At 71.8% G+C, this 43,507-nt stretch carries 41 protein-coding genes and 1 riboswitch; of the genes, 18 read left to right on the forward strand and 23 right to left on the reverse strand.

Features of this window, described 5'->3' with window-relative positions; genetic code table 11:
• Positions 1 to 111: 111 nt before the first annotated feature.
• A complete protein-coding gene (gene ftsL / locus EF387_RS09395) occupies positions 112 to 675 on the reverse strand; it encodes a cell division protein FtsL (RefSeq protein WP_128376060.1) in 564 nt (187 codons plus the stop codon).
• Positions 676 to 808: 133 nt separating this feature from the next.
• Positions 809 to 1,768 carry a 16S rRNA (cytosine(1402)-N(4))-methyltransferase RsmH gene (gene rsmH, locus EF387_RS09405; RefSeq protein ID WP_128376061.1) on the reverse strand — a complete coding sequence of 320 codons (960 nt, stop codon included), beginning with the start codon at positions 1,766 to 1,768 and terminating at the stop codon, positions 809 to 811.
• 502 nt (positions 1,769 to 2,270) lie between these two features.
• Here rsmH and EF387_RS09410 point away from each other — a divergent pair.
• The 4 genes from EF387_RS09410 (at position 2,271) to EF387_RS09425 (ending at position 7,920) form a co-directional block, all read left to right on the forward strand.
• Entirely contained in the window at positions 2,271 to 2,819 is a 549-nt protein-coding gene (locus tag EF387_RS09410) for a beta-class carbonic anhydrase (RefSeq protein WP_128376062.1), read from the forward strand.
• Positions 2,820 to 3,104: 285 nt separating this feature from the next.
• On the forward strand, positions 3,105 to 4,148 hold the full coding sequence (locus tag EF387_RS09415; protein ID WP_128376063.1) for an AAA family ATPase: 1,044 nt from the start codon (positions 3,105 to 3,107) through the stop codon (positions 4,146 to 4,148).
• Positions 4,148 to 5,512 carry a DUF58 domain-containing protein gene (locus EF387_RS09420; RefSeq protein ID WP_128376064.1) on the forward strand — a complete coding sequence of 455 codons (1,365 nt, stop codon included), beginning with the start codon at positions 4,148 to 4,150 and terminating at the stop codon, positions 5,510 to 5,512. The genes EF387_RS09415 and EF387_RS09420 overlap by 1 nt, the downstream gene beginning before the upstream one ends.
• Entirely contained in the window at positions 5,509 to 7,920 is a 2,412-nt protein-coding gene (locus EF387_RS09425) for a transglutaminase TgpA family protein (RefSeq protein WP_128376065.1), read from the forward strand. Before EF387_RS09420 ends, EF387_RS09425 begins: the two co-directional genes overlap by 4 nt.
• Positions 7,921 to 8,551: 631 nt before the next feature.
• Here EF387_RS09425 and EF387_RS09430 read toward each other — a convergent pair.
• From EF387_RS09430 to EF387_RS09440, 3 genes are all read right to left on the reverse strand, one after another.
• Positions 8,552 to 8,947 (reverse strand): DUF3040 domain-containing protein, encoded by a 396-nt coding sequence (locus tag EF387_RS09430; protein WP_128376066.1) that lies wholly within the window; start codon positions 8,945 to 8,947, stop codon positions 8,552 to 8,554.
• A gap of 282 nt (positions 8,948 to 9,229) precedes the next feature.
• On the reverse strand, positions 9,230 to 10,000 hold the full coding sequence (locus EF387_RS09435; RefSeq protein WP_128376067.1) for a class I SAM-dependent methyltransferase: 771 nt from the start codon (positions 9,998 to 10,000) through the stop codon (positions 9,230 to 9,232).
• 168 nt (positions 10,001 to 10,168) lie between these two features.
• On the reverse strand, positions 10,169 to 10,708 hold the full coding sequence (locus tag EF387_RS09440) for an SAV_6107 family HEPN domain-containing protein (protein ID WP_128376068.1): 540 nt from the start codon (positions 10,706 to 10,708) through the stop codon (positions 10,169 to 10,171).
• 197 nt (positions 10,709 to 10,905) lie between these two features.
• On the opposite strand from EF387_RS09440, the gene EF387_RS09445 reads away from it, so the two are divergent.
• The 4 genes from EF387_RS09445 to EF387_RS09460 all read left to right on the forward strand — a co-directional run bounded on the left by EF387_RS09445 (position 10,906) and on the right by EF387_RS09460 (position 16,697).
• Entirely contained in the window at positions 10,906 to 11,820 is a 915-nt protein-coding gene (locus tag EF387_RS09445) for an ATP-binding cassette domain-containing protein (protein WP_128376069.1), read from the forward strand.
• Positions 11,792 to 13,876 carry a YhgE/Pip family protein gene (locus tag EF387_RS09450; protein WP_128376070.1) on the forward strand — a complete coding sequence of 695 codons (2,085 nt, stop codon included), beginning with the start codon at positions 11,792 to 11,794 and terminating at the stop codon, positions 13,874 to 13,876. Before EF387_RS09445 ends, EF387_RS09450 begins: the two co-directional genes overlap by 29 nt.
• Before the next feature lie 53 nt (positions 13,877 to 13,929).
• Positions 13,930 to 14,580, forward strand: coding sequence for a TetR/AcrR family transcriptional regulator (locus EF387_RS09455; protein WP_128376071.1), 651 nt, complete (start codon positions 13,930 to 13,932; stop codon positions 14,578 to 14,580).
• Between the two features lie 632 nt (positions 14,581 to 15,212).
• Positions 15,213 to 16,697, forward strand: a complete 1,485-nt coding sequence (locus EF387_RS09460; RefSeq protein ID WP_128376072.1) for a phytoene desaturase family protein — start codon at positions 15,213 to 15,215, stop codon at positions 16,695 to 16,697.
• A 162-nt stretch (positions 16,698 to 16,859) separates the two neighbouring features.
• Here the strand turns inward: EF387_RS09460 and EF387_RS09465 are convergent, their stop codons facing one another.
• From EF387_RS09465 to EF387_RS09490, 6 genes are all read right to left on the reverse strand, one after another.
• Positions 16,860 to 17,819: an SCO2102 family sporulation regulator gene (locus EF387_RS09465; protein WP_128376073.1), complete on the reverse strand. Its 960-nt coding sequence runs from the start codon at positions 17,817 to 17,819 to the stop codon at positions 16,860 to 16,862.
• A gap of 62 nt (positions 17,820 to 17,881) precedes the next feature.
• Positions 17,882 to 18,799, reverse strand: coding sequence for a methylenetetrahydrofolate reductase [NAD(P)H] (gene metF, locus EF387_RS09470; RefSeq protein WP_128376074.1), 918 nt, complete (start codon positions 18,797 to 18,799; stop codon positions 17,882 to 17,884).
• 126 nt (positions 18,800 to 18,925) lie between these two features.
• Positions 18,926 to 19,576: a thiamine phosphate synthase gene (gene thiE, locus EF387_RS09475; protein WP_128376075.1), complete on the reverse strand. Its 651-nt coding sequence runs from the start codon at positions 19,574 to 19,576 to the stop codon at positions 18,926 to 18,928.
• Between the two features lie 78 nt (positions 19,577 to 19,654).
• Positions 19,655 to 20,020, reverse strand: coding sequence for an Rv2175c family DNA-binding protein (locus EF387_RS09480; protein ID WP_128376076.1), 366 nt, complete (start codon positions 20,018 to 20,020; stop codon positions 19,655 to 19,657).
• 89 nt (positions 20,021 to 20,109) lie between these two features.
• On the reverse strand, positions 20,110 to 21,339 hold the full coding sequence (locus EF387_RS09485; RefSeq protein WP_128376077.1) for an NAD(P)/FAD-dependent oxidoreductase: 1,230 nt from the start codon (positions 21,337 to 21,339) through the stop codon (positions 20,110 to 20,112).
• Positions 21,340 to 21,371: 32 nt separating this feature from the next.
• Positions 21,372 to 21,722: an avidin-fold protein gene (locus EF387_RS09490; RefSeq protein WP_128376078.1), complete on the reverse strand. Its 351-nt coding sequence runs from the start codon at positions 21,720 to 21,722 to the stop codon at positions 21,372 to 21,374.
• Between the two features lie 89 nt (positions 21,723 to 21,811).
• Positions 21,812 to 21,926: riboswitch (TPP riboswitch) on the forward strand.
• On the opposite strand from EF387_RS09490, the gene thiO reads away from it, so the two are divergent.
• The 5 genes from thiO (at position 21,923) to EF387_RS09515 (ending at position 27,318) form a co-directional block, all read left to right on the forward strand.
• Positions 21,923 to 23,080: a glycine oxidase ThiO gene (gene thiO / locus EF387_RS09495; protein WP_128376079.1), complete on the forward strand. Its 1,158-nt coding sequence runs from the start codon at positions 21,923 to 21,925 to the stop codon at positions 23,078 to 23,080. Its footprint overlaps the riboswitch before it by 4 nt.
• 92 nt (positions 23,081 to 23,172) lie before the next feature.
• Complete coding sequence (gene thiS, locus EF387_RS09500; protein WP_128376080.1) at positions 23,173 to 23,373, forward strand: sulfur carrier protein ThiS; 201 nt, start codon at positions 23,173 to 23,175, stop codon at positions 23,371 to 23,373.
• Positions 23,374 to 23,375: 2 nt separating this feature from the next.
• The gene (locus EF387_RS09505) at positions 23,376 to 24,170 is read left to right on the forward strand and encodes a thiazole synthase (RefSeq protein ID WP_128376081.1); all 795 of its coding nucleotides are present in this window, start codon (positions 23,376 to 23,378) and stop codon (positions 24,168 to 24,170) included.
• A gap of 93 nt (positions 24,171 to 24,263) precedes the next feature.
• On the forward strand, positions 24,264 to 26,177 hold the full coding sequence (pknB, locus tag EF387_RS09510) for a Stk1 family PASTA domain-containing Ser/Thr kinase (protein WP_162467107.1): 1,914 nt from the start codon (positions 24,264 to 24,266) through the stop codon (positions 26,175 to 26,177).
• A gap of 265 nt (positions 26,178 to 26,442) precedes the next feature.
• Entirely contained in the window at positions 26,443 to 27,318 is an 876-nt protein-coding gene (locus EF387_RS09515) for a deoxyribonuclease IV (protein WP_238431416.1), read from the forward strand.
• A gap of 136 nt (positions 27,319 to 27,454) precedes the next feature.
• On the opposite strand, the gene EF387_RS09520 is transcribed toward EF387_RS09515, so the two are convergent.
• Complete coding sequence (locus EF387_RS09520; RefSeq protein WP_128376084.1) at positions 27,455 to 28,087, reverse strand: sulfite oxidase-like oxidoreductase; 633 nt, start codon at positions 28,085 to 28,087, stop codon at positions 27,455 to 27,457.
• A 155-nt stretch (positions 28,088 to 28,242) separates the two neighbouring features.
• On the opposite strand from EF387_RS09520, the gene bfr reads away from it, so the two are divergent.
• Entirely contained in the window at positions 28,243 to 28,722 is a 480-nt protein-coding gene (gene bfr, locus EF387_RS09525) for a bacterioferritin (protein WP_128376085.1), read from the forward strand.
• Positions 28,723 to 28,751: 29 nt separating this feature from the next.
• Here the strand turns inward: bfr and EF387_RS09530 are convergent, their stop codons facing one another.
• From EF387_RS09530 to EF387_RS09540, 3 genes are all read right to left on the reverse strand, one after another.
• Positions 28,752 to 29,000, reverse strand: a complete 249-nt coding sequence (locus tag EF387_RS09530; protein WP_128376086.1) for a (2Fe-2S)-binding protein — start codon at positions 28,998 to 29,000, stop codon at positions 28,752 to 28,754.
• Positions 29,001 to 29,149: 149 nt separating this feature from the next.
• Positions 29,150 to 30,502, reverse strand: coding sequence for a class II 3-deoxy-7-phosphoheptulonate synthase (locus EF387_RS09535; protein WP_128376087.1), 1,353 nt, complete (start codon positions 30,500 to 30,502; stop codon positions 29,150 to 29,152).
• 81 nt (positions 30,503 to 30,583) lie between these two features.
• Complete coding sequence (locus EF387_RS09540; RefSeq protein WP_128376088.1) at positions 30,584 to 31,123, reverse strand: hypothetical protein; 540 nt, start codon at positions 31,121 to 31,123, stop codon at positions 30,584 to 30,586.
• 111 nt (positions 31,124 to 31,234) lie between these two features.
• Here EF387_RS09540 and EF387_RS49950 point away from each other — a divergent pair, with 111 nt between their 5' ends.
• Positions 31,235 to 31,291 carry a trp operon leader peptide gene (locus EF387_RS49950; RefSeq protein ID WP_420802550.1) on the forward strand — a complete coding sequence of 19 codons (57 nt, stop codon included), beginning with the start codon at positions 31,235 to 31,237 and terminating at the stop codon, positions 31,289 to 31,291.
• Positions 31,292 to 31,395: 104 nt separating this feature from the next.
• Complete coding sequence (locus EF387_RS09550) at positions 31,396 to 33,264, forward strand: anthranilate synthase family protein (RefSeq protein WP_128376090.1); 1,869 nt, start codon at positions 31,396 to 31,398, stop codon at positions 33,262 to 33,264.
• 53 nt (positions 33,265 to 33,317) lie between these two features.
• Here the strand turns inward: EF387_RS09550 and EF387_RS09555 are convergent, their stop codons facing one another.
• From EF387_RS09555 to EF387_RS09570, 4 genes are all read right to left on the reverse strand, one after another.
• Positions 33,318 to 34,346 (reverse strand): 6-phosphofructokinase, encoded by a 1,029-nt coding sequence (locus tag EF387_RS09555; protein WP_128376091.1) that lies wholly within the window; start codon positions 34,344 to 34,346, stop codon positions 33,318 to 33,320.
• A 204-nt stretch (positions 34,347 to 34,550) separates the two neighbouring features.
• On the reverse strand, positions 34,551 to 35,198 hold the full coding sequence (locus EF387_RS09560; protein ID WP_128376143.1) for a response regulator: 648 nt from the start codon (positions 35,196 to 35,198) through the stop codon (positions 34,551 to 34,553).
• Between the two features lie 283 nt (positions 35,199 to 35,481).
• Positions 35,482 to 36,705, reverse strand: coding sequence for a MacS family sensor histidine kinase (gene macS / locus EF387_RS09565; protein ID WP_128376092.1), 1,224 nt, complete (start codon positions 36,703 to 36,705; stop codon positions 35,482 to 35,484).
• A 159-nt stretch (positions 36,706 to 36,864) separates the two neighbouring features.
• Positions 36,865 to 37,656, reverse strand: a complete 792-nt coding sequence (locus tag EF387_RS09570) for a lysophospholipid acyltransferase family protein (protein ID WP_128376144.1) — start codon at positions 37,654 to 37,656, stop codon at positions 36,865 to 36,867.
• A gap of 338 nt (positions 37,657 to 37,994) precedes the next feature.
• Between EF387_RS09570 and EF387_RS09575 the strand changes: the two genes are divergently transcribed.
• Positions 37,995 to 38,804, forward strand: a complete 810-nt coding sequence (locus EF387_RS09575) for an alpha/beta hydrolase (protein ID WP_128376145.1) — start codon at positions 37,995 to 37,997, stop codon at positions 38,802 to 38,804.
• Entirely contained in the window at positions 38,797 to 39,492 is a 696-nt protein-coding gene (locus EF387_RS09580) for a hypothetical protein (RefSeq protein ID WP_238431417.1), read from the forward strand. Before EF387_RS09575 ends, EF387_RS09580 begins: the two co-directional genes overlap by 8 nt.
• 95 nt (positions 39,493 to 39,587) lie before the next feature.
• Here EF387_RS09580 and EF387_RS09585 read toward each other — a convergent pair whose 3' ends face one another.
• The 4 genes from EF387_RS09585 to EF387_RS09600 form a co-directional block, all read right to left on the reverse strand.
• A complete protein-coding gene (locus EF387_RS09585) occupies positions 39,588 to 40,349 on the reverse strand; it encodes an endonuclease/exonuclease/phosphatase family protein (RefSeq protein ID WP_128376093.1) in 762 nt (253 codons plus the stop codon).
• 151 nt (positions 40,350 to 40,500) lie between these two features.
• Entirely contained in the window at positions 40,501 to 41,454 is a 954-nt protein-coding gene (locus EF387_RS09590) for an ROK family glucokinase (protein ID WP_128376094.1), read from the reverse strand.
• Positions 41,455 to 41,507: 53 nt separating this feature from the next.
• Complete coding sequence (locus EF387_RS09595; RefSeq protein WP_162467108.1) at positions 41,508 to 42,023, reverse strand: DUF5304 domain-containing protein; 516 nt, start codon at positions 42,021 to 42,023, stop codon at positions 41,508 to 41,510.
• A gap of 57 nt (positions 42,024 to 42,080) precedes the next feature.
• Entirely contained in the window at positions 42,081 to 43,256 is a 1,176-nt protein-coding gene (locus EF387_RS09600; protein ID WP_128376095.1) for an ArsA family ATPase, read from the reverse strand.
• Positions 43,257 to 43,507 lie beyond the last annotated feature (251 nt).

The raw sequence follows: 43,507 nt of genomic DNA on the forward strand, positions 1-43,507 counted from the left end.
TGGGGCGCCGGGCGGGGCGGGCGCCCGGGCCCGGGCGGCGCTGTGCCTGGCGTGCGGACCCGGCGGGTCCGGGCACGCGGCGGCGCGGCGGCTGCCTGTCGGACACTTCCGTCACCTGCCGGTGGTCGTCGGGGAGGCGGTCTGGGTGGGTGTGGGGGTGCCGGGCGCGGGTGAGGGCGGGCGCGGTGCGGGAGTCCCCGTCGAGGGCGCGGGCGCGGTCGCGGACGGTCGCGACGCGGCCGAGGTGGGCGTCGGGTCCGAGAGCACCTCGGGCGGGCGCACCGCGGGGGTCCGGGCCGAGGACTGCGCGGCCGCGCTGGGTACGCCCTTGACGGTGCCGTCCGGGTTGAGGAAGGCCGGGTCGCCGCCGGGCACCATGGCCAGTTCGCGGGCGCGGCGGTGGAGGGCGTCGGGGGCGGAGTAGGCGTCCACGTCCCGCTGCAGTTGCTGTTCCTCGTCGGTGAGGTTCTTGGTGTCCTTCTGGAGGTCGTCGAGCCGGAAGGAACCCTCGCTGAGCGCCGAGTTCAGCATGAGGAGGCCGATGAGCCCGCCGCCGAGCAGGAGCACGACGAGCACGACGAACGGGGTTCGGGCGGCCTGCCGGCCTCCCGAGGCGGTCGGGAAGAGCCGGGCCAGCCGTGCGGCCCGCCCCCGTAGTTCGGGTGTCCTCCTCACGCGGCCTCCCCCAGCGCGTCCCGTTCCGCTTCCCCGGCGTCTGCGCCCTCTCCGGCCGCTTCTGCCCCCTGAGCCTCTTCCGCCCCTTCCGTTTCTTCTGCCCCTGCGGCCTCTGGGATTTCTCCGGCTGGTCTCACTCCGCCGTGTCCTCACGGATCCGCTGGGCTCCGCGCAGGCGCGCGGGGGCGGCCCGGCGGTTCTCCGCGACCTCTTCCTCGCTGGGCAGTTCGGCGCCGCGGGTGAGGAGCTTCAGGCGGGGCTGGTAGCGCTCGGGGACGACCGGCAGGCCGGGCGGGGCGGTGGAGGCGGCGCCCGCCGCGAGGACCTGCTTGACCAGCCGGTCCTCCAGCGAGTGGTACGACAGCACGGCGATCCGGCCACCCACGGCGAGCGCCCGCACGGCCGCGGGGATGGCCCGCTCCAGGACGGCGATCTCGCCGTTGACCTCGATCCGCAGGGCCTGGAAGGTGCGCTTGGCGGGGTTGCCGCCGGTGCGCTTGGCAGCCTGCGGCAGTGCCTCGCGGATCAGCTCGACCAGCCTGGCGCTGTTGCTGAACGGCTCTTTCTCGCGCTCGCGCACGATGGCGGACACGATCCGCTTGGCCTGCTTCTCCTCTCCGTAGGCCCGCAGGATGCGCACCAGTTCGCCCGCGGGGTAGGTGTTGAGCACCTCGGCCGCGCTGATCCCGGTCGACTGGTCCATGCGCATGTCCAGCGGCGCGTCCTGCGCGTACGCGAACCCGCGTTCGGCCTCGTCGAGCTGCATGGAGGAGACACCGAGGTCGAAGAGGATCCCCTGGACACGCGGCACGCCCAGCCGGTCGAGGACGGTGGGCAGTTCGTCGTAGACGGCGTGTACCAGGGTGGCGCGGTCGCCGTAGGGGGCGAGCCGCTCCCCGGACAGCCGCAGCGCCTCCTTGTCCCGGTCCAGCGCGACGAGCCGGGCCTCGGGGAAGCGGCTGAGCAGGGCCTCGCTGTGACCGCCGAGGCCGAGGGTGCAGTCGACGACGACCGCTCCGGGCCGCTCGAGTGCCGGGGCCAGCAGGTCCAGGCACCGCTGGAGCATCACCGGGACGTGTCGACTACCGCTCAAGGGGCCCTCTCAGGTCCGGCGCGCCGATACGCACCGCCGGGTCCCCGCCCGCTCGTGAAGGGGAGGCCTGCCGGCGCCGGAAGCGTCAGCCGACCGGGAGCGGGAGGAGGCCGAGCCGTACGTACGCGCCGCGCACGTGGGGAGACCGTACGAATCCTTCGAAGACCGCCGGATCTCGGGGAACAACAGTCCAGCGAGGAGAGTCTCGTCTCCCGCTTCGCGTCACTTTAGTCCACGGTGTCGCGCGGTCAATCAACCGGCCTGCGCGTCGCCGTGCCTAGGCGGGGGTCCGGCGGGCGGCTGCGAACGCGGGGTCGGGCGACTCCTACGATCCGCCGGATTCACCCGGACATCCGGCGGATTCGACCGAATGTCCATTGGATTCGCCCGTACGGCCGTGTCCGCGCCAGGCGTGTGGGTTGCCTCACAACCAGCCGCGATGACGTTCTTTGTCCTCCCTCACACCGGGCTCGCGCCCCGTGTGACCAGTACCGTCATAGGTATGACGACTTCCGCATCCGTACCCACCGAGCCCGAAGGCGCCATAACCACCGACGGCACCGTCACCGACCGCCTCGTCGACGCCAACCGGCAGTACGCCGCCGCGTTCACCGATCCCGGGATGGACGCCCGCCCCGTCCTGCACGTCGCTGTCGTGGCCTGCATGGACGCCCGCCTCGACCTTCACGCGGCACTCGGCCTGGAACTGGGCGACTGCCACACCATCCGCAACGCGGGCGGAGTCGTCACCGACGACGTGATCCGTTCCCTCACCATCAGCCAGCGGGCGCTCGGCACCCGCAGCGTGGTCCTCATCCACCACACCGGCTGCGGCCTGGAGTCGCTGACGGAGGAGTTCCGGCACGACCTGGAGATGGAGGTCGGCCAGCGCCCGGCGTGGGCGGTGGAGGCCTTCCGGGACGTCGAGCAGGACGTCCGCCAGTCCATGCAGCGGGTGCGCACCTCGCCGTTCCTGTTGTACACCGACGACGTCCGGGGCTTCGTCTTCGACGTGACGACGGGGTTGCTGCGCGAGGTCGATCCGGCCTAGGGACCGGGCTCCCGGGCCGGGATCGGACGCCTCCATCCCTTCGCCCGGCGTTCACACAGCCCCTACGTAACGGAACTCACGCCGCCCTGCAGGCACCCAAAGGGACAAAGACCCGACATATCGCGGCCAGTTATCCACAGGCGAGTGACACGAACCGGTAACGGCAACAAGAATGCGGGTGTGGCGTCACGCGGAACTGTTCGCGCGTGGTGTCCGTGTTTCGGGGTGGGCCGGTCCGCATCGCAGAGCGTCGGCCCGTAGAAAGAACGGGCCGAGGAGGGCCGGGTGACGACCTATGACGATCGAGCGAGCCTCACTGATCTGACCGCCACCGTGGAGCGAGTCCGCAGTTCGGTGGAGGAAGTGATCGAGGGCAAGCCTGAGGTCGTACGGCTTTCGCTGACCGTGCTGCTCGCCGAGGGACATCTTCTGATCGAGGATGTCCCCGGCGTCGGCAAGACCATGCTGGCCAAGGCACTGGCGCGGTCCATCGACTGCTCGGTGCGGCGTATTCAGTTCACGCCCGACCTGCTGCCCTCGGACATCACGGGTGTGTCCATCTGGGACCAGCAGCGGCGGGACTTCGAGTTCAAACCGGGCGCGATCTTCGCACAGATCGTGATCGGCGACGAGATCAACCGGGCGTCGCCGAAGACGCAGTCCGCGCTCCTTGAGTCCATGGAGGAGCGCCAGGTCACCATCGACGGGCAGACGTACGAACTGCCCAGCCCCTTCATGGTGGTGGCCACCCAGAACCCGGTCGAGATGGAGGGCACCTACCCGCTGCCGGAGGCGCAGCGCGACCGCTTCATGGCACGGGTCTCCGTGGGCTACCCGAGCGCGGAGGCCGAGCTGCAGATGCTGGACGTCCACGGCGGCGTGTCGCCGCTGGAGGACCTGCAGCCCGTGGCCCATGCGCACGAGATCGTGAAGCTCATCGAGGCCGTGCGCAACGTCCATGTGGCCGAGGCGGTGCGGCGCTACGCGGTGGACCTGGTCTCCGCCACGCGCACGCATCCGGACCTCAGACTCGGCGCCTCGCCGCGCGCCACGCTGCACCTGCTGCGCGCCGCGAAGGCGTCCGCCGCACTCAGCGGCCGGGAGTACGCCCTGCCGGACGACGTGCAGGCACTCGCCGTGGCTGTGCTGGCCCACCGGCTGCTGCCGACCGCCCAGGCCCAGCTCAACCGCCGTACCGCGGAGCAGGTCGTCCAGGAGATCCTGCAGCGCACACCGGTACCCGCGGCTCCCCAGCCGCAGGCCGGCTTCCCGATGGGCCGTGGTCAGGGCGCCCCGGTCTTCGGCCAGCAGCCGCCCCGGAGGCTGTGATGACCACCGGAGGGGCGCCGCCGCGGGCCGAGGATGACAAGGGCGGGCTGCGTACGGCGCTCGCCGGCCTCACCACCCGCGGACGGTCCTTCCTGGCCGCCGGCATCGCCGCCGCGATCTGCGCCTACGTCCTCGGGCAGAGCGATCTGCTCCGGGTCGGGCTGCTGCTCGCGGTGCTGCCGCTGGTCTGCGCGACGGTGCTCTACCGCACCCGCTACCGGGTCGCGGGCAGCCGCCGGCTGTCACCCGCGCGCGTGCCCGCCGGTGCCGAGGCCCGGGTGCATCTGCGCATGGACAACGTCTCCCGGCTGCCCACCGGCCTGCTGATGCTGCAGGACCGGGTGCCGTACGTGCTGGGGCCCAGGCCCCGGTTCGTGCTGGACCGGGTCGAGGCGGGCGGCCGGCGCGAGGTGTCCTACCGGGTCCGTTCTGATCTGCGCGGCCGTTATCCGCTGGGTCCGTTGCAGCTGCGGCTGAGCGACCCGTTCGGGATGTGCGAGCTGACGCGGTCCTTCTCGACGTACGACACGCTGACGGTGATCCCGCGTGTGGAGCCGCTCCCCCCGGTGCGGCTGAGCGGTGAGGCCAAGGGGTACGGCGACGGACGGCAGCGCTCGCTGGCGCTGGCCGGCGAGGACGACGTCATCCCGCGCGGGTACCGCTACGGCGACGACCTGCGACGCGTGCACTGGCGTTCGACCGCACGCTACGGCGAGTTGATGGTGCGCCGCGAGGAACAGCCGCAGCGGGCCCGCTGCACGGTGCTGCTGGACACCAGGGAGATCGCCTTCGAGGGCGCGGGCCCGGACTCGGCCTTCGAATGGGCCGTGTCCGGTGCGGCGTCCGCGCTGGTGCACATGCTCGAACGCGGCTTCTCCGTGCGCCTGTTGACCGACACCGGCAGTTCGGTGCCCGGCGAGGGCGGTGACGGGTTCGCCGGCGCCAGCGGGGAGTCGGCGGACGCGGCAGGTCTGATGATGGACACGCTCGCGGTCATCGACCACTCCGACGGAACGGGCCTGTCCCGTGCCTACGACGTCCTGCGCGGCGGGAACGAGGGACTGCTGATCGCGTTCTTCGGCGATCTGGACGAGGAACAGGCGACGGTGGTCGCCAAGATGCGCCAGCGCAGCGGCGGCGCGATCGCCTTCCTGCTGGACAGCGAGTCCTGGGTGCGCGAGTCCACCGATGTGCCCGGCTCGCCGGCGCTGGGCGACGAGCGGCTGCGGATGCTGCGCGAGGCGGGCTGGACCGCGGTCGCGGTGCCGCCGGGGGCCGGGATCGTCGACATGTGGCGGCAGGCCGACCAGCAGCGCACCGGTGTGGTCTCCGCTCCGACGGTTTCTACTGGAGGGAACTCATGAGCGGCCGCGCACGACTGGCGCTGTGCGCCACGCTGGCCACGCTGCTGGCGGCCTGCGCGATGCTGCCGCTGGTCTCCCCCGCCACCTGGTACCTGCAGGCGGCGGCCATGCTCGCGGTGCAGACGGGTGTGGGCGCGGCGACCCGTCGGGTGCCGCTGGCCCGGCCGCTGACCGTGGCGTCGCAGGCGCTGGTCACCCTGATGATGCTGACGGTGAGCTTCGCGCGCGAGCAGTCGCTGATCGGGCTTGTGCCGGGGCCCGAGGCGTTCCAGCGGTTCGGCGAGCTTCTGCAGGCGGGTGCCGAGGACGTCAGCCGGTACTCGACCCCGGCGCCGCTGTCCCCCGGCATCCGGCTGATGCTGGTCGGCGGCGTTCTGGTGATCGGTCTGCTGGTGGACGCGCTCGCCGTGACCTTCCGCAGCGCCGCCCCGGCCGGGCTGCCGCTGCTCGCGCTGTACTCGGTCGCCGCCGGGCTCTCCGACGGCGGCGCGGGCTGGGTGTGGTTCGTGCTGGCCGCCGCCGGTTACCTGGTGCTGCTGCTGGCCGAGGGCCGGGACCGGCTGTCCCAGTGGGGCCGCGTCTTCGGTGGGGGGGCCCGCGCCCCGGGTCCGGGTCCGGGTCCGGAGCCGGCGGGCGGCGCGGTGGCGCCGTTGCGCACGGGTCGCCGGATCGGCGTCGTCGCGCTCGGTATCGCCCTGGTAGTGCCGCTCGGACTGCCCGCGCTGAACGGCGGCCTCCTGGACGCCACGGGGGCCGGTGTCGGCACGGGCTCCGGGGGTGGCGGCACAATCTCCGCGGTGAACCCGCTGGTCTCGCTGCGCGACAGCCTGAACGTCGACCAGGACCGCGAAGTCCTGTCGTACCGCACCGACTCCGACGACACGCAGGACATGTACCTGCGGATCGTCTCGCTCGACGACTTCGACGGGACGGCCTGGAAGCCGGCGGTGCGGAGCATCACCGACGTGCCGAAGGGGGAGTTCCCGAGCCCGCCCGGCCTCGGCCAGGACGTGCGCCGCACCGAGGTCACGACGACCATCTCGGCGTCGGGCGACTACGCGCAGGACTGGCTGCCGATGCCGTACCCCGTCAGCCAGGTGGACGTGAAGGGCAGTTGGCGGTACGAGCCGGTGGGCCGCACTCTGGTGGGCGACCACGGACAGACCACGCGCGGTTCCTCGTACCAGGTGTCGAGCCTGATCGTGCAGCCGACGGCCGAGCAACTGGCCAACGCGCCACGGCCGCCGTCGGCCCTCGAGCGGGAGTTCACCAAGGTGCCGGAGTCACTGCCGGACGTGGTGGCGCGGACCGCGCGCGAGCTGACCGAGGGCGCGAAGAACAACTACGAGCGAGCGGTCAAGCTCCAGGACTGGTTCGCGGTGGACGGCGGGTTCACCTACGACACGCAGGTGCAGGTCGGCAGCGGTTCGCAGGCGATCGCGCGGTTCCTGAGGGACAAGGAGGGCTTCTGCGTCCACTTTTCCTTCGCGATGGCCGCGATGGCCCGGACCCTGGACATACCGGCGCGGGTCGCGGTGGGCTTCACACCCGGGTCGCCGAAGGCCGACGGTACGAACTCGGTGACGCTGCGGGACGCGCACGCGTGGCCCGAGCTGTACTTCGAGGGTGTCGGCTGGACCCGTTTCGAGCCGACGCCGAACCGGGGCACGGTGCCGTCCTACACCCGCTCGGAGACCTCCAGCGGCTCGGCCGGTCTGCCGGACACTCCCTCGCGGGCCGCGTCCCCGGCGCCCTCCGCGGCTCCCTCGACGTCGGAGAGCTGCTCGTCGGACGCCAAGGAGCTGGGGGCGTGTGAGAGCGAGTCGCCGCAGGCCGCGTTCGGGGTCACCAGGAACGGCACGCCGTGGCTGCTGATCTTCGGCCTGACGCTGGCCGGACTGGCCCTGGTGGCACTGCCCTTGCTCCCGATGCTGTGGCGGATGCGGGTACGTTCGCAACGGCTGGGTACCCATGGCCGGACCGAGGCGGACGCCGCCGCGCACACGCTGGCGGTCTGGCTCGAGGCGACCGACTCGGCGTGGGACTACGGGATAGCGCCGGACGAGTCGCTGACGCCACGCAAGGCGGCGGCACGCATCGTACGGCTCGGCCGGCTGGACCACACGACGGCGGCGTCGGTGCACCGGGTGGCGGATGCGGTGGAGCAGGTGCTGTACGCGCCGCGACCGCGGTTCGCTCCGGGGCTTTCGGATGACGTCCGCAGGATGTCGGACGCGCTGGGGGCCTCGGTGAGCCGTGGAACGCGGTTCAGGGCCCGGTTCGCGCCGCGCTCGGCCGTCCGGGTGATGTGGACGCTGTCGGAGCGCTGGGCGGCCCTCCAGGACCGCTGGACGGCCAAAGCCAAACGTCCGGCGTTCTTGCAACGGTTGTCCCGCCAGGGCAGCTGACCATTCCTGACCAGTCCACCGGGGGCGGGGCTTCGTGCCCCGCCCCTCGTTTTTCGCCTTCTCCGACCTCTCCGCCGCCCCGACCTCTCTGCCGCCCAGCCCCGCCCGCTCCGCTCTCCGCGCGATCGGCCCTCTTCGCCCGCTCCGCCCATGCGTCGCTTTCCAGGAACTCGCCCCCGGGTGCCCCCGCTCTGCCCTCGCGCAGGGGCCACGGGTGCCCCCGCTCAGTCCCCAGCCCGCTCAGTCCCCAGCCCGCTCAGTCCGCGTTCCCTCAGCCCTCTTCAGCCGCTCCGCCCTACCGGCCCCGAGGGCCGTCCTTGCGATCGGTCCCGCGTTCCGGGGCCGGCGGTCCCGCATGCCGTCCCTCCGGGCTCGGGTTCCTGGGCTGCGCGGCCAGCTCCCCGGAGCAGCGGCTGGCCTGGCAGGGACTCCGTCCGTCCGCAGACGCGACGGAAACCCACCCCTGCCCGTTCATCGGCCCACACGGCGGCCCACACGGCCAGCTGTCAAGGCGGCCCACACGGCTCCACAGAGCCTCCGAGAGCCCGCCCGGGCATCGCCGCGCGGGCATGCGTGTGGGGGTGACCACCGGTCGGTGGTCACCCCCACACGGCAGGACTCAGGACGAGGGCTAGTGCCCTTGCTCGTCGCGCCGCCGCTGCCAGCGTTGTTCGATGCGGTCCATCATGGAGCGGCGCTGCCGTCCCTGACGGCGAGCGGCTGGGGAACCTGCCGCAGACGTCTGCTCACCCGGCTTGGGGGCCTTGCGCCAACCGGTGACGGCGAGAACCGCGCAGCCCAGCATGACGAGGAATCCCACCACGCTGACCCAGATCTGCTTGGCGACCATTCCGGCCATGAGGAGCGCGATACCCACCAGGAAGCCAGCGACCGCCTGGTAGACCCGTCGTCGGGTGTACGTACGCAGCCCGCTTCCCTCAAGCGCTGTCGCGAACTTGGGATCTTCGGCGTACAGCGCTCGCTCCATCTGCTCGAGCATTCGCTGCTCGTGCTCCGAGAGCGGCACGGAGTCCTCCTCATCGTGCGGTCGCTGGGGCGACGACCCGGGGGTCCCCTTCAGGATAGGCAGGGAATCGCCCCCGTGAAACCCGCCCCTCTGCGCCAATTGGCCAACCGGAAACCGCCATGGCCGACCCGATCCGCTGAGGCGTGCATTCCCCAGCGAGCCGTGTGTCATGCCGGACGGTCTCCCTCGATCATACGGCGCCGAGCGTCCGATCGGGTGGTCCTGTGGCGTACTCCATCCGCCTCGGCGGCGCTGATCAGCGCGGTTTCCCCGGAGTGTCGCTCAGGCCCCAGCCGCCCCAGGAGTCTCACCGAGGACGTGAAGTTGGGTGGCCACGGAGTGGAAGGCGGTGAGCTCGGCGGCCGCGGCCTCCAGCTTCAGCAGGGCGTCCAGGGCTCCGGGCTCCGTGTCCACGAGCACACCGGGGACGAGGTCCGCGAAGACCCGCACGCCGTGCACGGCGCCGACCTGGAGGCCCGCGCCCTCGACGAGTGAGGTGAGTTGCCCGGCGGTGAAGCGCCGGGGCATCGGGTCACCCTCGCCCCAGCGTCCGTCCGGGTCGTCGAGCGCCTGGCGGGCCTCCTTGAAGTGCCCGGCGAGAGCGCGCGCGAGCACCGCACCGCCGAGCCCTGCCGCGAGGACGCTGAGCACCCCCTCGGAGCGCAGCGCGCGGACGGCGTTGCGGACGCCCTCGGCCGGGTCGTCCACGTACTCCAGCACGCCGTGGCAGAGCACCACGTCGTAACCGCCGGGTTCGACGACGTCGAACAGACCGTGCGCGTCACCCTGGACGCCGCGCACGCGGTCGGCGACGCCGGCCTCGGCGGCCCGGCGCTCCAGCGCGAACAGCGCGTTGGGGCTGGGATCGACGACGGTGACGCGGTGGCCGAGCCGGGCGACGGGCACCGCGAAGTTGCCGCTGCCGCCCCCGGTGTCGAGGACGTCCAGCGCCTCCCGGCCCGTGGCCTTGACCCGGCGTTCGAGGGCGTCCTTGAGAACGTCCCAGACCACGGCGGTACGGAGGGAGGCGCGGGGGCGCATCGGGTCCGACACGGCAGTTGACTCCTCGGCGCGGCACCGCCTGGTGTACGGCGGAGCGATGGGGTACCTCCCCTGCCTCGTGAGCGCAGGTGAGGTGCATGCGACCCCAACCCTATTGCCTACGGGCGTGAACCCGGTCCCCCGTCTCACATGGCACGGGAGCGCCCCTCCGGGCCCCGGTCAGCCGGCGTCCGGCACCTCCCGCTCCTCGTCCGGGCGGGGTTGGGGCAGCACCGGCTGAAGCACCAGCATCCGCTCGACGAGGCGCAGGAACATCGCCACGTCGCGTATCAGGTCGTCCGCGTCGCGGCTGCTGGCCGCGCCGCGGATGCCCGCTTCGGCCCGGGCCCGGCGGGTGGCTCCCGCCGCGAACAGCGCGCTCCACTCGGCCAGTTCGGGCGCTATCTCCGGGAGCACTTCCCAGGCGCTCCGTATCTTGGCCCGGCGCCTCGCGGTGGGCTCCGGGCGGCCCCGGGCGGCGAGCACGGCGGCGGCGGTGCGCAGCGCGGCCAGATGGGCCGTGGCGTACTGCTCGTTCGGCGTTTCGAGGACCGCCGCCTCGTCCAGCCCGGCACGGGCCTGGGCGAGCAGGTCGAGGGCGGCGGGCGGGGCCGTGGTGCGGCGTAGAACGGGGTGCACGTCGCTCGCCGGGCCGTTCAGTGAGGGGGCAGGGCCGGTGGCGCGGCGCCGGCGTGCGGCGGCTGCGTTGGAGCTGGCCATGACGAACCTCCTGTCGTCTCTGTCACGGCTTGGTGGCCGTATGTACCCATCGTGAGGTATGGCACTGACAATCCGTCCTGACCTGGGCTTTTGCTTCGATCGGCCGTTCGGGATACTTTTTGCACTGACCAGTCAGTTCAAAAACTTGCTGGGGGTCCGCGCAGCGGGACCCGCAGCGTGAGGGTGAGGGGGAAGCCGTGGACGGTCCGGACGGTGTCGCCGTCAGCGCCGAGGGCTTGGGGCTGAGAGGGCCGCGCGGCTGGGTGTTCCGGGGTGTCGGTATCGACGCGCCGCCCGGGTCGCTGATCGCGCTGGAGGGGCCGTCCGGCTCCGGCCGCACCTCACTGCTGCTGACGCTCACCGGGCGGATGAGGCCGCGCGAGGGGCGGGCCACCGTCGGATCCCACCACCTCCCGAAGCAGATGGCCGCGGTGCGCCGGATCAGCGGCCTCGCCCATGTTCCGGGCGTCAGTGAACTGGACCCGGCGCTGACCGTCGGCGAGCACCTGCGGGAACGGACCCTGCTGGAACGGCGGTTCACCGGTTCGCCGCGCGGGCTGCTGCGCCCGCGCGGTGAGCGCGCGGCAACGGCCCGGCAGCGGATCGAGACCGCGCTGAGTGCCGCCGGTCTCGTCCCGGACGCGCTGCCCAAGGGCGCGCGGACCGCCGTACGGGACCTGGAACGCCTGGAGGCGCTGCGGCTGTCCGTCGCGCTGGCGCTGATCGGCCGTCCGAGGCTGCTCGCCGTGGATGACACCGACCTGAAGCTGTCGGCCGCGGAACGGGCCGAGGCCTGGGAGCTGTTGAACTCTCTGGCCGAGGGCGGCACCACGGTCGTGACGGTGTGCAGCGAGGCACCCGAGGGAGCGGTCGTGGTGTCCACGGCACCCGCCCAGGACGCGCCCGCGCTGTCAGCGGCACCCGCCCAGGACACGCCCGAGGAGGGCGAGAACGAGAGCGAGAACGACGGCAACGACAGCGAGAACGACGGCGCAGAGGGCGCAGACAGCGCAGCCGCCGAAGACGCCGGAGGCGGCGCAGACAGCGAGAACGACAGCGAAGACAACGACAAGGAGACGGCGGATGCGCTCGCCGAAACTGGCCGCGCTTGAGCTCAGGCGCTTCGGCAGGGGACGGCTGCCGCGCGCCGCGCTGGCCTCGCTCCTGCTGCTGCCCCTGCTGTACGGCGCCCTCTACCTGTGGTCGTTCTGGGACCCCTACGGCCGCCTCGACCGCATCCCCGTGGCGCTGGTGAACGAGGACCGAGGGGCCACGGTCTCCGGCGAAAGGCTGTACGCGGGCGACGACATCACCAGGGGGCTGCGCGACAGCGACACGTTCCAGTGGCACGAGGTCGGAGCCGAGGAGGCCGCGCGGGGCGTCGAGAACGGCACGTACTACCTGTCACTGACCATGCCCGCCGACTTCAGCAGGCGGATCGCCTCCGCTTCCGGGGACGCCCCGGGGACGAGCGCCCTTCAGGTGCGCACGAACGACGCCAACAACTACATCGTCGGACAGATCTCCCGGACCGTCTTCGGCGAGGTCCGCACGGCCGCGTCCACGAAGGCCTCCCGGTCGTTCCTCGACAGGATCTTCATCTCGTTCTCGGACATCCACGGACGGACCGAGAAGGCCGCCGAGGGGGCCGACGAGCTCACCGGGGGGATCGACCGGGCCGAGAAGGGCTCCAAGGACCTCGCGGACGGGCTCAAGGACGCCAAGGAGGGCAGCAGCAAGCTGTCCGGCGGCTTGAAGAGGCTCGACAAGGGGGCGGGCGATCTGGCCGACGGCTCACGGGCGGTCGCGGACGGCACCCGGGCGCTCGCCGACAAGGTCAACGGGTTCGCCGGCGAGGTGGGTCCGTTCCTGCGGAACAACGAGAAGTCGATCGGCGACACGGGGCGGCTCGTCGCCGACTCCGCGTCCGCGATCCGCCGCAACCTCGACACCCTGGTGAAGACCGCCCCCAAGGCCGCCCGGGGCGCCCGCGAGGCCGCCGAGGCCCTCGACTCCGTCCACACCGCGCGCTGCGTGGAGCAGACGCCTGCCGACCCCGCCTGCGCCGATCTGAAGAAGGCAAAGGAGGCCGCGGCGGACGCGGCGCAGGTCGCCGACGACGTCAACGCCCTGGTGTCCGGCCAGGACGGCGGCCTCGAACGGCTCGACAGCAACCTCGGCACCCTCCAGCGGCTGGCTCAGCGGCTCGCCGACGACGCGCCGCACCTCTCCGAAGACCTCGACGACGCGGTCGGCAGGATCAACGCGCTCAGCAAGGGCGCGGCGCAGGTCGCCGAAGGCGCCGAAAGCCTGCACAGCGGCCTCGGGACCGCCAGGACGGGCGCGTCGGACCTCGACGCGGGCCTCGGCAGGCTGAAGACGGGCGCCTACGACCTGAGCGGCGGCATGTACAAGCTCGCCGACGGCTCCGAGCAGCTCGCGGGCGGCCTGCACGACGGGGCGCGCAAGATCCCCGACTACGGCGAGAAGGACCGCGACCGGCGCACCGAGGTGATGGCCGACCCGGTTCAGCTGGCCTCCAGGGACCTGCACAAGGCGCCCAACTACGGCACCGGTTTCGCGCCGTACTTCATCCCGCTCTCCCTGTGGGTGGGCGCGATGGTGGCCTACATGCTGATCCAGCCGCTCAACCGGCGCGCGCTCGCCATGGGTGCCGCCGCCTGGCGCGTCGCCCTGGCCGGCTGGCTGCCAGTGGCCGCCCTGGGAGTGCTGCAGACCGCCGCCCTGCTGGCGGTGCTGCACTGGGGCGTCGGCCTGCGGATGGCCCGTGCGGCCGGGACGGTGGCCTTCCTGTTCCTGGTGACGGCGTGCTTCGCGGCGATCGTCCAGTGGCTCAACGCACGCTTCGGGGCGGCGGGCCGGATCCTCGTCCTCGCCTTCCTGATGCTCCAGCTGACCTCGGCGGGCGGCACCTACCCGGTGCAGACCAGCCCGGACTTCTTCAACGCGATCCACCCCTTCATGCCGATGAGTTACGTCGTCGACGCCCTCAGGAGGCTGATCACGGGCGGTGGCCTCGGACCGGTCCGGGAGGCGTGCGCGGTGCTAGTCGTGTTCACCGCGGGTGCCCTCGCCCTCACCGCGGCCGCCGCGCGCCGCAAGCAGGTATGGACGCTCGACCGCCTGCACCCGGAGCTGAGCCTGTGAGAACGTCCGCGAGAACCGCCACACCCGGAGCCGGCGCTGTGAGAATCAGGGCCATGGAAAGCAGCAGCAGAACCACGGAGAGCGGCAAACTCACGGAGAGGGGTGGCGGGCGCCGGCAGGCCACCCGGCAGAAGCTGTACGAGGCGGCCGTGACCCTCATCGCCGAGCAGGGCTTCTCGGCCACCACGGTCGACGAGATCGCGGAGCGCGCCGGAGTGGCGAAGGGCACGGTCTACTACAACTTCGCGAGCAAGTCGGTCCTCTTCGAAGAGCTGCTGCGGCACGGCGTGGGACTGCTCACGGCGTCCCTCAGTGAGGCGGCCGAGCGGACCGCGCGCGAGGGCGGCAGCAAGGTCGACGCCCTGGACGCGATGATCCGCGCCGGGCTCGTCTTCATCGACCGCTACCCGGCCTTCACCCAGCTGTACGTGGCCGAGCTGTGGCGCACCAACCGGGCCTGGCAGTCGACCCTGATGGTGGTCCGTCAGGAGGCCGTGGCGGTCGTGGAGGAGGTGTTGCGGGACGGTGTGGGCAGCGGCGAGCTGAGCGACGAGATCGACGTTCCGCTGACGGCCGCCGCCCTGGTCGGCATGGTCCTGGTGGCCGCCCTGGACTGGAAGTCCTTCCAGCCGGAGCGCTCCCTGGACGACGTCCACGCCGCGCTGTCGCGACTGCTCCACGGGCGGGTGAGCGGAGGACGTTGACAGGAGGACGCTGAGAGCGGGACGCGGGCACAGCTGGTCCTGGCCCCCGGGGCTGGAGGGAGCCCCGGGCACACAGGGGAACGCCGGTCCGAGGTGGCCGCGTCCCCCGCGGGCCACTTCGAACCGGCGCATACCCCCGTACCCCCCGTAAGGTCCCCCGGGTATTTCCCCCGCAGTTCCCCCCTGCTCCCCCCCGTATCTCCCCCGACGTTCCCCCGTGCTTCCCCCGTACTCCCGCAGGTCTCCCGACCGGTTCGGCCGGTTTCCCCGCGGGTGTCTCGCTCCCGCCGAACCCTCGGCGGAAGGAGCGGACAGGAGCGTCGCACCGTTTCCGCCGCCCCGTGTCGGCGGTTCCGGTGCCGTGCCCCTCCCGTGCCCCCACTCTCCCGTCCGGGCAGGTGGGGGCCCATCCGCGCGGCTACTCATCTCGGTGACTAAGTACGCGTACTCAGAAGTGCGCACTCATGCCCACGCGGTCCCGTTGCCGATCGGTTACGAATGGTTCCGTTCCGATACTTTCCCGGCCGCGGAGCTGCGGTCGACGGCCGCACCGAACGGGGCGGCTGCCAACCCGGGCGGGCAGCCCACCCGGGCGGGCGGTGATGCCGGTAGGGGCGGATAAAGTCGCGGGCATGGGACGGATCGCGGTGATCGGCGCCGGAATGGGCGCGCTGGCCGCCGCCGCCCGGCTGGCCGTCGCGGGCCACCGGGTGGTGGTGTACGAGCGCGCGGCGACGTACGGCGGAGCGGTGCGCCGCTTCGAGCGGGACGGTTTCGGCTTCGACACCGGCCCCGGGCTGCTGCCACTGCCCGCGGTGTACCGCGACCTGTTCCTCAAGACGGGCAAGGAGCCGCTGGAGGCATGCGTCGAGCTGGTCCAGGTGGACCCGGCGGCCCGGCACGTCTTCGAGGACGGCACCGAGGTCTCACTGCCGAACGCTTCGCGCGCGGGTGCCGTGCAGGCGCTGGAGGCGGCCCTGGGCGGCGGGGCGGGCGAGCGCTGGGGCGACTTCCTGGTACGGGCCCGCGAGGCCTGGGACCGCACGCGGCGGCCGCTCCTGGAAGAGCCGCTGTGGCCGAACTGGTCGGTGCTGGCCGGGCGCGAGCCGTATCCGGCCGTGCCCCACAAGCGGCTGCTGCGCACCAGGAAGGCCCGCACGCTCGCGGACGTGGGCGCCTGGGAGCTGCGCGACCCGCGTCTGAGGGCCCTGCTGGAGAGCCACGCCCTGGTCTACGGCCTGGATCCCCGTGCCACCCCGGCGAGCGCGGCCGTGCTGCCGTACATGGAGCACGCCTTCGGCACCTGGTACGTGCGCGGCGGGATGCGCGAGCTGGCGCGCGCGGTGTACGAGCGGTGCGTCGCCCGGAGGGTCGAGTTCGTCTTCGGCGCCGAGGTCACCCGGATCCTGGAGAAGGACGGCCGGGCGGCGGGCGTCGAGCTGGCGGACGGCGCTGCGGCGGAGGCGGACTTCGTGGTGGCGGGCGTGGCACCCGCCGTACTCGACCGTCTGGGCGTCCCGGCACGGGCCGACGGGGCGGTTCCGCCGCAGTCCGACGCGTCGAGCCGGCTGACGGTCCTGCTGGCCCTTCGGGGCGGGCGACCGGAGGGGACGGCCCATCGGACGGTCCTCCACCCGGAGGACAGCGTGGCGGAACTCATGCGAGTGTTCGAGGACGCGGAAGCCGCCGAGGATCCGACGGTCACCGTGCTGCGCCCCGGAGACCCCTCGCAGGTCCCGGACCCGGACCATGAGGCGGTCACGCTGTCGGTCACGGTGGCGGCGGGTTTCGAGCCGACCGCGGCCTACGTCCAGCAGCTCCTGGCCTGCGCGGAGCGCGCCGTGCCCGACCTGGGCGACCGCCTCCTGTGGCACGAGGTACGCTCCCCGGCCGACTTCGCGGAGGCGACCGGCGCGGACGGTGGCGCGGTGCCCGCCCCGGCCCTGGCGGCGGGAGGCGGACGGCTGCTGCACCCGTCCAACAGCACGGCGGTGCCCGGCCTGTTCACGGTCGGCGGCTGGTCCCACCCAGGCGGCGGTCTGCCGCACGCGGGCATGTCCGGTGCGCTGGTGGCGGGGCTGATCGTGGAAGGGCCGGACTTCCGGGGCTCGCAGTGAGCGCCGGACTGCCGGGGCCCCCGCAGTAAGGACCCGTCTGCCGGGGCTCGCAGTGGGTGCCCGACTGCCGGGCTCCCAGTGAGCGCCGGGCTGCCTGGCTCGCAGTAGACCCCGGCCACGTGAACGGCCTCAGGACGTCAGCTGCCCCAGAACGTGAACGCTTCAGAAACGGTACTGCTGCTCGTCGTAACCGTTGTTGTTCTGCTCGTAGGGGTACGGCTGGTCCGGCGGGAACTCGCCGTTGCCGTAACCCTGGTCGCCCGTGGAGCGCTGGTTCGGCACCCAGACGCCGCCCGGCGGGGTCTCTCCGTAGCCGCCCGTGCCGCCCGTGCCGCCGGTCGCGCCGGTGCCGTACTGGTCCTGGCCGTAGCCCTGCTGACCGTACTGCTGCTGGCCGCCGTCGTACGTGCCGTCGTAGGAGCTGTAGCCCTGCCCGCCGCCGTACTGGTCGGAGTAGCCCGAGTACTGCTGCTGCCCCGCGTCGTAGCCGTAGTGCTGCTGGTCGTAGCCGGAGGAGTAGCCGTCGTAGCCGTAGTTCTGGCTCTGCGCGGTCGCCGCGTACGTCGGGTCGGCGGCCGCCGCGTAGGCCCCGTCGTTGTCGTAGACGCCGTACTGGCTGGTGTCGTCGGGCAGCGGCTGCGGCTGGTAGACCGCGGTGGTCTCGGCCGCGGCGCGCTGCACGAAGCGGTCCTCGGCGGACTGACCGTAGGGGGCCTGGCCGGGCTTGGCGAACACGTCGTCGTCCGAGGCGTCGTGCGCGTCGCCCCGCTCGTCGGGCGAGGCCTCGTCGAGGCCGGAGACGGACAGCGTGGGCTCCTGACGCGACCCCGGCGCGTCCGCGCCGCGGCGTTTGCTGCCGCCGCGCGAGCCCGCGTTGATGGCCCAGCCGGTCGAGAAGCCGCGGCGGAAGGACAGGGTGACGTACGTCTGCCCGACCGCGAACGCCGCGGCGCCCAGGCCGATGACGACCACCGAGGGCAGCAGAACCCCCACCACGACGCCGAGGAAACCGCCGAAGGCCAGCAGCCGCCAGCGCAGGCGGGCCTTGTATTGCAGCAGCACCTCACCGAGCAGCCACAACGCGACGATGCCGAACGCGATGTAGAGGACCGTCCAGCCCATGTACGCCCCTCTCCCAGAAGCCGCTACGCAGTGTGTCGTACGTGGGTGCGGCCGGTCCAGACCTACTGTGCGGGATGCAGGCCCAGGTTCTCGTAGATTTCCAGCGTCGCCGTGGAGTTGTTCAAGGTGATGAAGTGCAACCCCGGGACACCCTCGTCCAGCAGCCGTGCACAGAACTCCGTCGCGAACTCGATCCCGATCGAGCGTACAGCCGCCGGATCGTCTTTGGCTGTGAGGATGCGCTCTTTCAGGACGTCCGGGATGGCGGCGTTGCTGAGCGTGGGCAGCTTCTGGAGCATCCGCACACTGGTGACGGGCATCACCTCGGGGATCACCGGGGTCGTGCAGCCCGCGTCGGCCACCCGGTCCCGCAGCCGGAGGTAGGACTCGGGCTGGAAGAACATCTGCGTGATCGCGTAGTCGGCGCCGGCCCGGCACTTGTCGACGAAGTGCTCGACGTCCTGGTCCCAGTCGGCGGAGCGGGGGTGCATCTCCGGGAAGGCCGCCACGCCGACGCAGAAGTCGCCCGACTCCTTGATGAGCCGGACGAGTTCCGACGCGTAGGTCAGGCCCTGCGGGTGCGGTACCCAGTCGCCCATGGGGTCGCCGGGCGGGTCGCCGCGGACCGCGAGGATGTTGCGGATCCCGGCGTCCGCGTACTGGCCGATGATGTTGCGCAGTTCGGCGATGGAGTGGTTGACGGCGGTGAGGTGGGCGACCGGGGTGAGCGTGGTGTCGGCGACGATCTGCTGGCTCTCCTTGACGGTGCCCGCGCGGGTGGAGCCGCCCGCGCCGTAGGTCACGGACACGAAGTCGGGGGCGACCGCCTCGACCCTCCGCAGCGCGTTCCACAGGCTGCGCTCGCCCTTGGGTGTCTTCGGCGTGTAGAACTCGAACGAGAACGTCCTCTTGCCGGTTGCGAGCATGTCACGCACGGTGCGTGCGCGGTCAGTCCTGGTGGATGCAGTGCCGAGGGCCATACCCGCAGGTTAGTCAGGCCCGCCCGGTCCCCCAACCTGACCTCCGCCTTTTGCCCGGTTTGCCGGGCTGCTGTCCACCCCTCGGACACTCCCGTCCCGGCGGGCGTGCCAATCGGTGGTCCGGCGTCAGTCCGTCGCGCGCAGGCGCTTGGCGAATTCCGTCGCCGCGGCGCCGGGGTCCGTGGCCTCCGTGATGGCGCGTACGACGACCACCCGGCGGGCGCCCGCCTCGATCACCTCGTCGAGGTTGCCGAGGTCGATGCCACCGATGGCGAACCAGGGACGGTCGGTACCCAGCCCGGCCGTGTGGCGGACGAGGTCCAGGCCCGGGGCGTGCCGGCCCGGTTTGGTGGGGGTGGGCCAGCAGGGGCCCGTGCAGAAGTAGTCCACGCCGTCCTGGACGGCCGCCGCGGCGGCCTCCGCCTCGGCGTGCGTGGAGCGGCCTATGAGGATGTCCTCGCCGAGGATGGCGCGGGCCGCGGGGACCGGGAGGTCGCCCTGGCCCAGGTGCAGCACGTCGGGTCCGGCGGCGTGCGCGACGTCCGCGCGGTCGTTGACCGCGAGCAGCTTGCCGTGCCGGCGGCAGGCCTCGGCGAACACCTGGAGGTGCTCCAGTTCCTCGGCCGCCTCCATGCCCTTGTCCCGCAACTGCACGATGTCGACACCGTTCGCCAGGACCTCGTCCAGGAACTCGGCGAGATCGCCCTGTCTCCTCCGGGCGTCCGTGCACAGGTAGACCCGGGCGGCGGCGAGGCGTGCGCGTGCGGTGTCGGGCATGACGGATTCCCCCCGGTCGGTGGCGTACGGACCGCGCGGCTCGGCGGTCCGTACGCCGGACGGTGTGACTGGTTCGGTTCAGACGGCGAGCGCCTGCGCTCGACGCTTCACCTCCGTGCCGCGATTCTCGCTGAGGGCCTGCACGGGGGTGCCGGGCAGGGTCGGGTCGGGGGTGAAGAGCCACTCCAGCATCTCTTCGATGGTGAAGCCGTCGTCCCTCAGGAGCGTCAGGGTTCCGGAGAGGCCCTTGACGATCCTGTTCCCGTCGATGAAGGCGGCGGGAACGTGCAGCGCACGGTTCTCACCACGGCGTACGGCGATCAGCTGGCCTTCCTTGACCAGCTGCCGCACGCGGGTCACCTCGACGTCGAGTGCTTCGGCGATGTCGGGGAGGGTGAGCCAGGCGGGGACGAGAGCATCGATCTTTGCGTCAATCTCGGTCACGCCAACAAGACTGCCATCCCGGACTGACAGTGGGTAGCCGACACCGTCCGGCCGGGTTGCTCCGGCCGCCGGACGGGAGCGCGTCGCGGCTACGCCGTCGCCGCCTTCAGCGGCCGCGACGGGTCCGACAGCAGGTCGGGGTTCATCGGCGTGCCCGCCTCGATCAGCTTGCGGCCCTGGGCGAGGTCCCTGGGCCGGCCCACGGCCAGCAGGGCCACCAGGCGGCCCTCGCGCAGCCAGCACACCGACCAGGCCGGCGCGGACGGATCGCCGCGCCAGACGGTCGTGTCGGCCGAGGTGTGATGGCCCGCGTACTGGACGAAGCGGCCGAACTGCTCGGACCAGAAGTACGGGACCGGGTCGTAGACCGCCGGGGCCTCCCCCAGGATGTTCGCCGCCACCGTCCGAGGGCCCTGGAGGGCGTTGTCCCAGTGGTGGACCAGCAGGCGTTCGCCGTACCGAGCGGACGGGAAGGACGCGCAGTCGCCGACCGCGTACACGTCCGGCACGGAGGTGCGCAGATGATCGTCGGCGAGGGCTTCGCCGTGGGCGCCGAGCGCGATCCCGGAGTCCGCGAGCCACGCCGTGGCGGGCCGTGCCCCGATGCCGACGACGACCGCCTCGGCGGGAACGCGGGAGCCGTCGTCGAGGATCACCGCGCCGGATTCGATCCGCCGCACGCGCGCGTGGAGACGCAGTTCCGCCCCCGCGTCGGTGTACCAGCGGGCCATCGGCGCGGCGACCTCCGGCGGCAGCGCCCCGGCGAGCGGACGGTCGGCGGCCTCCACGACGGTCACCGCACAGCCGGCCTCGCGGGCCGCCGTGGCGAACTCCGCGCCGATCCAGCCCGCGCCGACCACCACGATGTCGTGCTGCCGCGCGAGGACGGGCCGCAGCCGTTCGGCGTCGTCCAGGGTGCGCAGCAGATGGACACCGGGCACACCCTCGGCCCCGGGGAGCCGGATCGGTTCGGCGCCGGTGGCGAGGACCAGTACGTCGTAGGGCACCGACCCGGTGACGGTGTCGAGTTCATGATCCTGGGGCCGTACCCCGAGGACCTCGCGCCCCAGCTGCAGTTCGACGCCCAGGGCCTCGAAGTCGACGTCGAAGGCGGAGCCCTCGGCCTTGCCGAGCAGTACGGCCTTGGACAGCGGCGGCCGGTCGTACGGCTGGTGCGGTTCGGCTCCGATCAAGGTGACCGTTCCGGCGAAGCCCTGTTCGCGCAGGGCGACCGCGGTCTGCACCCCGGCCATGCCCGCGCCCACGATGACCACGCGGCGGCTCGCGGCCCCGATGCGTCCCTGCGTCTGCTCGCTCACCCGATCACCATAGACAACTGACAATCAGTCAGTCAGCCGTCGCGCTCGGTGACCTGTTCCACAGCACTCGTACCGCTGCCTGCCTGCGACTCCCACTGCCACGTCTCCTCCAGCCGCACCCGCCCGTCGGGCAGTTCCACGACGACGGACACGCAGTGCCCCGACGCGGTGGTGCCGTCCCGCCTCAGCTGGACGTACCGGAAGTCCAGCCGGTCGTCCTCCCGGGTACCCACGAGATGCCCGCGTACGACGTCGCCGCCCGCGTACTCGGCCCAGATCACGCCGCCCTGCTCGTGATAGGTGAAGCGGGTCCGGGTACCCACCTGGCCCGGCGCCTGGTCGGCGACGGGGGCGAGGACGAGACCGTCGAGAGAACTGGCCATGCGTGAGGGCTCCCTGTGGAGGTCGCGGACAAAGGGCTAGGGTGGCCGGCGTGCTGCGTGTCCGGGGGCGCCCCCGGACACCCGGCGCAAAAAATACACGCGGGAGCCCGCACGCAGCGGGCTGAGAGGGAGGCTGGAGCGGCCTCCGACCGTACGAACCTGATCCGGGTCATGCCGGCGAAGGGAGGAGCTGGACAGCCATGTCGCGTACCTCGGACGTCCTCGTGGTGGGGGGCGGGATCATCGGCCTGGTGACCGCCTGGCGGGCGGCGCAGCGCGGGCTCGCCACCGCGCTGGTGGATCCCGAACCGGGCGGAGGGGCCGCGCGTGTGGCGGCCGGGATGCTCGCCGCCGTCACCGAACTGCACTACGGCGAGCAGACCCTGCTCGGCCTCAATCTGGCCTCCGCCCGCCGCTATCCGGAGTTCGCCGCCGAGCTGACCGGGGCGAGCGGGGAGGATCTCGGCTACCGCCGGTGCGGCACGCTCGCGGTGGCGCTGGACGCCGACGACCGCGCGCTCTTGCGCGAACTGCACTCGCTGCAGCGCGCGTCGGGGCTGGAGTCCGAGTGGTTGTCCGGGCGCGAGTGCCGGCGCCTGGAACCGATGCTCGCGCCGGGCGTGCGCGGGGGGCTCAGGGTCGACGGCGACCATCAGGTCGATCCGCGGCGGCTCGCCCGGGCGCTGGTGGTGGCGTGCGAGCGGGCCGGCGTGGTGTTCCACCGGATCTGGGCGGAGCGGCTGGAGGTCGTGGGGGACCGGGCTGCCGGGGTCGTCGCCACGGACGGCACCGTGTTCACGGCCGGGCAGGTGGTGCTGGCCGGGGGCAGCCTCAGCGGTCGCCTCGCGGGCGTGCCGGAGGAGGTGCTGCCGCCGGTGCGACCGGTCAAGGGCCAGGTTGTGCGGCTGACGGTGCCGCGGCCCTACGCGCCGTTCCTGAGCCGTACCGTGCGCGCCGTCGTCCGCGGCAGCCAGGTCTATCTGGTGCCGCGGGAGAACGGCGAACTGGTCGTCGGTGCGACGAGTGAGGAGTTGGGCTGGGACACAACGGTCACCGCGGGCGGCGTGTACCAACTGCTGCGCGACGCCCACGACCTCGTCCCCGGCATCACCGAACTGCCGTTCACCGAGACCCGCGCGGGCCTGCGCCCCGGCTCCCCCGACAACGCGCCACTGCTCGGTCCGACCGCCCTCCCGGGGCTGCTGCTGGCCACCGGCCACTACCGCAACGGCGTGCTGCTCACGCCGGTCACCGGGGACGTCCTGGCACACGTCCTCACCACCGGTGAACTCCCGGACGAGGCCCGCCCCTTCAGCCCCCAACGGTTCAGCGCCGCACGGACGGAACAGCCCGTATGACGTCCCGCGCCACCTCAGGCGCGGCGTCCCGCGCCTCATCCGCACGACGTCCCGCCCTCCCGACGTCCCGCCCGGCTCACGGAGCGATCCTCATGAACATCTCGGTCAACGGCGAGCCCCGGCAGATCGCCGCGGGCACCGCCCTCGACACCCTCGTCGCCACACTCACCGCGGCGCCCACCGGAGTCGCCGCCGCACTCAACGAAACCGTCGTCCCGCGCGCGCAGTGGGCGTCCACGCCCCTGGCCGAGGGCGACCGCGTCGAAGTCCTCACCGCCGTCCAAGGAGGCTGACCATGGCCGACGATCCCTTCGTCCTCGGCGGCACATCGTTCTCGTCCCGGCTGATCATGGGAACCGGCGGTGCGCCCAGTCTGGACGTCCTCGAGCGGGCGCTGGTGGCGTCCGGCACGGAGCTGACGACGGTCGCGATGCGGCGCGTCGACCCCGGCACGCAGGGTTCGGTGCTCTCCGTCCTGGACCGGCTGGGCATCCGCGTGCTGCCGAACACGGCGGGCTGCTTCACCGCCGGGGAGGCCGTGCTGACCGCCCGCCTCGCGCGCGAGGCATTCGGCACCGACCTGGTCAAGCTGGAGGTCATCGCCGACGAACGCACGCTGCTGCCCGACCCGATCGAACTGCTGGACGCCGCCGAGACCCTGGTGGATGACGGGTTCACGGTCCTGCCCTACACCAATGACGATCCCGTGCTCGCCCGGAAGCTCCAGGACGTCGGCTGCGCCGCGATCATGCCCCTGGGGTCTCCGATCGGCTCCGGCCTCGGTATCCGTAACCCCCACAACTTCCAGCTGATCGTGGAGCACGCGCGCGTGCCGGTGATCCTGGACGCCGGCGCCGGTACGGCCTCCGACGCGGCGCTCGCCATGGAGTTGGGGTGCGCGGGGGTGATGCTCGCCTCGGCGGTGACGCGGGCCCAGGAGCCGGTGCTGATGGCCGAGGCCATGAAGCACGCGGTGGAGGCGGGACGGCTGGCGCGGCGGGCGGGACGCATCCCGCGGCGGCACTTCGCGGAGGCGTCCTCGCCGGCGGAGGGGATGGCCCGGCTGGATCCGGAGCGGCCCGCCTTCTGAGCGTGGCGTCGCGCGTCACAGGTCGGCTGCAGTCCAGCCCCGATATCAACCGCGCGGACCGGCGTGACAGGGGTGGCTCGTACACTCGCCTGCGTGGACACGACGCTTCAGGACCCTCTGGTCGGGCAGTTGCTCGACGGCCGCTACCGCGTCGAGGCGCGGATCGCCGTCGGCGGGATGGCCACGGTCTACCGGGCCGTGGACACCCGACTCGACCGTGTGCTCGCGCTCAAGGTGATGCACCCGACGCTGGCGGCCGACGTCTCGTTCGTCGAGCGCTTCATCCGTGAGGCAAAGTCGGTGGCCCGGCTCGCCCACCCCAACGTTGTGCAGGTGTTCGACCAGGGGGCGCACGGGGCGTACGTCTATCTCGCGATGGAGTACGTGGCCGGCTGCACCCTGCGCGACGTGCTGCGCGAACGCGGGGCGCTGCAGCCGCGGGCCGCGCTGGACATCCTGGAGCCGGTGCTCGCCGCGCTCGGCGCCGCGCACCGCGCTGGGTTCGTACACCGCGACATGAAGCCGGAGAACGTCCTCATAGGGGACGACGGCCGGGTCAAGGTGGCCGACTTCGGTCTCGTACGGGCCGTGGACACGGTCACGAACACGACCGGAGCGGTCCTCGGCACCGTCTCGTACCTGGCCCCCGAGCAGATCGAGCACGGCACGGCCGACCCCCGCGTCGACGTCTACGCCTGCGGGATCGTGCTCTACGAGATGCTCACCGGCGACAAGCCGCACTCCGGGAGCTCCCCCGCCCAGGTGCTCTACCAGCACCTCCACGCGGACGTGCCCCCGCCGTCGGCCGCCGTGCCCGGGCTGCCGGCCGCGCTGGACAACCTGGTGGCCGCCGCGACCGTCCGTGACGCCGCGCTGCGCCCGTACGACGCGGCGGCACTGCTCGGGCACGTCCTCCAGGCGCGATCGACGCTCAGCCAGGAGCAGTTGGACGCGGTGCCCCCGCAGGCGCTCTCCGCGCGGCACGACAACGCCGAGGACCGCACCAGTGTGATCCCGCGCTCGCTGTCGGTGCCTCGTCCACTCCCCGTGGGCGGGGACGAGCCGTTCAACCGGACCAGCGTGTTCGAGACCCCGCCGCCCGCGCCGCCGCGGCGCCCCCCGCGCCCCCGGCGCGGCCTGCTGGTGATCATCGCCGCCGTTCTGCTGGTGCTGGGGGTCGGCGGGGGCGTGTGGTACATCAACGCCGGACAGTTCACCGAGGTCCCGCCGGTGCTGGCGAAGCCCCGGGCCGAGGCCACGAAGCAGCTCGAGGACGCGGGGCTGGAAGCGAGGATCAGGACGGCCTACAGCGACACGGTCGAGCGGGGTTCGGTCATATCCAGCGACCCCGAGGTGGGCGAGCGGATCCGGGGCAACGACACGGTGACGCTGACCGTCTCCAGGGGCCCCGAGACCGTGCGGGTGCCGCAGCTGCGGGGATATCCGCTGGACAAGGCCAAGGAGCAGCTGAAGAAGGACGGACTGGCGGCCGGGATGGTCACCCGGGACTTCGACGAGGACGTCCCCAGGGGCGCGGTGATCAGCACCGAACCGGAACCGGGCACCGAGCGCCGTTCGGGTTCGGCGGTCGCCCTCACCGTCAGCCAGGGGCAGCCCGTCGACGTGCCCGATGTCACTGGTGACTCCGTGGAGGACGCCACGGCGGAGCTCCAGGACGCCGGCCTGAAGGTGGAGATCGCCCCCGAGCAGGTCACGTCCGAGTTCGACCAGGGCGAGGTGGCCCAGCAGTCGCCGGACCCGGACACGCAGGCCGTCGAGGGCGACACCGTGACGCTGACGGTCTCCAAGGGCCCGGAGATGATCGAGGTCCCCGACGTCGTGGGAGACAAGGTCGACAAGGCGACGGAGAAGCTGGAGGACGCCGGGTTCCGGGTCGAGGAGGACCGGGGGCTGCTGGGGCTCTTCGGGGACAAGGTGGAGAGCCAGTCGGTGGAGGGCGGCGAGGAGGCACCCAAGGGGTCGACGATCACCATCGTGATTCGCTGACTCCGCGGGTCACGGGTCGAGGCTCGGGTCCGCCCCGTCGTCCCTGTCGCCTCGGGCCGTACCCTGGCCCTGCACTTGCCGGGACTTCCCGGACTTCCCGGCCACGGTCGCTGGGCCAGTACCGCCGTGCCCCGTGGGCCGTGCCGTGCCCCCCGGCTCCCCGCCGCCTGCCGCCTGCCGCCTGCCGCCTGGTGCCTGCCGCCTGCCGCCTGGTGTACCCGTGTCGGCAGGGCTCCGTGCTCGTCCTGGCATGCTGGTTCCCGACATGAACAGAGCACCTTTCGTATCCCGCAACCCCGTCGGTGCGCACGTCCCGGTGGCCGGTGGGCTCAGCTCGGTCGGGCTCGGGTACGCCCGGGACCTGGAGGCCGAGGTCGTCCAGGTCTTCGTGGCCAACCCGCGCGGGTGGGCGACCCCCGTCGGGAACGCGCGGCAGGACGCGGCCTTCCGGGACGCCTGTGCGCAGGAGTCGATCCCCGTCTACGTCCACGCGCCCTATCTGATCAACTTCGGTTCGCACACCGCGGCGACCGCGGAGCGGTCCGTCGAGTCACTGCGGCACTCGTTGCGGCGGGGCCGGGAGATCGGGGCCCGTGGAGTGGTCGTGCACACCGGGAGCGCCACCGGGGGGCGGGAGCGGGCCGTGGCGCTCGCGCAGGTGCGGACGTACCTGCGGCCGCTGCTCGACGAACTGACCCACGACGACGATCCGTTCCTGCTGTTGGAGTCGACCGCCGGCCAGGGCGCCTCGCTGTGCTCCCGCACCTGGGACTTCGGGCCCTACTTCGACGCCCTGGACGCCCACCCCAAGCTCGGCGTCTGCCTCGACACCTGTCATGTCTTCGCGGCCGGACACGATCTCACCGGGCCGAGCGGTATGCACCAGACACTCGATCTGCTCGTGGAGACCGTGGGTGCGGGGCGGCTGAAGCTGATCCACGCCAATGACTCCAAGGACGTGGTCGGGGCGCACAAGGACCGGCACGAGAACATAGGCGCCGGTCACATCGGCGAGGACCCGTTCCGTGCTCTGATGACGCATCCCGCCACCGAGGGTGTCCCGCTCGTCATCGAGACGCCCGGCGGTAAGGAGGGGCACGCGGCGGACGTGGCCCGGCTCAAGAAGCTTCGCGACGAGTGAGACCTACGCGACGAGTCACGGGTGGGGACGAGTGACGAGTGGGACCGACGGCTGAGAGCTCACGGCTCACGGGTGACGGCTCACCGCTGACGGGTGACGGCTCACCGCTGACGGCTGACGGCTGACGACGGGAACCTCAGAGCTCGGGGCCGTCCCCGGGCCCTTCCTGGTAGGAGTAGCGCTGCTCGCGCCAGGGGTCGCCGATGTTGTGGTAGCCCCGTTCCTCCCAGAACCCGCGTCTGTCGGCGGTCATGTATTCGACACCGCGAACCCATTTGGGGCCCTTCCACGCGTACAGGTGCGGCACCACGAGCCGCACCGGGAAGCCATGCTCGGCGGTGAGCAGCTCACCGTCCTTGTGGGTGGCGAAGATCGTGCGTTCGGAGGCGAAGTCGGCGAGGCGCAGATTCGTGCTGAAGCCGTACTCGGCCCAGACCATCACATGCGTGACCGTCGGCGCGGGCGGGGCGAGTTCCAGGATGGTCCGGGCCGGGATCCCGCCCCACTCGGCCCCGATCATGCTGAACTTCGTCACACAGTGCAGATCGGCCACGACGGTGGCGTATGCGAGCGCCGTGAACTCCTCGTGGTTCCAGCAGCGCTTGTCGCCGTCGGCGGTGGCCCCGAAGACACGGAACTCCCAGCGTTCCGGGCGGAACTTGGGTACGGGCCCGTAGTGCGTGACCGGCCAGCCTCGTTGCAGTCGCTGTCCCGGCGGAAGATCCGGCTGTACTGCTTCTCCCGTTTCGCGACCCACCGGCTGACCCATGTCTCCATCCTGACAGACCCGAGAGGGTGGACATGACCAACCCTGTCCGGATTCGGTCATCCCCTACTAAGCATGCACTTACTGGACTGCCCCCGGTGCCGGTGCAAGGATCGCCCCAACCTCCCCCGTCACTCAGGCTGGAAGGAGCCTCTGCCATGCAGGGCGATCCCGAGGTCCTCGAATTCCTCAACGAGCAGCTGACCGCCGAGCTGACCGCGATCAACCAGTACTTCCTGCACGCGAAGATGCAGGAGAACTTCGGCTGGACCAAGCTCGCGAAGTACACGAGGGCCGAGTCGTTCGACGAGATGAAGCACGCCGAGGTGCTCACCGACCGGATCCTGTTCCTGGAGGGGCTGCCCAACTACCAGCGCCTCTTCCATGTGCGGGTGGGCCAGACGGTCACCGAGATGTTCCAGGCCGATCGTCAGGTCGAGGTCGAGGCGATCGACCGGCTGCGGCGCGGCATCGAGCTGATGCGCTCCAAGGGGGACGTGACCTCGGCGAACATCTTCGAGTCGATCCTCGCGGACGAGGAGCACCACATCGACTACCTGGACACCCAGCTGGAGCTGGTGGACAAGCTCGGCGAGGCGCTCTACATCGCCCAGCTCATCGAACAGCCGGAAAGCTGACAGGCAGCCTCAGGCGGCCTCACGCGGTCTCAGGCGGCTTCTTCCAGTTCGGCGAGAGCGGGCTCGGCGAGAGCGGGCTCGACCCTGTTGGCCGACTCCGGCTTGGGACATGCCCCCCGGCCGAGCAGTGCCTGGATGCGGCGTACGCACGAACCGCAGTCGGTGCCCGCCTTGCAGGCCGACGCGATCTGGCGAGGAGTGCAGGCGCCGGCCTCCGCGTGCTTCTTCACCTGCGCCTCGGTCACACCGAAGCAGTTGCAGACGTACACGCGGTTCACCTCCCGACGGACATGCTGGCTGAGCCGTCCCGATGAATCGGTGAGGCTAACCTAACCTTACCCGCCGGGTGGTGGGCGCAAAAGTGGAGCGGGGCGCGGATCGTATGTGATCCGCGCCCCACTGCATGCGCCTGTAACGAATGAGACGGTTACTGGTCCCGGTACATCTCCGCGACGAGGAACGCCAGGTCGAGCGACTGGCTGCGGTTGAGGCGGGGGTCGCAGGCCGTCTCGTAACGCTGGTGGAGGTCGTCGACGAAGATCTCGTCGCCGCCGCCCACGCACTCGGTGACGTCGTCGCCGGTCAGCTCCACATGGATGCCGCCGGGGTGGGTGCCGAGGCCCTTGTGGACCTCGAAGAAGCCCTTGACCTCGTCCAGCACGTCGTCGAAGCGACGGGTCTTGTGGCCGGAGGCCGCCTCGAAGGTGTTGCCGTGCATCGGGTCGGTCACCCAGGCCACCACCGCGCCGGACGCCGTGACCTTCTCCACCAGCTCGGGGAGCCGGTCGCGGATCTTGTCGGCACCCATCCGGACGATGAAGGTCAGCCTGCCGGGCTCGCGGTCGGGGTCGAGGCGCTCGATGTACTGCAGCGCCTCCTCGGCCGTCGTGGTCGGGCCGAGCTTGATCCCGATGGGGTTGCGGATCTTGGAGGCGAACTCGATGTGCGCGTGGTCCAGCTGCCGGGTGCGCTCACCGATCCACACCATGTGCGCGGAGACGTCGTACAGCCGCCCCGTACGTGAGTCGACCCTGGTCAGCGCGGACTCGTAGTCGAGCAGCAGCGCCTCGTGCGAGGAGTAGAACTCGACGGTCTTGAACTCCTCCGGGTCGGTCCCGCAGGCGTGCATGAAGTTCAGCGCGTTGTCGATCTCGCGGGCGAGCTGCTCGTAGCGCTGCCCGGAGGGGGACGACTTCACGAAGTCCTGGTTCCAGGCGTGCACCTGGCGCAGGTCGGCGTAACCGCCGGTGGTGAAGGCGCGCACCAGGTTGAGCGTGGAGGCGGAGGCGTTGTACATCCGCTTCAGCCGCTCGGGGTCCGGGACGCGGGCCTCTTCGGTGAAGTCGAAGCCGTTGACGGAGTCGCCGCGGTAGGTGGGCAGGGTCACGCCGTCGCGGGTCTCGGTCGGCTTGGAGCGCGGCTTGGAGTACTGGCCGGCGATCCGGCCGACCTTCACCACCGGCACCGAGGCCGCGTAGGTGAGCACGGCGCCCATCTGAAGCAGGGTCTTGAGCTTGTTGCGGATGTGGTCGGCGGACACCGCGTCGAAGGCCTCGGCACAGTCGCCGCCCTGGAGCAGGAACGCCTCGCCCTTGGCGACGGCTCCCATCCGGGCGCGCAGCTGGTCGCACTCGCCCGCGAAGACGAGCGGCGGATACGACTCGAGGTCCGCGATCACTGCGCGCAGAGCCTCGGGGTCGGGGTACTCGGGCTGCTGCGCCGCGGGCAGGTCTCGCCAGGTGTTGCCAGCACTCGCGCTGGTCTTAGCGTTCACGGTCACCCACCCCACATTACGGGGTCGTGTCGCCGGTACACCCCGGTGCTCGTCAGGTGAGACGGCACCGGCTGGCCCGCGCGTGCCTCAGCAGCCCATCGGTGTTCCGTCGAGCGAGGACTGGATGCTGATCAGGATCGTCTTCGCCGGTTCGAAGTACACGGACAGGGAGGCCGGTTCACCGGAGACGTCCGTGTCGAAGCAGAGATCGGCCGACCAGTCGCTGACGGCCGCCCCCGCGGAGTCGGCATCGGCGGGCTTCCAGCCGGCCCTCGCCGCGGCCTTCCGGTAGTGGGCCACCACCGCTTCCCTGTCACCGTCGAACCGGTAGTAGTGGTCGACGACGAGCCACGGGTCTCCGCTGCTGTCGTCCACGCACTCACTGCCCGCGTCGGCGTGCCCGTCGAGAGCGGCGGCTCCGGACGGCGCAGCGGGGAGCAGGCCGGGGGACGACAGCTGCGCCATCCGCTCCGCGCTCTCCTCGCAGGCGTCGGCGCCCACGACGAATCCGGTGCCGAAGAGGTACACGCAGCCCATCTCCACCGTGCACAGGAGCGCCACGACGGACAGGGGCAGAGCCCATAGGCGCGCATCACGGCGCAGCGGCCTGGTCATGGTCCGGGCCAAGGGAAGTCTCCTTCGATCAACTCAGGCGCAACTTGGTTCAGCCCCGTGATTTTCCTGGCCACACAGGTGACATGCAACCGTGTGGACCGCGCGTGCGATAAGGTGCGGGGCATGCTCGCGCACTCGAACCAGAACTGGTGGTGGACCGCTCGTCCGGCGGCCCACTGACTGCGCGCAACCACAGTCTTCGCGAAGGCCGCCCGAGGGGCGGCCTTCAGTGTTTCCACCACCGGACACCTGGGCCGTTCCTCCCCGAATGAAGGAACACGCCCATGAACCTGCTCGACCTGGCGGACGATCCCCGTCCGTTCGCGCTGCTGCGGCGCCGCACCCCCGGCCACGATCACGACACGGTGGAGGTGCTCCTCGGCCCCGTGGCCACGTACGAACGGCTCGCCGAGTTGCCCGGCGAAGGGCTCGCCCTCATCCCCTACCGGCAGATCCGCGAGCGCGGCTTCGACGTGCGCGACGACGGTACGCCGCTGACCGTCCTGGTCCCCGACGAGGTCCGTGAGTTCACCCTGGAACAGGCCCTCGCCGAATTGCCCGCGCATGAAGTGCGGGTCGAGGACGGCGGGTTCGACGTCGCGGACGACGAATACGCAGGGATCGTGGGCCGCGTCCTGCGCGACGAGATCGGGCGCGGCGAGGGCGCCAACTTCGTGATCCGGCGGACCTATGAGGGGGAGATCCCCGGGTTCGGCCGGGCCGATGCCCTGGCGTTGTTCCGCAGCCTCCTCGTCGGTGAGCGCGGTGCCTACTGGACGTTCCTCGTGCACACCGGGGAGCGGACCCTCGTCGGGGCCAGTCCCGAAGTTCATGTGCGCATGTCCGGCGGGACCGTCGTGATGAATCCGATCAGCGGGACCTACCGCTATCCGGCCGGCGGGCCGACCCCCGACGACCTGCTCCGCTTCCTCGCCGACGGCAAGGAGATCGAGGAGTTGTCGATGGTCGTCGACGAGGAGCTGAAGATGATGTGCACCGTCGGCGACATGGGCGGGGTCGTCATCGGGCCGCGGCTGAAGGAGATGGCCCATCTGGCCCACACCGAGTACGAGTTGCGCGGCAGGTCGTCGCTGGACGTGCGCGAGGTACTGCGCGAGACCATGTTCGCGGCGACCGTCACCGGCTCCCCCGTACAGAACGCGTGCCGGGTCATCGAGCGGTACGAGGCCGGCGGACGCGGGTACTACGCGGGGGCGCTCGCGCTGCTCGGCCGGGATGCGGGCGGGTCCCAGACCCTCGACTCGCCCATCCTGATCCGCACCGCCGGCATCGACGCCGACGGACATCTGCGGGTGCCCGTCGGGGCCACGCTCGTACGGGGCTCGGACCCGGCGAGCGAGGTCGCGGAGACGCATGCCAAGGCGGCCGGGGTGCTGGCGGCGCTGGGGGTGCGTCCGGGGCGTCCGCGGGAGCAGCACGCCCGGCCCCGGCTGTCCGAAGACCCGCGGGTGCGGGCGGCGCTGGACGGCCGCCGGGCCTCGCTCGCGCCGTTCTGGCTGCGGATGCAGGAGCAGACGCACGAGCTGACCGGGCACGCCCTCGTGGTCGACGGCGAGGACACCTTCACGGCGATGCTCGCCCATGTGCTGCGCTCGGGCGGACTGGAGGTGACCGTGCTGCGGTACGACGAACCCGGCCTGCGGGAGACCGTGCGACGGCACGACGGGCCGGTGGTGCTGGGGCCCGGTCCCGGTGACCCCTCGGACGCCGCCGACCCCAAGATGCGCTTGCTGCGCGGGCTCACGGCCGACGTCCTCCGGTCCCACCAGCACGGTGTCCTGGGTGTCTGCCTGGGGCATGAGCTGATCGCGGCGGAGCTGGGGCTGGAGATCGTACGGAAGGAAGTGCCGTACCAGGGCGCCCAGACGGAGATCGACCTCTTCGGGCGGACGGAGACCGTCGGCTTCTACAACAGCTTCGTGGCGCACTGCGACGACGAGACGGCGGCGGAGCTGGCCGCACACGACGTCGACGTCAGCCGGAGCGGGAGCGGGGAGGTGCATGCGCTGCGTGGGCCCCGGTTCGCGGGAGTGCAGTTCCATCCGGAGTCGGTACTGTCCCTGAACGGTGCCGCGGTGGTACGGGAGTTGCTGGCCGGGCTGCGGCAGCCGGAACGGCGGACAGCACCGTGAGGCGGGGTCCCGCGGGGTCGGGGTCGGGCAGCACGACCCCGCGGGACGCCGGTTCAGCCGAAGAACACCCCGACCTCTTCGTACAGTGCGGGGTCCACCGTCTTCAGCTTGGCGGTGGCATCCGCGATCGGGACGCGGACGATGTCGGTGCCGCGCAGCGCGACCATCTTGCCGAAGTCGCCGTCGCGCACGGCCTCGATCGCGTGCAGCCCGAAGCGGGTCGCGAGCCAGCGGTCGAAGGCGCTCGGCGTGCCACCGCGCTGGACGTGACCGAGGACCGTGGTTCGGGCCTCCTTGCCGGTGCGCCGCTCGATCTCCTTGGACAGCCACTCGCCGACCCCGGAGAGCCGGACGTGCCCGAAGGAGTCGAGCGAGGAGTCCTTGAGGATCATGTCGCCGTCCTTGGGCATGGCGCCCTCGGCGACGACGACGATGGGGGCGTACGAGGCCTTGAAGCGGGAGGTGACCCAGGCGCAGACCTGGTCGACGTCGAAGCGCTGTTCGGGGATGAGGATGACGTTGGCGCCGCCGGCCAGTCCGGAGTGGAGGGCGATCCAGCCCGCGTGCCGGCCCATCACCTCGACGACCAGGACGCGCATGTGCGACTCGGCGGTGGTGTGGAGGCGGTCGATGGCCTCGGTGGCGATGCCGACGGCCGTGTCGAAGCCGAAGGTGTAGTCGGTGGCGGAGAGATCGTTGTCGATGGTCTTGGGGACGCCGACGACGTTGATGCCGTAGTCGTCGGCGAGGCGTGCGGCGACGCCGAGGGTGTCCTCGCCGCCGATCGCGATCAGCGCGTCGACCTCGTACTTGCCGAGGTTCTCCTTGATCCGGCGGATGCCGCCCTCGACCTTGAGGGGGTTGGTCCGTGAGGAGCCGAGGATGGTGCCGCCGCGGGGCAGGATGCCGCGCACGGCGGGAATGTCGAGCCGGAGGGTGTCACCCTCCAGCGGACCCCGCCAGCCGTCCCGGAAGCCGGTGAAGTCGTAGCCGTACTCCTGCACGCCCTTGCGGACGACGCCCCGGATGACGGCGTTGAGCCCGGGGCAGTCGCCGCCTCCGGTCAGTACTCCGACCCGCATGGAAATGTCCCTTCGCCGCGGTTGCCTGGTGAAGGTCACGCTAATCGTGACCCAGGTCACTCCGGCATGGCCTGGAAGGTCAATTCCGGCGAAATGTGCGGGTGTTGATCAGCCGCATTCACTCGAAGGTGGGGCAAGTACGGGTGGATGCGGATTTACTCCTCTTTGCGCCTCGTCATTCTCGTCGCTCCTCGCCAGTCCTCGTCACTCCTCGTCGAGGCCGCGCTCTATCGCGTAGCGCACCAGTTCCACCCGGTTGTGCAGCTGGAGCTTGCCCAGAGTGTTCTGGACGTGGTTCTGCACCGTGCGGTGCGAGATGACCAGGCGTTCGGCGATCTGCTTGTAGCTCAGGCCCTTGGCGACCAGCCGGAGCACCTCCGTCTCGCGGTCGGTGAGCCGCGGCGCCTTGGGTTCGTCGGTGCCCGCGGCGGGGGCCGGCTCCGAGGCGAGGCGGCGGTACTCGCCGAGGACCAGGCCGGCGAGGCCCGGGGTGAAGACCGGATCGCCCACGGCCGTGCGGCGCACCGCGTCGATGAGTTCCTCCGTGGACGCCGACTTGACCAGGTAGCCGGTGGCGCCGGACTTGACCGCCTCCAGGACGTCGGCGTGCTCACCGCTGGCCGAGAGCACCAGGACACGCAGGGCCGGGTTGGTGCCGACGAGTTCCTTGCAGACCTGGACGCCCGGTTTGGCGGGGAGGTTGAGGTCCAGGACGAGGACGTCGGGGTTGGTGGCGCGGGCGCGCCGGACCGCCTGGTCGCCGTCGCCGGCTGTGGCGACGACGGCGAAGCCGGACTCGGCCAGGTCGCGGGCGACCGCGTCACGCCACATGGGGTGGTCGTCCACGACCATGACCCTGATCGGGTCCTGTAGTCCCCCACTGCCGGTCCCCGGCACCGGGCCCGTCGGCTCCACCGAACTCGCCGGCTCCGCCGACCCTGCCGGCTCCACCAGCTCCGTCGGCTCGACCGTCCCCGCCGATTCCGCCGATTCCGCCGTCCCCGCCGACTCCACCGAACCCGCCGACTCCGCCGACCCCGTTGTCATCTCTCTCCTCCGCCTTGCCGCTGCCGTGTGTTCGCTGCTGTCCGCCCCGGGGTCTCCGCGCTCGGGGACGGAGGGGGCGAGAGCCGCCTCACGAGCGCCTGGCCTTCGCGGGGAGCTTCGGTACCTTCAGCTCGACCTCCGTGCCCTGTCCCGGCACCGACACCAGTTCCGCCGTGCCCCCGATGTCCCGCAGGCGGCCGCGGATCGACTGGGCCACGCCCAGCCGCCCCTCCCCCTCCGCCTGGGCGAGCCGGCCTTCCGGGATGCCCGGGCCGTCGTCCCGTACCGTCACGATCAGTTCGTCGGGCTCGTCCTCGAGCAGGATCCAGGCGCGGGCGCCCTCCCCCGCGTGCTTGCGGACATTGTCCAGGGCGGCGCCGACGGCGGCGGCCAGCTCACGCGCTGCGGCCGCGGGGAGTGGCACCGGGGAGCCGGGCTCGGAGAACGTCACCGTGGCGGTGGCGTAGGCGGCGAGCAGGGTGCGCACGTCGCAGGGGACCGAGTCGCCCGACCCGTCGTCCGGCGCGGCCGGGTCCCTCCGGTCCCCCGGGTCGTCGACGGCCCGTCCGAGGGCGCCTCGCGCCCCGTCCTCCGGCACCCGAGGCACGGGCACCAGGCCTCCGGAGACCAGCGTGCGCAGCGCGACCTCCTGTTCGCCCGCCATCCGTCCGAGCTCCGCGGCCTCGCCCCCGAGGTTGGTGCCGCGCCGCTGCACCATGGCGAGCACCTGGAGCACTCCGTCGTGGATGTCACGGGCCAGCCGCTCCCGCTCCCGGGTCGCGGCCTCGATCTCCAGGGCCCGGGCGAGGGTGCGCTCGGAGGCGCGGGCGACCTCGACGACGTAGCCGATGGCGATGGAGGCGACCCAGACGAGGATGACGTTGTGCACGGTGTCCCGGGTGGGTGCGCCGCGCTCGACGAGGTTCGCCGCGGCAACGAGCGTGGACGCGAAGGCCGCCCACCGCCAGCCGCCCTTGATCGCGAAGGCCAGAACGGAGCCCGCGGTCCAGATCGACGGCAGGGTCGGTCCCCCGGACTCGATCCGGGACGCGGCGTCGGCGGCACGGGTGAGCAGGATGCCGGCGAGCGCGATGGTGAGGTCGGCGGCGAGGAACCGCTTGGTGCAGTTGGCGGCGGTCGAGACCTTGGGCAGGGTCGCCAGGGTCCACCCGAACAGCACCACGTAGTAGGTGATCGCCACCCAGGGGCGGGGGAACTCGTCGTACGCGGTGACGAAGAGGCCGATCGCGTACAGCATGGTGAGGACGCGGTACCCCGAGAGCGCACGCCACAGCGGCTGCTCGACCGACATCCTCATGACTCTTCCGCGCTTGACTGCCTCATGCTTGACTGCCTCGCGTCCGACTGTCTCGCGCTTGGCTCTCTCGCCTGGTGCCATCCCCACCCACCCCACCCCTGAGCGGACTCGGCCGGCCGCCGGACCGTTCCCGTCGGGCCTTCCTCGCCCGGCTTACCCTGCGCCCTTGTGGGCCTGGTCCCTCCGAGCCTGCTCCTTCCGGGCCTGCTCCTGGTGAGCCTGCTCCTTCTGGGCCTGCTTCTGCGCTTCCTTCAGCGCCTGCTTCTCGGCCTTAGCGGCCTCCGCGATCTGCCGCTTGGCGGCCGTCGCGTAGATGTCCACGTACTCCTGGCCGGAGAGCTTCATGATTTCGTACATCACTTCGTCGGTCACCGCGCGCAGCACGAAGCGGTCGTGTTCCATGCCCTGGTAACGGCTGAAGTCCAGGGGCTCGCCGATGCGGATGCCGGGGCGCATCAGCTTGGGCACGACCTTGCCGGGCGGCTGGATCTTCTCCGTGTCGATCATCGCGACGGGGATGACGGGCGCGCCGGTGGCGAGGGCCACCCGGGCGAGGCCGCCGGGCTTGCCCCGGTAGAGCCGTCCGTCGGGCGAGCGGGTGCCCTCCGGGTAGATGCCGAACAGTTCGCCGCGTTCGATGACCTCGATGCCGCTCTTGATGGCGGCCTCGCCCGCGCCGCGCGCGCCGGAGCGGTCCACGGGGAGCTGGCCGACGCCCTTGAAGAAGGCCGCGGTCATGCGGCCCTTTATGCCGGGCGTGGTGAAGTACTCGGCCTTCGCGATGAAGGTGACCTTGCGGTCGAGGACCGCGGGCAGGAAGAACGAGTCGGAGAAGGAGAGGTGATTGCTCGCCAGTATGGCGGGGCCCTCGGCGGGGACGTTCTCCAGGCCCTCCACCCAGGGCCTGAAGGCGAGCTTCAGCGGCCCCCCGACCACCACCTTCATCGCGCCGTACAACAACGGATTGCCTCCCTGTCTGTAGATCAGACCTTAACCCGGAGCACCGGCAATGAGCCCTGCGGCCCTGGTCGGTGTCGGTGCCGTCGCGTACGGTGAAGTACGCCTCGAAACCCTCGGGGACCTCGGAGACCCGAGACCTCGGGAACCGCGCCGTTCCGGAACCCCGGCCCTCCCCGGGGCGCCCGGAAATGCTTGGGACACCGGGGACGCCTGGGTCGCCGGGAACCTCGAGGGCCCCGAGGACGTCGAGGATGTGGGGTCTCCCGGGGACCCCGGGCATGCCCTTCTTCGTGATCACCCACCTCATGAACAGGAGACCGATGGTGCCGGTCCTTCCTGGAGCCGAGCCGTTCCGCCACGAGGGCGGCGAGGTCGGCGTCCTCCTCTGTCACGGTTTCACCGGCTCCCCGCAGTCGCTGCGGCCGTGGGCGGACTACCTCGCCGAGCGCGGGCTGACGGTGGCGCTGCCGCTGCTGCCGGGGCACGGCACACGCTGGGAGGACATGCAGCTCACCGGCTGGCAGGACTGGTACGCGGAGGTGGACCGCGAGCTGCGGGCCCTGCGCGGGCGCTGCTCGCGGGTGTTCGTCTTCGGCCTGTCCATGGGCGGCGCGCTGACGCTGCGGCTGGCCGCCCGGCACGGGGAGGCGATCTCGGGCACCGTGCTCGTCAACCCGGCGAACAAGGTGCACGGACTGTCGGCGTACGCCCTGCCGGTGGCGCGGCATCTCGTCCGGACGACCAAGGGGCTGACCAGCGACATCGCGAAGGAGGGCGGCTTCGAGGTGGGGTACGACCGGGTGCCCCTGCACGCGGCGCACTCGCTGCGGAACTTCCTCCGGCTGCTGGACGGCGAGCTGCCGCAGGTCACCCAGCCGTTGCTGCTGCTGCACAGTCCGCAGGACCACGTGGTGCCCCCCGCCGACTCCGCGCGGATCCTGAGCCGGGTGTCCTCCACGGATGTCACCGAGATCCTGCTGGAACAGAGTTACCACGTCGCGACGTTGGATCATGACGCGGACCGGATCTTCGAGGAGAGCTACGCGTTCATCGGCCGGCTCGCGCCCGCCGCCGGAATGGACTCCGGCCGCGAGGAACTCGGGCAGCAGGAAGGGACGGCCACCGGTGGCTGAGCACGAGGCGGACCGCGAGCCGGAGGAGACTCCTCCCGGTGAGCTCGGCAAGGGGCTGGGCTCGCCCGTCGGGGACGCCGAGAACGACAAGGGCGCGCGCGTCGGCGGCGCGGAGGGCGCGCCGGGCCCGGGCGGGGACGAACAGGCCCCCGCCTTCGACGAGGCGGCCGCCTGGGCGGCGATCGTCGCGGGGTACGGCGAGGAGCCGCCGGACCCGCCCGGCGCCAAGCCGTTCAAGTCCGTCGAGGACCTGGCGCTGCTGGAACCGGAGACCAACGACGCCCCCGAGCAGAGCGCCCCGAGCCATGACGACCTGAAGGACGAGACTCCCCCGGCCAGGCCGCTGGGCAGCTCGGTCGCCTTCGCCCCGGGCGTGGGCACCGGCCCGCGGGACTACCGTGCCCCCGAGCCGGCGGAGGAGGACTTCGACGAGGACGACGAGGGCCATTTCGTCCCGCCGGAGCCGCCTCCGCTGCCGGCCGCCGACACCACGGCGAAGTTCGCCTGGCTCGGGGTGATCGGCGGGCCGGTACTGCTGCTGCTCGCGGTGGTGTTCGGCTGGCAAATGACGTGGTGGCTGGCCACGGTCGGCATCGGCGGATTCCTGGGCGGTTTCGCGACGCTGGTGATGCGGATGCGGGGCGACGACGAGGAGGACGAGGATCCCGGCCGGGGCGCGGTGGTCTGACACCGGACCACTCCCGGCCCTAGCCACCGGGCGTCCCCCTTCGCCGCAGGTTGGCTTCCCCCTCGCCGAAGGTTGCGGAGGCGTCGGTTCGTCCCCTAGGGGGTGGCGGCGGGCACTCTGAGAGCGGCCAGGACCGGCAGGTGGTCCGTGGCCGCCCTCAGGTCCGCCTCCGTCACACCCGGATGGCCCAACGGGACCCCGCAGCCCAGTACCTCGATGCCCTGGGTGGCGAAGATGGCGTCGATGCGGCGGTCCGGAGGGGTCCGGGTCCAGGTGTGTTCGCCGCCGCGGGGGGCGGTGGCCCAGGCGTCCTGGAGATGACCGGCAAGGCGCCGGAAGGTGCGGCCGGACGGACGCTCGTTGAGGTCGCCGCCCGCGATCGCGTACGGGGTGCCGAGTCCGGCCAGCCGGTCCAGGAGCATGCCGCCCTGCTCGTACCGCTCGTCCTGCCGCAGGGAGAGGTGGAAGCTGACCACGCCGAGCCGGGCCCCGCCGAAGCGCACTACGGCGGTGGCGAAGCCGCGGCGGTGCTCACCGGGGGTGAGGGGCAGGAGCACGTCCTCGGTGCGTTCGACCGTGGCCCGGAGGGTGCAGAGCAGGGCCGGGCCCGCGGCGGTCGCGCCGCCGGTCAGGGTCACCAGGCCGGAGGCCGCGGCGAGGCGGGCCAGCTTCTTGCGCCAGCGGAAGAACCGCGGTGCTTCCTGGACGAGGACCAGGTCGGGTGCGCAGGCGGTGATGACCCGGGCCAGCGCGCCGGTGTCGTCGCGCTGGGAGCGGATGTTGTAGCTGAGAACTCTGATGACGGCCGAACCGTCGGCGTCGGTAGCGGAGTTGGGCAGCTGCATGCTGATCGCCATGACGGTCAACTTACGCCCGGAGGAGTCGCCGGCCCGCCGTACCCGAGGGGCGCGGCGGGCTTGTACTCCGACAGGCAACGCTCGTCCGTAGCGCGGGGTGCGAGCGCGGGTACGGTGCCCGCGCGCTCGGATCCGTGCCCGGACCCGTGGGTCACATGATGGGGTCGGGCTCCCGGGCGAGGTCCGCGGCGCCCACCATCCCGGCCTCGTTGCCGAGCTGAGCGGCGATCACCTCGGCCACCGGACGCCAGTTCCCGCCGACCAGCCAGCGCTTGTAGGACTTCCGGATCGGCCCGAGGACCAGTTCGCCCTCGTCGGAGAGGCCGCCGCCGACGATGAACGCGGACGGGTCGAAGAGCGAGGCGAGGTCCGCGAGGCCGGCGCCCGCCCAGCGGGCCAGCTCGCGGTAGGAGTCAACGGCGACGCGGTCGCCCTGGCGGGCGGCCATCGAGATGTGCTTGCCCTCGATGCCGTCGGGGGTGCCGTCGCCGAGGGAAAGCAGCAGTTCGGCGTTCTCCGGGGTGGCGTTGGCGCGCTGCTTGGCGTACCGGACGAGGGCGCGGCCGGACGCGTACTGCTCCCAGCAGCCCTGCGAGCCGCAGCCGCACAGCAGACCGTCGGGGACCATCCGGATGTGGCCGAACTCGGCGGCCACGCCGAAGTGGCCGCGGCGCAGCTTGTTGCCGATGATGATGCCGCCGCCGAGGCCGGTGCCGAGCGTGATGCAGATGACGTTGCGGTGGCCCTTGCCGGCGCCGAACTTGTACTCGCCCCAGGCCGCCGCGTTGGCGTCGTTCTCCACGACGACGGGCAGGCCGACACGCTGCTCGACCTCGCCCTTCAGGGGCTCCTGCCGCCAGTCGATATTGGGTGCGAAGTAGACGGTGGAGCGCTGGCGGTTGACGTATCCGGCGGCGCCGATGCCGACTCCGACGATCTCGTGGCCGGCCCGGGCGCCCTCGACGGCGGAGGCGATGGCGTCCACGATGGCTTGCGGTGTGCCCGGGGTCGGCACCTTGAAGGTCGAAAGGATGTTGCCTTCCTCGTCGACCACGCCGGCCGCGATCTTCGTGCCGCCGATGTCGACGCCGATGGTCAGTCCCATGAATCCCTCAGTTCCGGTCGAGCCCCGCTACGGCCAACCGTACCCGAGGGGCTTCAGTCCAGGTCGATGTGTTCACCGCGGCCGGTTCCCGACTCGCCCGGGCCCCGGTCCTGGTCCCGTGCCGTCGTCCAGCGCCGCTCCTGGGCGGCCACGGCGGAACGGTAGGCGGCGAGCAGTTCCGACCCGGCTGCCGCGAGATGGTCGAAGACGTCCGGATTGCGCTCGATCACCGGTTCGACGGCGGCCTTGGCCTGCCGGACGACCTGGTTGACCATCTGCTGCGCCGTGCCCTGGGCCACGGCCCCGAACAGCGGGGACTGCAGCCCGGAGAGCTTGTCCGCGACGGCGTCGACGAACTTCTTCAGCTCCTCGGCGGCGGAGCCGGGCGGTGGCCCGTACTGTGCCCGGCGGCGGGCCTTCTCCGCGGCGAGGTCTTCGGCGCAGGCGGTTGCCCAGGCGTCGGCGTCGGTCGCTTTCCCCTGCTCCACCTGGTTCGGCTCGAGCGGGGGGACCCCCATCTTGTCGTCCGCTTCGTGTGCGGGGCCGGACGTGGGGCGGTCTTCGCTCATGGCGGACTCCTGCCTACGGTTCGTACCTCCGACGTTACCCGAACGGCGGTACGCCGTTCACGGGGTCCGGGGCCACAGATCGGGATCGGGTGTGAACCTGATGCGCAGTTCGCCGTCGCGCAGGGCCGCACCCTCGACCGTGCAGCGGCGCAGCACGGACGGCAGCGCCACGATACGGCGCTGCCGTCCGGCGGTGATCACGATCTCGTGGTCGCGCCGGATCAGATCGAGGTCGTCGCGGGTGGCGCCGGGCAGCGGAATGTGCCAGATCAGCACGCCGTCGTCGGCCGTCCGGTCGGTGACGGGCCACTGGACCGGCGACGGGGCCGGCCCGACGCCGGGCACGGGGAGCGCGGTCAGGTCCTCGGTGCCCCTCGGGTCGCGGCCCAGATGGGGCACCTCCTGGACGTCGTGGGCCTCACGCCACTCGTCGAGGGCCTTGTGCTGCTGTGCGGTGAGGGCGGCGAGCCAGGTGTCGCCGGTGTCGGCCGGCAGGACCCGGTTGGCGACGAGGGGGTCGGAGCGCAGGCCCCGCAGGGCGAGGGCGGTGGCGGCGGCGCGCACCGCGTCGGCACCCGCCGGGCCGGGTTCGGCGACCAGCCGGACGGTGGTGTGCCGGTCCTCGACGACGGCCTGGACGGCGGCGAGTTCGAGGTCCCAGCGGGCCGCGGTCTCGTACAGCCAGTCCGCGGGGAGCGGGACGCCGGCCAGTCTGCCGAGCACGGGGCGCAGGGCGCGGGCGGCCTGGCGTTCCGCCGGAAGGAGCCGGCGCAGATAGCGGCGCAGTTCCTCGGGGAGGGCGAGGACGGCGAGGGCCTGCGGGATCGGGGGCAGGTCCACGACGACGAGGCCGTACTCGTCCGCCGTCGCCGCGTCGCGCAGGGCACGCAGCAGGGCGAGTTCCTCGGCTCCGGGGAGCGGGGTGAGCTCTTCCGGTTCGAGCCGGGCGGCGCCGAGCAGATCGAGGGCGGTGCCGGCGCGTTCCTGGAAGGCGGTGAGGTCGTCGCGGAAGTCGGCGGCGGCGTCGGGGCGCCAGGCGGTGAGGCCCGGCGCGTCCTCCACCTCCACCGGTTCCTCGCCCGTGGGAATGCCGAGGATCGCGCCGAGGGTGTCCGTGCGGTCGGCGCTGATGATGAGGGTGCGCTGGCCCTCGCGGGCGGCGTTGAGGGCGGTGGCTGCGGCGACCGTGGTGCGGCCGACGCCGCCGGGGCCGGTGATCAGGATGGTGCGCATGAGGGGGAACGTTACCTGCGGGGTGCCTCCGGCCCGCGGCAGGGAGCGCCCAAGATCCTGCTCCTTGACCCGGTGTTCAGGTCCTGCTCCCTCAGCCGGCGTTCAGGTCTGCTCCTACAGCCGGCGTTCAGGTCTGCTCCTACAGCCGGCGTTCAGGTCTGCTCCTACAGCCGGCGTTCAGGTCTGCTCCTACAGCCGGCGTTCAGGTCTGCTCCTACAGCCGGCGTTCAGGTCTGCTCCTACAGCCGGCG

Source organism: Streptomyces cavernae (genome assembly GCF_004023625.1).
Lineage (GTDB): Bacteria > Actinomycetota > Actinomycetes > Streptomycetales > Streptomycetaceae > Streptomyces > Streptomyces cavernae.

Excerpts from the sequence above, each read along its gene's own strand:
- EF387_RS09410 (WP_128376062.1), top strand. The coding sequence starts at position 2,271 with ATGACGACTTCCGCATCCGTACCCACCGAGCCCGAAGGCGCCATAACC.
- EF387_RS09420 (WP_128376064.1), top strand. The coding sequence starts at position 4,148 with ATGACCACCGGAGGGGCGCCGCCGCGGGCCGAGGATGACAAGGGCGGG.
- EF387_RS09425 (WP_128376065.1), top strand. The coding sequence starts at position 5,509 with ATGAGCGGCCGCGCACGACTGGCGCTGTGCGCCACGCTGGCCACGCTG.
- EF387_RS09440 (WP_128376068.1), bottom strand. The coding sequence starts at position 10,708 with ATGGCCAGCTCCAACGCAGCCGCCGCACGCCGGCGCCGCGCCACCGGC.
- EF387_RS09450 (WP_128376070.1), top strand. The coding sequence starts at position 11,792 with ATGCGCTCGCCGAAACTGGCCGCGCTTGAGCTCAGGCGCTTCGGCAGG.
- EF387_RS09455 (WP_128376071.1), top strand. The coding sequence starts at position 13,930 with ATGGAAAGCAGCAGCAGAACCACGGAGAGCGGCAAACTCACGGAGAGG.
- EF387_RS09460 (WP_128376072.1), top strand. The coding sequence starts at position 15,213 with ATGGGACGGATCGCGGTGATCGGCGCCGGAATGGGCGCGCTGGCCGCC.
- EF387_RS09465 (WP_128376073.1), bottom strand. The coding sequence starts at position 17,819 with ATGGGCTGGACGGTCCTCTACATCGCGTTCGGCATCGTCGCGTTGTGG.
- metF (WP_128376074.1), bottom strand. The coding sequence starts at position 18,799 with ATGGCCCTCGGCACTGCATCCACCAGGACTGACCGCGCACGCACCGTG.
- thiE (WP_128376075.1), bottom strand. The coding sequence starts at position 19,576 with ATGCCCGACACCGCACGCGCACGCCTCGCCGCCGCCCGGGTCTACCTG.
- EF387_RS09490 (WP_128376078.1), bottom strand. The coding sequence starts at position 21,722 with ATGGCCAGTTCTCTCGACGGTCTCGTCCTCGCCCCCGTCGCCGACCAG.
- thiO (WP_128376079.1), top strand. The coding sequence starts at position 21,923 with ATGTCGCGTACCTCGGACGTCCTCGTGGTGGGGGGCGGGATCATCGGC.
- thiS (WP_128376080.1), top strand. The coding sequence starts at position 23,173 with ATGAACATCTCGGTCAACGGCGAGCCCCGGCAGATCGCCGCGGGCACC.
- EF387_RS09505 (WP_128376081.1), top strand. The coding sequence starts at position 23,376 with ATGGCCGACGATCCCTTCGTCCTCGGCGGCACATCGTTCTCGTCCCGG.
- EF387_RS09515 (WP_238431416.1), top strand. The coding sequence starts at position 26,443 with ATGAACAGAGCACCTTTCGTATCCCGCAACCCCGTCGGTGCGCACGTC.
- EF387_RS09520 (WP_128376084.1), bottom strand. The coding sequence starts at position 28,087 with ATGGGTCAGCCGGTGGGTCGCGAAACGGGAGAAGCAGTACAGCCGGAT.
- bfr (WP_128376085.1), top strand. The coding sequence starts at position 28,243 with ATGCAGGGCGATCCCGAGGTCCTCGAATTCCTCAACGAGCAGCTGACC.
- EF387_RS09550 (WP_128376090.1), top strand. The coding sequence starts at position 31,396 with ATGAACCTGCTCGACCTGGCGGACGATCCCCGTCCGTTCGCGCTGCTG.
- EF387_RS09555 (WP_128376091.1), bottom strand. The coding sequence starts at position 34,346 with ATGCGGGTCGGAGTACTGACCGGAGGCGGCGACTGCCCCGGGCTCAAC.
- EF387_RS09560 (WP_128376143.1), bottom strand. The coding sequence starts at position 35,198 with ATGGTCGTGGACGACCACCCCATGTGGCGTGACGCGGTCGCCCGCGAC.
- macS (WP_128376092.1), bottom strand. The coding sequence starts at position 36,705 with ATGTCGGTCGAGCAGCCGCTGTGGCGTGCGCTCTCGGGGTACCGCGTC.
- EF387_RS09570 (WP_128376144.1), bottom strand. The coding sequence starts at position 37,656 with ATGAAGGTGGTGGTCGGGGGGCCGCTGAAGCTCGCCTTCAGGCCCTGG.
- EF387_RS09585 (WP_128376093.1), bottom strand. The coding sequence starts at position 40,349 with ATGGCGATCAGCATGCAGCTGCCCAACTCCGCTACCGACGCCGACGGT.
- EF387_RS09590 (WP_128376094.1), bottom strand. The coding sequence starts at position 41,454 with ATGGGACTGACCATCGGCGTCGACATCGGCGGCACGAAGATCGCGGCC.
- EF387_RS09595 (WP_162467108.1), bottom strand. The coding sequence starts at position 42,023 with ATGAGCGAAGACCGCCCCACGTCCGGCCCCGCACACGAAGCGGACGAC.
- EF387_RS09600 (WP_128376095.1), bottom strand. The coding sequence starts at position 43,256 with ATGCGCACCATCCTGATCACCGGCCCCGGCGGCGTCGGCCGCACCACG.